Here is a 57671-nt window from a genome sequence, read left to right on the forward strand (position 1 = left end):
TGCTGGGCACCGTCGCCGTGTTCGGGCCGCGCATGCACGCGATCCGCTGCCTTCCGCGGGCCACCAGCCGCTCGCCCTCCTCGGTGAGGTGGACGTAGTCGAAGGTGAACTGGACCTGGGTCTGGGTCAGCTCCTCCAGCCGCAGCCGGATGGACAGCTCGTCGAACGCGGTGATCTCCGCGTAGAACTCGCAATCCACCTTGAGCGTGAAGAGCTTGAGGTCGTCGCGGACCTCTTCGAGCACCGCGGGCGCCTTCTCCTTCAGGAACATTTCGCGGCACCGGCCCTGCCAGCGCACGTAGTTCACGTAGTAGACGTTGCCCACCAGGTTGGTCTCTTCGAACCCGACGGTGTGCAGGATCTCGTAGTAGTCGGCCATGTCAGTTCTCCTCTCCCTGGAGCACCGCGAAGACGACGGGATCGGTCCGGTCGTTGACGGTCGTCACCCAGGTGGCGATGCGGGCAGCGCCGTGGGAAAGCACCGCCCAGCCGTCCGGGTCGACCCGGTGCACGGTGAGCGCCTGTGTCATGTCCCCGGTCTTGCGCACGCATTCCAGCGCGCTCCAGACCCGGGTGTGCGCGACCGAAAGCGGCTCGCGGGCGTCCGCGGCGAGCAGTTCGCCCACCGACAGCAGATCCTCACCGAGCAGCCCCGCCCAGTCCTCGGGCGTCCGCTCGATCGCGGTTTCGACGTCGCACGCGACCTGGCCGCTGCCCGCGATCGCGAGGGTGAGGTCGGAGCTGTGCGACGCGCTCACCTCGACCCCGTCGGCCTCCGGTTTGCCGTCCGGGCGGTAGCGGATCTCGAGCGGGGCGTCGACGGCGCGGCCGGCGGCCAAGGCCGTCTGTGCCCGCCGTTCCGGCGTGGTCTCCACCGAAACGCCCACCGGGTCCGGTTCGACGACGATCGCGCGGGACGAGCCGAGCAGCCGTTCCACGGAACGCTCCAAATAGGACCCGAGCATCGACGGAACCCAAGGCCCTTCGCCGTCCCGCTTGCGCACCGCGCGCAGCTTCAGCCCTTCCCACCGCTCGACCAGCTTCCCGTCGGGGTTGCGGACGTCGAGGTCGTAGAGGTAGCTGTCGCCGTCCTGCGAACGTTCGCGGGCGTCGAGGAGCACGTACTCCGGGTCCTGCTCGCCGGGTTCGGCGAGGTACAGCCGCTCGATCCCTTGCGGCAGCAGGGTCGCGTCCGGGACACAGCACTGGATGGCGTGCATCATCGCGTCGCGGGTGCCCGGGTCGGCCAGCAGCTTCTCCTGCGGGAGGAACGGCGCGAACCAGTCGACCTCGGCGCCGGTCGCGATCTCCGCGACCGCGTGCCGCGCGCTGGCCCGCCGGTATCCGGTGACCCGCTGGAACCGCTTGCCCTGGAACAGGACCGTGCCGTACAGCTCGGTCGTCGGGTCGACCGGGACGGGCGGCAGCGCGACGTCGCGGACGACGGTCTCGCCGAGCGGATCCGGCCGGGAGAACCGCAGCCGGGCCCGGAAGTGGTCGGCGCTGAACCCGGTCTCGCCGCTGCGCAGCACCACGTCCACCGTTTCGGCGTCCCTGGCCAGCGCGGCGAGCCGGATCGTGGTCGACCCGCCCGGCGAGACGATGATCGGGCGCAGGAACTCGACGTCGGAGAGCACCGGCGCCGGCAGCGTTTCCGCGCCGAGGGCGGCCTTCGCGACCTGGGTCATCGCCTCCATGCCGATCACCGCCGGGAACAGCAGCTGACCGTCGAGCAGGTGGTCGGCCAGATACGGGTCGCTGCCCGCGGACAGGTCGGCCTCGGTGATCAGCTCGACGCCCGGGTAGTGCACGACCGCCCGGTCGACGAAGCGGGTCAGCGGCAGTTCGCGCTTCTCCACCGGCAGGGTGGCCAGGCCACCGGTCCGGCCGCAGACGACCAGCACCGACGGAGCGGTCGGATCGCCGACGACCTGGCGGAGGATCTCGATGCCCTCCTCGGTCGGGATCGGGGTGATGCCGTCGCGCATCAGAGCGCTGACGACACCGAGCTTTTCGCCCATGCCCGTCCCCGACCAGACCGACCATTCGAGGGCGATCGCCCTGGCCTGGGGGTGCTCCTGGCCGAACCGCACGGTCAGTTCGGTCATCCAGTCGTTGGCCGTGGCGTAGTGCGCCTCACCGCGCAGGCCCGCCCGGCCGATGATGCTGCCGAAGGTCACCAGCAGCTTGATCTTGTCCTGGTCGACGGCGTCGAGGACGGCGTTGAGACCGCCGATCTTCGGGGCCAGCGTCTTGCGGAAGCTCTCCTCGGTCAAGGAGAACAGCGCGGCGGGCTCGTTGCGGCCCGCGCCGTGCAACACCGCGGTGACCGGGCCGAACTCGGTCTGCACGCGGCCGATCGCGTCGGCCACCTGACGGGCGTCGGTGACGTCGGCGCGTTCGTAGCGGTAGGTGATGCCCGCCGCCGCCATCCGGCCGAGGTTCTCCGACAGTTCGGCGTCGTCGGCCGGGTCGCTCCGGCCGAGCAGCGCCAGTTTCGCGCCGGAGTCCTGGGCCAGCGCCAGCGCGCTCTCGGCGGTGATGCCCTTGCCGCCACCGGTGACGAGCAGGACGTCTTCGGTCCCCAGCGGGGTCCCTTCGGCCTCGGCCGGGGTCAGCGCGGCGAGCTTCGGCACCGTGCGGATCCCGGCGGCGTCGTAGCGGACCTCGCTGAAGTCGTTGGTCGCCGCCACTTCGGCGACCACGGTGGACACCGCGGCACTGACGGCCTCGGGGTCGACCGGGCCGACGTCGGCGAGATCGACGATCGTGGTGCGGGCCGACGGGTCCTCCAGGCGCAGCGTCTTCGCCAGACCGGAGGCACCGAGACCGTGCTGCACCACGACGAACCGCGTGCCGTTGGGCGCGGCCAGCACGGCGCGGCCCGCGTCGAGGAACAGGCCGACGTCGCCGGAACCGCTGTCGGAGTTCAGGCAGAGCAGGACACCGTCGCCGACGCCCGCGGTGGCCAATGCCGCGCGCAGCGGCTCCACCAGCGGATGGCCGTCCGGCGCGAACGCCGTCCACTCGGCGGTGGACAGGCCCGGCGTGAGATCGGGCGACGGCTTCGGCGCGACGACGTACTCGACCCCGAACGGCCGCACCCACGGTCCGACGCCGGCGACCTCGGCCTGGTTGTTGTCGGCGGGTTTGGCGGTCTGGGCGAGTTCGTCGATCATCTCGGCGAGTTCGCCGAGACAGACGGTCGCGAAGTTCGGCATGCCCTCCAGTGCGGGGCGGCCGAGCGCCCGGGTCACGTCGTTGACGAGCTGGCCGACCGTGATCGACGAAAGGTGCAGGTCGTCGAGCGGATGCGTGTCGGCGGTGACCGCTTCGAGCGGCAGTTCGACCCGCTCGGAAGCGAGCTTGCGCAGCAAGTCGAGGGTGCTGCTGCCACCGCTCTCCGAAGCCGTTCCGGCCGGGGCCTCGGCGGGCGCGGCGGGGTCGGCGACCCGGTCGCGGGTCAGGTCGGCACCGATGGACGGCGCGGCCTCACACGGGCTGGTGAGGAACGAGAACTCCCCGTCCACCGGCAGCGTCCGCACGATCCGGCCGTCGAACAGCGCGGAGGTGTTCAGCGGGGCGCCGAACGCGAACGCGGCGCCCGCGACCTTCAGCAGCGCGGCCAGCTTCGGGCTGTCGGTGTCGATCGCGAGCACCGGCGTACCGGGCGCGATCTCGCCGACCAGACCGGTGAGCACGTGGCCGGGGCCGACCTCGATCACCAGGTCGCTGCGTTCGGCGACCTTCGCGGCCGCCTCGCGGAAGCGGACCGGCAGGACCACCTGGTCCCGGAGCAGATCGCGCAGGTCCTCGGCGGCGTGCAGGACGTCACCGGTCACCGTCGAGACGACGGGCCGGTCGAGCCTGGCGAAGTCGAACGCGGCCAGCTCCTCGGTCATCGCCTCGGCGGCCGGGACGACCGCCGGCGAGTGGAACGCGTGCGAGACGTTGATGCGGGTGGCGGTGACGCCCTCCGCCCGCGCACGGGCGACCACCCGGTCGATCGCCTCCGACGGTCCGGAAAGGACGGTCTGCTCGGGCGCGTTGTAGCCCGCGATGACGACGTCCTCGCCCTCGGCGAAGCGCTCGGCGACCCCGGGGCCGGCGGCGATCCCCGCCATGGCGCCGTTGCCGTCGCTCGCGGTCGCCATCACCTTGCCGCGGATCTTGGCCAGCTTGAGGACTTCGCGTTCGGTGAGCGCGCCGCCCCAGTGCAGGGCGGTGAGTTCACCGAGGCTGTGACCGGCGACCGTCTGTGCTTCGATGCCGAGGCTCTTCAGCACGCGGAGCCCGGCGAGCGAACCGGTGACGATGCGCGGTTGCGCGACCTCGGTGGCGACCTGGTCGGCGCCGGTCGAAAGGGCGGCCGCGCGATAGATGTCGTCGGCGTGGGAAAAGCGCTTGCGCAGCGCGCCGACCGTGCCGCGTCCGGAACCCTGGCCGGGGAACAGGAAACCGATCTTCGGGTCCTTGCCGCGGGAGCCCGCGAAGATGCCGTCGCCGGTGGAGAAGACTTCCGGCTCTCCCTCCCCGAGGAGGTCGAGCAGCTTGGCCAGCTTGCGCTCGGCGTCCTCGGGATTGGTCGCGACGATCGCGGCGCGGACCGGTTTCCCGGACAGTTCCGCGGAAAGCGTGGCCGCGAGGTCCGCGAGCTCCGCCAGCGAGAGCTTCGGCACGACTTCCAGCAGACCGGTCAGCCTCCCGCGCAGCGAAGCGGCGTCGTCGGCGTCGAGGAGCAGCAGTTCGCTGTCCTGCCGTCCGGCGACCAGCGAACGGGTGCGCTCGTCGAGTTCCTTGCGCCGGGCCGCGCCCGGCGCCTCGGTGACGGTGACGTGCGAGTTGATGCCGCCGAAGCCCATCGCGGAGACACCCGCGCGGACCGGGTGGTCGGCGGGCCACAGCCCGGCCTCGGTCGGGACGTACATCCGCGCGGAGTCGCCGACCAGCGACTCGTGCGGCTCGTAGTGGCCGGTCGCCGGCGGGATGACCTGGTGGTACACCGCCAGCGTCGCCTTGATCAGCCCGGCGACACCGGCCGCGGCCTTGGTATGGCCGATGTTGCCCTTGATCGTGCTCAGCGCGGCGCGGTCGGCGAGCGGGTCGGCGTCGCGGCGGGCGGTGGAGAGCGCCTCGATCTCGGTGGCGTCGCCCAGCGCGGTCCCGGTGCCGTGGCCCTCGAAGTAGGAAACGGTTTCGACGCCGTAACCCGCCTTCTCGTACGCCCGCTGCAGCGCGAGACGGTGACCCGAGGCCTCCGGACGGGTGATGCCGCCCTTCCCGTCGGAAGAGACACCCCAGCCGCCGATGCTGGCGTAGATCCGTTTACCCTGCGCGATCGCGTCGTCCTCGCGCATCAGCACGAGCATGCCGGAACCCTCGCCGGGCCAGAAACCGTTGGAATCGGCGTCGTAGACCTTCATCTCGCGCTTGGCGAGCGCGCCGGTCTTGGCGAAACCGATCACCTCGAACGGGTCGATCGACAAGTCGACACCGCCCGCGATGGCGACGTCGAGGTCGCCCTCGGAAAGCGCGTTCGCCGCCGTGACCACCGAAAGCAGCGAAGACGAGCAGGCGCCGTCCACGGTGAACCCGCCACCGCCGAAGTCGAAGAAGTTGCAGACGCGGCCGGCGATCGTGTTCGCCAGCCCGCCCGCGAGCGTGTCCTCGTCGATCGCGGGGAACGGGGCCTTGTACTGCGCCTCGAGATCGTGGAGGAACTCGGCGGTGTCACTCTCGGCCCAGCCGCGCTCGGCCAGCGCCGCCGCGACCGTGCGGCGCACGTACGGCCAGCGCAGCCGCATGATGTTGGCGCGCGAGAACTCACCGGTGAGGCTGTTGCCGATCACGACGCCGGTCGCGGACCGCGGCAGCCCTTCGCCCTCGGGGAACCCCGCGTCCGCCAGCGCCTGCGCGGCGACGTCGAGCGCCAGCCAGTGCGTGGTGTCGGTCGAACGGAACGTGCTGCCCGCGACCTTGTACTTGATCCGGTCGAATTCCCAGTCGCGGAGGACCGCGGCCTTCTGGGCGTAGAAACGGTCCGGCGCCTTGGGGTCGGGCGAGTAGTAGTCCTCGCGGTTCATCCGCTCGTCGGGCAGTCTCCGGAACGCCCTGCGGCCGGCGAGGACGTTCTCCCACAGTTCTTCCGGGGAACCGGCGTCCGGGTATCGGAGACCGATACCGACAATCGAAATCCGCTCAACGCTCATGCCACCGCACTCCCCTAGCTCTCAACACTCAAGTCACGGAATCCGGTCCCGGCGCCGGGTTCTGTCCCCAGAACCGCGGCCGCCGTCCGTTCGCGCAGTCCGGTCAAGCATGAACCGGCGGCGGGTGTGAAGTCTTCTCTCTGGTTGTTGAAGGTGGCTCGCTGTCCGGGCCAGGCACGTTCGGATGGCGGCATCGGCGCGTCCTCGACTGTCCACACGGGACGGATTTCGTGGCCTGGGCGCCCGATTCGAGCGCTTCTCGATCGGGTCGCGAGTGACAAGAGCGTTCCATTGTGGGGTGTGTGGAAATAGGGACGTTGAGTGTCCCTATTTCCACACACCGGTCGTGACAGGGACGGTCTCGCCGGACTGTGTGGATTTCGGGTCATCCAACGCACCGAAATCCACACAGTGAGGGACTCGGCCCGGAGGAGGGAGGCGGGCCCGGCGCCGGGCCCGAGCCGCCGCCGATGTCGCGAAAGCCACTTTCGGGACATCTGGCGTCCCGAAAGTGGCTTTCGCAACACGACACCGACCGCGCGGCCTCACCGACCACGCGGCGAAGCGACCGAAACAGCACGAGCCGCGGCCGTGAAACCCGCCCACCCCACCAGCTCGACCAGCTCTCGATCACCCAGTCCCGCGGCCGCGACCAGACCGTCGTCGACCTGGTACGGCGCCTTCGCGACCACCAAGGCCAACCGGACCCCGGGATCGTCGAAGGCATCCACCCAAGCGCGGCTCAGCCCGGGCGGCGAACCGTCCAAAGTGGACAGCTCCCGCTCGACGACCTCCCGAACGGCCGAAGGCACCGCCAACGCGGCGAACACCGACGAAGCACGGGAGAAGGCATCCGCGACCACAGGATTACCCGCGGCCCAAGCGAAATCCCCCGACCCCGGAGGCAGCAGATCCAGCGACTCCCCCGGCGAAGCATCCTCCACCGGACGAAGGAACCGTCCCAGGACCGCCTTGGCCTTGACGCGCGCTGAATCCGGCACGGACGAAGGCAACGGCGACGGCCCGAGGAACACGCTCACCACCCGGTTCAGGTAGTGGAACGCGAACGCGACCGCGGTCAGCTCCGCGCGGGCACCCGGCGAAAGGGTCCCCATGCGAGGGTCCGCCACGGGCTGCCCCGAAGCGATCGCCGAGGCCTCCGAAGAGCGCCCGAGCGAGTCCAGCGCCATCCCGTGGACCTCGACACAGTACGGACACGAGTTCTCTTGCGACACCAGGGTCGCGACGATCTCCCGGTCCGCCCGGCTCGTCTCTCCGGACGCCACCAACGATTCCCGCAGCATCACCCAGCTCGCCGCGAGCACGTCCGGCGACGGCGAATGCAGCGCCACCGGCGGGGCCAGCATGCCGAAGTCGCGTTCCAGCCGGCCGTAGACGTCGCGCACGAGTCCGGTCGCCCGGCCGAAGGGCACCGGCCGGACGTACCGGACTTCGCGCAACGCCCGTCGCAGCGCGAGCCTCACCACCGCAGGCGCCATGATCAGTTCCCGGCCACCAGCGACAGCTTGCTGACAGCACGCCGCCCGGTGATGGAGCCGTCCGGGGCGGGAGCGCCGTAGGTGACATCGACGCCGCGAGCCTGCAGCGCCCGCACGATCCCCGGCACCGAACGTTCGGCCAGCGCCGCGATCGTCATCGCCGGGTTCACCGTCAGCGCGCCCGGCACGGAAGCACTGTCGGTCACGAAGATCCCGGGATGATCCCGGAGTTCGTGGTTCGGGTGCAGCGCCGAGGTCGCCGGGTCGTCACCGATCCGGCACGACGCCAGCGGGTGCACGGTGTACGCGCCGACGACGTCGTTGGTCCACGGCGCCACCTTCGCCAGGCCGTCCTTCTCGAGGATCTCCTTGCACTCCGCGTCGGCCAGCGCCCAGCCGTGCCAGGTGTTCGGCGTCGGGTCGTACTTCAGCGGACCGCGGCCGAGCATCTGCTGCGAGATGCGGTAGGCGTTGCCGGTGGGCGGCGGCGCGCCGAAGACACCCTCGTTGTCGTCCTCGGTCATCAGGAAGATGGTCAGCCAGGAGGCCCACTTCTTGAGGATCTCCTTCTTCTGCGCCCCGAACCAACGCGGTTCGTCCCCGTCCGGCACCTGCGCCAGGATCGTGCCGAGCCCCGGCGGGAAGTACAGCTGTTCCAGCGAGTACCGCTCGTACTCCGGCAGCGAACCGTCGAGCTTGTCCCAGTTCGCCACGGTCGGGCCCTTGCCGATGTGGTTGGCCTCGTAGACCTTCCCGTCCTCACGGGACAGTCCGAGCACCTCGCGGACCCGCTCCTCGTTGATGATCGCGGTGTTGAGCCGCTCACCGTTGCCCGAGAAGTACCGCCCGACCCCGTGCGGCATGGTGCCCAGCGCCGCCTCCGAACGCTGCAGGATCACCGGGGTCGCGCCGGCGCCCGCGGCGATGATGACGATCTTCGCGTCGATCGTCCCGCTGCCGGACTGGAGCCGGTAATCCTCGTCGTCCACGATGTTGAAGTGCACGCGGTAGTCGCCGTCGTCGATCCGCTCGATCCGCTGGACCTCGTGCAGCGGCCGGATCTTCGCGCCGTGCGCGAGCGCGGCGGGCAGGTAGTTGGTCAGCAGCGAGCGTTTCGCGTCGAACCGGCAGCCCGCCATCATGAAGTTGCAATTCACACACCGGTCGTTGTCCACCGCGACCGGTGCCGGGTTGGCGGTCCGGCCGGAGTGGTCGCAGAACGCCGCCCACAGGCCTCCCGCGTACGAGACGTCGTTCCAGTCCTGTTTGGACACCGGAAGCGATTCCGAAACCCGGTCGTACCAAGGCTCCAGCGAGTCACGTGTGATCTCCGAAGGCCACATGCGACGGCCGATGCTGCCGTGGCGCTCGAACACGAACTTCGGGGCACGCGGCATCGCGGCGAAGTACACCACGCTGCCACCGCCGACGCAGTTCCCGCCGAGCACGCTCATCCCGTCGCCGACGACGAAGTCGAACGCCCGGGTGTAGGACGAGCCGAGCAGATAGTCGTGCTCGAAGTCCTTCGTCTCCAGCCACGGCCCGCGTTCCAGCACGGTGACCTTCGCCCCGCCCGCGGCCAAGTGGTAGGCGGGGATGGAGCCACCGAACCCGCTGCCGACGATGACGACGTCGGTCTTGTCGTAGGCAGTCATGCGGGGCTCCCGGAAGGTGTCGTGTCGGGGTGGAGCCGCGCCAGCTCGCGGCGATAGGAGAACTTCGGGAACCGCCACAGCCCGTCTTCGTCCGGCGCGGTGTACCCCATCGCCAGCAGGCCGGGGTGCCCTTCGGCGATGGCTTCGGCGGTGTGCTTGTGCGCGGCACTGTCGAAGGACATGTTGCAGAACAACGCGAGACTCACCCAGCCGTCTTTCTCCGGATGTCCCGGCGCGGTCAGCGACCGCACGAGCGCGGTCCGGTGCTCGAAGGACAGCGCGACGAACGGCGGCAGCGATTCGTCGAGGGTGAGGTCGTGCTCCTTGGCGTAGCCCTTCGCGTGTTCGTTGAGGGACTGCGCCAGATACGGCAGCCCGACGGTCACCCCGGTCGCGTCGGTGTGCAGCAGTTCGAGCGCGCCCGCCACGACCGCGCCCGGGCCCTTCGACGCGCCGGCGATCGCGTGGTCACCGGGGAACCGCTTCTCCCCCGGCACGATCGTGTCCGCGTAGGCCTCCAAAGTGGACACCTTGACCTGTTCGTCCGAATCCACGGAACCTACCTCCTGTTCCTGGTGTGCACGGTCATCGGCAGCCCGCCCCGCACCCGCAGCGACAGCATCGCCTCGGGGACCACTTCGTAGCCGGGGAGCTTCCTGAGTTCGAGGTCGCGCAGGACCATCGTCAGCACGAAGACGGCCTCCATCACGCCGAGGCTGTTGCCGATGCAGAATCGCGGCCCGGCGCCGAACGGGATGTAGGCGTACCGGGGCCGCCCGCTCGGCCGGTCCGGATCGAACCGGTCCGGGTCGAACTTCTCCGGCTCCGGCCAGAACTCCGGGTGCCGGTGCAGCGTGTAGGGCACGACGACGACGTCGGATCCGGCGGGGACGTGATAGCCGCCGATCTCGTCGTCGGCCTGCGCCACCCGCGGCAGCAGCCACACCGGCGGATACAGCCGCATGACCTCTTCCACGACCCTCGCCGTGTACGGCAACCGGTGCAGGTCGTCGTGTGTCGGCAACTGGTCGCCCAGTACCGCGTCGGCCTCCGCGCGCAGCTTCGCCGCGATCTCCGGATGCTCGTCGAGCAGATGGAACGCCCAGCCCAGCGTGCTCGCCGTCGTCTCGTGCCCGGCCAGCAGCAGGGTGATCAGCTCGTCCCGCATCTGCTCGCGGGTCCCGTCGGTCGCGATGAGGCGCGAGAGCACGTCCTCGCCGTTCTCCACCGGGTTGGCCAGCCGCTGCGCGACGAGCTCGTCGGCGATCCGGCGGAGGTCGGCCCGCGATTCCCGGAACCGCAGTTGCTTCTTCAGCGGGGCCCACTGCGGGACCATGCTCAGTGTCACCGCTTCGAACATCGCCTGGTCCTGCACGGCTTCGAACGAATGCCCCAGCGAGGTGAACCCGCCGAGGTCCGCGTCGAGCAGGGTCTTGCCGAGCACACCGAGGGTCAGCCCGGTCATCTCGTGCAGGATCTCCACCGGTCCTTCGGTGTCCCGCAGGCGTTTCACGAGGCCTTCGACCTCGTTCGCGACGACCGAGGCCTGCCGCGCGATCCGCTTGGGCTGGAACACCGGCTGGATGGTCCGGCGCTGCTTCTTCCAGACGTCGCCGTCGCTGGTGAGCAGCCCGTCACCGAGCGCCCGCCTTGCCTCCTGGAGGCCGATTCCCTTGTGGTAGTTGGCCGCGTTGTCCGCGAGCACGTGTTTCGCCAGATCGGGGTGGTTCACCAGGTACATCGTCTTGGGACCGATCGCGATCCGGACGACGTCCCCGTGCGCCTCCGCCGAATCCGACATGAGCGCCAGCCGGTCGGTGAAGAGCTTCTTCAGCAGACCGAAGGTCGCCCGGCGCGGCGGGCCGGGCGGCGCGAGACGCGCCGCCCGGCTGGTTTCCGCACCGGAGGTCATGCCGCCACGGCCCCGGTTTCCGTCTCCGGCTTCTCGGCCGGCTTGGGCAGGGAGGTGACCTCGGCCGACTTCGCCTGCTCGGCCTCCCACTTCTCGGTGGCCTTCTTGGAGAAGTGCAGGCCCCACAGGAACGCGCCGCGGATGAGGCAGACCAGCGCGGTGGCGAGGAACAGGCCGTACGCCACGTGCACGACCATGAAGAACCCGTACGCCAGCGCCACGCCCGAACCGAACAGGATCTGCGACGCGGGCTTCGACGGGGTCGTGCCCGGGTCGGTGACCATGTAGTTCGTGTAGAGCACGAACGCCACCCCGGTCATCATCCCGAGCGCGCCGGGGATCGCGGTGTCGAACATCCACCCGCGGATGATCGCCTGGAGGGCGAAGGTGATCAGCCAGGCGCCGATCAGCCACATCCGCTGTGTCAGCATCGCGTTGAGGACGGTGCCCGAGACGATGATGATGCCGACGATCAGCCAGCCGACCCAGGAGTCGACCTGCTCGGTGAAGTGATACGGCGGCGCGATGCTCGCCCAGGGGAACACCAGCAGGATGATCGTGATGCCGAAGTTCGACGGGTTCATGTAGTGCCGCAGCCTGCCGCGCACCGGGGCCTGCAGGACCCATTTGGCGCCGACGGCGACCACCACACCGAACATCATGACCAGCACCTGGTCGTTGACGTAGGTGAGCATGTTCAGCGCGAGACCGGTGATGTGCGCCGGGAAGAGGAACTCCACGAGTCCCTTGAAACCGTTGCCGCGGAAGCGGACCTCCCGGCCCTGTGTCCTGGCGCCGATGATCTCCAGCAGGATTTCCGTGGCGTACGCCGTGGCCAGCGCAATGAACGGATAGGTGTAGGGCTGCTCGAAACCGAGCACGGTGTAGCCGATGATGTTGAAGATCGTGATCGAGATCGCGAACCGGCGAAGCGCCGTGATCGTCTTGTTGCTCTTCGGTGCCGTGAGTGTCTGCTCAGCCATGACGGTCATTTCTCCTTAGCCTGAGCGCCGAGCTGGAAGGTGTGGCTGCCCGGGGTCAGCTGGACTTCCTGCGTGCGGATCTGCCCGGTCAGGTCGCGCCACTGCAGGCTGACCTTCACCGGCCCGGTGACCTTGCCGAGTCCGATCTGGATCTCGTGGCTGCGCTTGCCGGAGTGGCCGCTGCCGCCGTCGACGCGGTCCATGTACTTCTTGCCGTCGGGGGTGATGACGGTGACCTGCGCGCCGATCGCCGCGGTGCCGGCCGCCTGGAGCGGACCGTCCGCCGAAGCCTTGTCGTGCACCAGCTTCAGGTTCAGGTACGACCCGGGTTCGGGGCTGACGTTGCGGTAGAAGATCGGCTGCTCCCACTGGCGGGCCACGGCGAAGTCCAGCTTGCCGTCGCCGTCGGCGTCACCGGTGGCGATACCGCGGGTGGGCACCGGGACCGCGAGCCCGAGGCGCGGGGCCAGGTCGGTGTAGCGGCCGTCGGCGCTCTTGGCCCAGAAGTGCAGGGTGTGGTCGCCACCGACGTCGTCACCGGCGACCATGTTCGGCCAGAAGGACGGGTGCTTCAGCAGTTCGTCGTTCGAGGTCGCCAGTTCCTGCAGCTGCGGCCAGCGGTTGACGTCGCCCTTGACGAACCCGGTCGCCTGCGTGATCACCGATTCGCCGCTGTTGTTGTAGTCGGCGATCTTGACGTCCCAGCCCCAGCCGGACCACGCGGTGCCCGCCTGCGCGCTGCGGTCGACCCACGGCGCCTCGCCGCCCTGCAGACGGCCGCGCAGATCCGCGGTGTCCTTGGCGGTGTTCATGAACTGGAAGTGGCTTTCCTCGATGCCCCACGACGTCGTGATGTTGCTGACGTACAGGTCGTAGAGACCGTCGTGGTCGAGGTCGGCGAAGTCGACGCCCATACCCTTGAAGGAGTCGTTGCCGAGCACCTTGGACTTCGGGTCGTTGGGCCCGCGGACACCCTTCACCTCGGCGAACTCGACGTGCCCGGGGCGGGATTTGTTGTACAGCAGGCGGTCGTGGCCGAAGTCGTTGCCGATGTAGAGCTCCGGCAGGTTGTCCCCGTCGACGTCGGTCGCGCTGGCCGCCAGCGACCAGCCGCCCTGGGCGTCGGCCGGGATGGCCTTGTCGTCGAGGGCGAACGACGCGGTCGGCTTCGCGCCCTGGGTGGCGCCGGTGAACCGCAGGATGTACTTGCCACCCGCGTTGTCCGCGTGCGACATCGACTTGTTCATCTCGACCCCGCCGGAGACGCGGTCGTCCAGCACCGCGCTGTCGGGGAAGTAGTTGCCGATGAAGATGTCCTGGTGGCCGTCGCCGTCGAAGTCACCGACCGAAGCGGCGTTGGTGTTCCACAGTGGACCGGAGTACTCGCCGTTCTTGGAGTTGTTGCCCGGCACCAGTTCCACCGGCTCGTAGGCCTTCGGCTCCAGCTTCGTGGCGTCCGGCTTCGAGAGGAACAGGATCGGGGTGCGGCCCCAGTAGTAGGCCAGCAGGTCGACCCGGCCGTCCTCGTTGTAGTCCGCGGGCACGCAGCCCATGGGCGCGATGTACTTGCCCATCGGCAGCGGTGCCGCGTCGAGCGCGAACGGCGCGTAGCGGTCGCCGCCCTTGCCCGGCGTCGGCGTGATGACGACCTGGTCGCTGCGCGGGTCGACGAAGCACAGGTCGTTCGCGAGCTTGTCGCCGTCGAGGTCGTTGACCGCGATCGCGGCGCCGACCGACGAGATCCAGGCCCGGATGTGCTCGTAGTCCTTGTTCACCGTCCGGATCGACTGGCTCTTGGCCGCTTCCGGCAAGGCGATCGTGAGTGGTTCGAACGCGTACTTCGAGGCCATCGTGTCGGCCTCGGCGGTCGAGACCGTGGGCAGCTGAGCCACCACGAACAGACCCGCCATCAGCACCAAGGCCACGATGCCCGCAAGCTGCTTGCGGAGCCAGCCCAAGGTCGCGGTCATTTCCCTGCACCTCCAGAGTTGAGAACCTCAGCGGCGATGCGCTGTCGCCAGGTTTCGAAAGCCGGGAGTTCGCCGTCGACCACGGTCGCGGGGCGCACCTCCTGGGTGATGGCCGCGGCCCGCTCGGCCGGCAGCCCGCAGATCGCCTGCGTGGCGACCTCGGTCTCGGGGATCAGCAGCCCGGCGCGGATGCGGGCTTCGGCGGCGAAAGCGCTGCCCTGGGCGAGATTCCCGCGGTGCTCACCGGCGAACTCGGCCAGCTTCAGCAGTTCGTCGGAAGTGACCCCGCAGGCGTAGGTCGAGGCGAGCCCGACCCCGGCGTAGAGATCCCCGTGGCGCCGCTCCGGGAAGCGCGCGATCGCGTCGGCGACCAGATCGACGTCGGTACCGCAGATGAACCACAGCGCCCGCCCGATGCCCTGGTCGATCGCCCGCAGCGCGTACCCGTCGTTGCCGGGCGGCCAGGAGAAACCGGGGTCCTGGAACTGGCCGTCGATGTATTTCGCCGTCTTGAAATACGCCTGGTGGAAGCCGTAGCCGTCGAGCACCAGCCAGCGCAGCAACGGGTCGAAGTCGTCGGCGGAGGGCCAGCGGAAGCGCGGCAGCCGCGCCATCGCCCAGCCGACGCCGACGTAGATGATGTAGTCGTGCTTCTCACCGGGCCCGTCGAGGAATCCCTCGATGTGACGGCGTCCGCCGCCGGGCAGCCCGTCCAACATTCCGTAACCCATTCCCGCGCCTTCGTAGGCGAAGCCGCGGTATTTCACCGGAATACGTTCGAGCCATTCTTCCGCCTGTTCGACGGAACGCGCTTCGACCGCGTGCGCGTAGCCGAGCAGGAATTTCTCACCGACGGTCTCCAGCAATTCTTGAGCGGCCGGGCTCTTCTTGTGGAAACCGCGCTTGTCCAGTGACGTCTCGGAGACGTCCGGCGTGATCATGCGGCGTCTGATCGTGCGCCAACCATTGCCCAACGCACTCTCCCCCTAACGGGTGGATTCGAATTCCGGATCGCTTAAGCGTCACACGCGTGGAGATGACCCAGCTACTCCACGGTTGCGTCCGCGTTCTCCCGGTTTGCGAATCCGGGAGAACGCGGGAACGACTTCGTTCACGCCACCGCGCGCAGGTGACCGGGCGCGGGCATGGTCATCCGGTTCCCGGCCGACGCCGGGCCGCCGGCGAGGGTGATCGCCATCGGCGCGTCGGTCGGCGACGGCGCCCGCATCGGCATCCGGAGGTGCACCATGCCGTACCGGGTGATGTCGACGCGGCCGGGCAGGGTGCCGACGGAGAACGACGACGCCGCGGTCCCGGCGGCGTGCTCCGCCACCCCGATGACGGTCCACCGGCCCTCGGGGACGTTCTGGATCTCGATGTCCGCGGACAGGACGTTCGCCCTGCCACCGAAGGCGACCGGGCCGCACTGCGGGATCGACTCGGCGAACAGTCCGATGAGGACGGTCGCCGGGCCTGCCCCGCGCGGGGTCTCGACCCGCACGCTGATCGTGCCGGTACCGGTTCGCATCGTGGGGCTGCCCATTCCGGCGCTGTGCAACGCTTCCAGGGTCGGCAGCCGCTGGAAGTGCGGCGCCATCGCCACGAGCAGCTCGCCGACCTCGGGATCGCGGTACTGGGTCGGGGTCATCCCGACCGCACGGGTGAAGCGGCTCGTGAACGTGCCGACACTGCTGTAGCCGACGCTGCACACGATGTCCGACACCGTCAGCGATGTCGTCAGCAGCAGTCGTTTCGCTTCGAAGAGCCGGATCGCGGTGAGGTAGCGGCCGGGGGTGACCCCGGTCGCCTTCGCGAAGATCCGCGAGAAATGGAACGGGCTGACGAAGACTTCCTGTGCCAGGTCGCTCAAGGTGATCGGGTCGAAATACCTCGCGTGCATCGCGGAGATGGCCTGCAGCACCGCGGGTTGCAAGGGGGACGCCGGCTCAGGGTGCCGACCGGGTTCGGTGACGCCTTTCTCGTTCGCCGCCATGGCGACTGTTCGTAGCTGCATCAGACCAACCTCGGATTCGCTGTCGCTTTTCTCTGTACGCCAGCTAACGCGTCGGTGATTTCAGCGGGCTCGACGAGCGATCGAGATGGGTCCTGCGGTCTTGTCCGAACGTGCGCGATCGGCGGACGGTCGCCGGCGCCCGCTCACTCCCCCACGGCGTCCACGGGGAGATCGAGCACGCATTCACCGACGCCGACCTCGGCGGGCCAGTCGAGTTTGAGGGCGCGGTCGACGCGGTCGCCGGCGTCCACCGGGACGGCGTGCGCGGCCAGTCCCATGGCGCGGGCGACGAGGTAAAGCGTCTGCTGCAACGCGCCGACATGCGCCAGCGTCGTGGCATACGCGCCACCGCCGAGCACGGACGCCATCCGCGGCATCCGCGCGGTGACGGTGATCAGCGCCGAGGGCCGCCGGTGGTTGCCACCGCCGATCATCGCGATGTCGAGCATCTCGTCGAGATCGGCCACGTCGTCGTTGACCAGGCTGAGCCGGTGGTCGAGCGGATCGTAGTGGTAGATCCCGCGGTCCAGCCCCGAACAGCGGTTCACCGACACGTACAGCTCGAGTTCGTACAGGCAGGCGACGCTGAAATACGGGCGCTGCGAGGCGCTGTGGGCGGGCCCGTTCGGAAGATGCGCGGGCCCGATCGACCGGATTCTCGCGCCACGGAACAGGAATTCGCCGATCTGCTCGGCCGACAGCACGCTTTCGGTGAACTCCGGGCAGCTGTGGTCGTTCTCCAGCAACGCCGTCAGTGTCGGATCGGTTTCCGCGCGCTCGGTCAGATCCGGCCGGAACAACGAATAGCTCGGGCCTTCACCGGTGGGAGCCTTGACCACCGGTGGATTCCCGAGCCCGGCGAGGTCGGCCGGGCCGCCGGGCCGCCAAGTGCGGCTCGTGGTGTGGAACGACAACTCGTCCGGAGACCACACGCCCAGTTCGGGATCGTCGTCTTCGGCGAACCTGCCGTTCTCCCCGGCGGCCTGGACGACTCCCGCGGCGACCAGATAGGACACGATCGCGCCCACCACGCCGCGATCGATCCCGGTCGTGATCACGATCTCCCCGACCGACTTCGCCGTCGCGAGGGTGGCAGCGACGTGCACCGCCCACGGCTGGGACAGCACCACGCGATAACGCGCGGACGGCGACTCCAGCCCCATCCCGTCGGCGTCGGAACGCAGGGAACTGAAGCGGGACAAGCGGATCGGGCGCGTGGCGGGGATCGCCACCGGTGCGAACACCGGCGCGAGCACGACCGGGATCACCGACAGCAGCGGGCCGCGGCCGTCGGCGAGACCGAGCGAGCGCACCACGGAGCCGCCGAGTTCCTTGAGCACCTGCCGCAGCGCGTCGGCGCCCTCGGCCGTCCAGCTCAGTTCGCCTTCGAGATCGGGTTCCCGTTCGACGGGCTCCCATGACGACGTCACGTTCGCCAGCGACACCGGCCCCAAGGCCATCCGCCGCAACGATTCCACCACCAGCGGTTCCGCGTGCGGGAATTCGTGCTCGCCCCAGCGCGTGACGACCACCAGTGAGCCGTCCTCACTGATTTCGACGAGGCTGTCGTCGGTGAGCGACCACAGGGGGATCGTTTCGGCCACACCGCCGGGGTGATCTGTCGTCAACTGTTGCTCCAGCTTGATCTACAAGAACATGGGGAAGGGATTCAGCCGCTCGTAGGGAGTCGGTTCGGCGAGCCTGCCCAGGCGTACCGGTACGTCGAACAGCCGTCCGGGGGCGAAGCGGCTCCAGAACGGACGCAGCCCCGGAACGACCACCCGGACCACCGGGAGATCGATGTCGGGCCTCGTCTGGTCCAGCACCAGCGTCTCCATTCCCAGCACGGAAAGCCTCCGTACCAAGCACTCCACGTCGTCACGGACGTCGGGACGACGGACGAACTTGAAGTCCGCGGCCCGTTTCGCCGACCGGCCGGGCGCCGGCAGCAGATACGGCTGGTTCGCGACCGTCGCGTACCGGAGCCACCGTGCCGCGTCGGGATCGTCGAGTTCGACGTCGTTCGCGAGCACCGCCGGGATCAGCTGGTTGAGCTCGCTGACCGCCCGCCGCAGCGCCGTCCTGGGATCCAGGTGGGCGCCGAAACCCATCATGACGTTTTCGCGGGGCCCGACGATACTCCTGGAAAGCGCGACCATCACCGGGACACCGAGGTCCGCCGTCAGGTCGAGGACCCACAGTTCCCGGCCGGCGCGCGCGTACTGGCCGACCATCTCCTCGGCCCACGGGTCGTCGAACGAAGCGATGTCCACGCCGGGAACGGGAAGCCGGTTGTACCACCACAGCGCGACGGCGTCGCGTTCGACGAGTTCGAGCAGTCCCTGCAGGATCGCGTCCTCGATACTGCTTCCGGCCGCGCAACCGTTGGAGTCCGCGCGCATCCCGGTGAGCCCGCATTCCCACGGCACCCCGTAATAGAGGTACGCGGTCGGCATCAGCTTCCGGCGCTGCCGCGTGAGCGACCACAGCGGCGTCCAGTCGATGGCGGCCTCGGTGTCGAACCGTTCCGGGACGTACTGGAAGTCGGCGTGCAGGGCGTTCCACTCGGCGCGGCCCTCGTATTGACGCTCGTCGAAGAGCATGCACGAGTTCGGGTGGACGGCGTCCTCGCCGAGCGCGCGGAAGGTGTCGCGGATCCGCAGTTCGTCGCCCTGGTAGTTCGCCGAGTACCGCTCGATCGCCTCGCACAGCGCGCCGACCTCGGCGTCGATCGGGCTCGCGCCCTTGCCGCCGTTCTCCCCGCGCAGCCCGGCCTGCAACCCCGCCTCACCGCGTACGCGGCGCGCGACGTTCTTGCCGGAGTGGTACGCGTTCACGAACGCCGGCGCCCGCGGGTCGCGGGAGATCTCCTTGACGATCCCGGTGACCGGGCTGACCAGGTGGCCGTAGCGGTCGAGCACCTCGACCGGGGTGAGGGTCCGATGCCCGCCACCGCCCGACGTCGCCTTCTTGGCCTCCCGCAGCACCACCGGCTCGGCCGTCCGCGCGGCGACGATCCCCTCGTCACCGCATTCGGGGCACTGGAGGCGGCGCCGCAGTTCGTGCAGGCGCCCCTGGAGATCGAGCGTGTCCAGGATCCACACGGCCTGCTGCCCCGGATAGCGGTGTCCCGCCAGCCATTTGGACGCTTCGAGGGAGATGAGGTGCGACGCGGCCGCGGTCAGCGGCGGCACGGCGGGCATCGGGAACGACGCGGGGCCGTCGTGCCCGAGGACCTCCTGCACGCAGGCCTCGGCGTGCCGGTGCCCCCACAGTCGGTTCGTCAGGCAGTGCCAGCAGCCGGACCGGCCGGGCTGCATGATCGGGCCGATCCACACCTGCGCGCCCGACGGCCGGGCCAGCAGCCAGGGCCGTCCGGTACGCCGGTGCTCGGCGTCGATCTCGGCCAGCCGCGGGTCGAGGTAGTCGTCGCACAGCACGATGGCCAGTTCGGACGCCGTTCCGACCACTTCGATCCCGCTCGCGGCCAGCCCGCTCGCCACCTGCGAGGTGTCGACGCCCCGGCCGACCGCGGTCAGGCTCGCCGTCGCCGGCTTCTGCCGGCTGGCCACCGCGGAGGCGTCGAGACCGCATGCGTCCCAGTACGCGAGCGCGCGTTCGTCCCCGCTGATCTCGTCCGGGACGTGGACGGTGACCAGACCCGCCTCGACCAGCCTGGCCAGCACGCCGGTGACCTGTTCGGCGCTCATTCCGTCCGGGCGGGCGGCCAGGAGCCCGTCAAGGTCGCGGGTGCCGTCGAGCAGGGCCGCCACCGACGCGACCTGCGCGCCGCGCATCGCGATGACCCCTTGTTCGGAGAACAGGTAGGCGCCGCTCCCCTCGTGGATCTCCGCGCGTAGATGCCGTTTGAACCCCAGCGCGCCGTTGATCGAGCCGGTCGTGGAAGATGCCTCGCGCATGAAGACCCCCAGTAGGTCTGGTTCGATTCTCGAATCCTGCTCGGCGGGCTCCACCCCGGCCAGTGCGCGATTCACGCCTCGGATATGAAAAACCCACGTTCTTCCGGGACGCACGCACGCGACAGCTGGTGGACGGCTCACTGGCCCGCGCCGGGGCGCTCTGCCACTGTCGAAGTACTGGGAATCAGGTCTCGACGCGTATCGAGCTGGAGGGCGCTTGCGATGTACACCGGATCACGATTAGCGGACACGCACCACGGCTCGGCACCCAACCCGATTCCGGTCACGCCCGCAAGCCCCCTCCGTTTCACCCTCCTCGGCCCGCTCGAACTCGTGCGGGACGGGATCGACTACGCGCCGACGACACCGAAGCTGTTGCAGGTGCTCGCCATGCTGGTGATGAGCCCGGGGAAGATCGTCCCCATCGACACGATCGTGCGGGAACTGTGGGCCGACGACCCGCCGCGCAGCGTCCGCACCACCATGCACACCTACGTCTACCAGCTGCGCAAGTGCATCGAGGAGAACGAGCTCGCCCCGTACGGGGAGACCATGCTGGCGACGAAACCGCCGGGGTACGTGTTCCGGATCGCCCCCGAGCAGGTGGACGTCTTCGAGTTCCAGGAGCTGCAGCAGCGGGGCCGGGAGCTGCAACTGCGAGGCGAGCACGCCGAAGCGGCGAAGGCCTTCCGTTCCGCGCTCGCCCTGTGGTCGGGCCCGCCGCTCGCGAACGTCCACTGTGGACCGGTGCTGTCGGCGTACTCGGTCGATCTGGTCGAGCAGCGGCGCAGCACGCTGCACCTGCGGATCGAGGCGGACATCGCGGCCGGGATGCGGCACGAGCTGATCGGCGAACTGCGGTCCCTCGTCGCCGCGAACCCGCTGGACGAGGCCCTGCACGGGCAGCTGATCCGCGTGCTCGGCCGCAGCGGGCGGCGTTCCGACGCGCTAGCCACGTACCGTCAGGTGCGGACCCGGCTCAACCACGAACTCGGCGTCGAACCCTGTGACGAACTGCAGGTACTGCACCACGGCCTGCTGTCCGAGGGTGAACCCGCGTGAACACCACTCCCCGCAACGGAAACGAAAGTGAGGATCGACGGATGAGCATTCGTACCTATGGACAGTTCTGCGGTCTGGCCAGGGCGCTGGAGATCATCGGCGAACGCTGGTCGCTGCTGATCGTCCGTGACCTCGTCCTCGGCCCGAAGCGGTTCACCGAGCTGCAGGCCGGCCTGCCCAAGATCCCGCCGAGCACGCTGTCCGCGCGGCTCAACGAACTCGAGCAGTCCGGGGTGCTCCGCCGCCGACTGCTCCCCCAGCTCGACGCCGCGGTCGTCTACGAACTCACCGAGTACGGCAGCGAACTCGACCAGATCGTGCTGGACCTCGGGCTCTGGGGTGCCCGGTCGCTCGGGCAGCCGTCCGCCGACGACGTCTTCACCCTGGACTCGGCGATCCTCTCGCTGTACACGACCTTCCGGAGCGAAAAGGCCAAGGGCGTCCAGGTCACCTACGAACTGCGCTACCCGGGCGAGATGATCCTGCACGCGATCGTCGAGGACGGCGCGCTCAAGGTCGCGGAGGGCGCGCACCCCGGCGCCGACGCGGTCATCGAACCGCTCGGCCCGTTCATCAAGGACCTCCTGACCGGGGACCTCACCGCCGCCGACGCGACGCGGACCGGCAAGATCCGCCTCGAAGGCGCCTTCGAATACCTCGAACTGTTCGCGGAATTGTTCCACATTCCGGCGGCTCCGAAAGTGACCGAAGGAATCGTCGTCCGTTGAGCCATCCGGCGTAATACCGCAGGTCGGATCAGCAATCCGGAGTAACGGAAACCTCCGGATCGCGGGCTATCGTCAAGATCCGTCACCGGTCGGTCTTTCGTCATAGGAGCCCTTCATGGCCACACTCGATTCGCGTCCGGGTCCACTCGCCGCGCTCAACGGGAAATACCACCGCGCGGCGCTTCTCTCCTTCGCGGTGGTGGTCGTGGCGCACTGGGCGGAACACCTGGTGCAGGCGTTCCAGATCTACGCCCTGGGCTGGAAGACCCCGGACGCGCGTGGCGTGCTCGGGATCCCCTTCCCGAAACTGATCAGCTCCGAATGGCTGCACTACGGCTACGCCATCGTCATGCTGGTCTTCCTGTTCGCCCTGCGCAAAGGTTTCGCCGGCCGGTCGCGGCAGTGGTGGAACCTGGCGCTCGGGTTGCAGTTCTGGCACCACATCGAACACCTGCTCCTGCTGATCCAGGCGCAGAGCGGCTGGCGCCTCGGCGGCGGCACCGCGCCGAGCAGCAGCATCCAGCTGTTCATCCCGCGCGTGGAACTGCACCTGTTCTACAACACGATCGTCACCATCCCGATGATCATCGCGATGATCGTGCACCGGAAGGCCCCCGCCGCCGAGCGGGAGCTGACCGGATGCACGTGCTCGCCCGAAAGCCGGCGCGAGCTGGCGACCGCGGCGTCGTGACCAGGAGGCTCTTCGCGCTACTGGCGTTGCTGGCGGCGTGTTTCGGGGTCGCGGTGCTCACCGCGGCCCCGGCCTCGGCCCACGTCGAACTCCTTTCCTCGAACCCCGCCGACGGCGCCCGGCTCACCTCGGCCCCCGCCCGGGTCTCGCTCACCCTGTCGGAGAACATCGGCATCCAGCCGAACTCGATCAAGGTGCTCGACCAGCAGGGCACCGACGTGGTGGCCGGCCCGGTGTTCCAGCCGGGCGAGGTCGCCGAAGAGGTCGCCGTCGGACTGGAGCCCGATCTTCCCGACGGCAGTTACCTCGTCGAGTACGCCTTCGTCTCGACCGATTCGCATCCGGTGCGCGGCACGATCGCCTTCGTGATCGGCACCGGCCCCCTGATCACGTCGGCGGGCGCGGTGTCCGCCTCCACCGGGACCGATCCGGTGACCGACGCGCTGTTCACCACCTTCCGCTGGGGCTCCTTCGGCGGTGTCGCGCTGCTGGGCGGACTGGTGTTCCTGCTGGTCTGCCGCCCGGAGGGCCGCACCGATCCGTCGGCGCGGAAGCTGACCACCGCGGGCATCTGGGTCTCCGGGGTCACGGCCGTGGCCGGATTCCTGCTGCAAGGCCCGTACGTCGCGGGCCGCGGGGCGGGCGCGATCTTCGACCCGGCGCTGATCGAGGCGACGCTGCGGGTGGCGTACGGGAAGCTCCTGCTCCTGCGCCTGGCCGCGATCGTCGCGCTCGCCGTGATCGTACGGCGGCTGCTCGCGGGCGACCTGCCGGACCGGCTGCGCTCGCGCTACGAGAACCTCGGCATCGCCGCCGGGTTCATCGTGATGCTGAGCTTCTCCGCCACGGGGCACGCGGTGGCCGACAAGATCATGTTCCTCTCGGTCAGCGCCGACCTGGCACATTTCGGCGCGATGGCCGTCTGGGTCGGCGGGCTGATCCAGCTGGCCGTGCTCCTGCGCGGCAGGGCTTCGGCATCCGAAGCCGAGCCGGCGCTGGCGCGGTTCCACCCGATCGCCACCCGGTCGATCGTGATCATGGTGGTCAGCGGCGCCTACCTCGGCTTCCGGCTCGTGCCGTCGGTCGAGGCGCTCTGGACGTCGGCCTACGGCATCCTCTTCGTGGCGAAGCTGACCGGGTTCGCCACGTTGCTGCTGGTGGCGAACGTGAGCCGCAACGCCGTGCGACGCGGGATCTCCGGGCGCGGCGGCACCGGTGTGGTGACCGCCGACCTGCGGAAACTGCGGATCAGCGTCGGGGTCGAGGTGCTGATCGTCGCCGTGGTGCTCGCGCTGGCCGCGGCGTTGTCCTCGATGTCCCCGACCGGCTGATCACCGTTCGATCTCCTCCTCCGGCGGGGCGAACGGCCCCCAGGTGAAGGCCCGGAGCCACGGCTCGGGATCGCCAAGCCAGTCCATGGCGGCGATCTGGGCCGGGCTCCGGCGCCCGGCGAGCGACCGGTACAGGTCCACGGGCGCACCCGAAAGCACCGCCGCGACCGGCTCGGTACCCGCGATCCAGGTCGCGCCTTCGGTCTCGATCCGCATCCCCGGCAGTCCGTGCCTGCCGAGCGAATCGCCGAGGCCGCGGACGAGCACTTCGAATGCCCGCAGCCAGGCGGGGTGCGCCCCGGGCGGCGGAACGCCGAGCGCGTACCGGAGATCGAGCTCGTGGGTGAAGGCGTCCATCACCATGATGTCGCCGCGGCCCTTCCCGTCGCCGTCGGCGGCGAGGAGGGTGTCGGCCTCGGGGCCGCGTTCGAGCCAGAGTTTCAGCACCTCGGCAGCCGACGCCGGCTCCGGCACCGGGCAGGCCTCGCCACCGAACCGGGTGATCACCCGGTCGCAGATCTCGGCCAGATGCGCGACCAGCTCCCGGACGGTCCACTGTGGACAAGCCGGGACGGCCCGCCCGGCGGCACCGGCGTGATCGGCGAGCAAGATCGCGAAGTTCTCTCTGACCTGCCGATACCCTTCGGCCGCTGTCGCCGTATTCCAGCCAGGGACCCGAATTCGGCTGCTCGTCACGCGACCACCTCCAGTAGGGGTAAGCGATGGTCGTCCATTCTCCCACCGGTTCGCCGGCTTCACTCTTCTTCCCGCTTGCGCGTACCGTTCAACGCAAAGACCACCCACCCGTGGCGCGTGTCGCCGCGGCTTCAGGCACACTGGTCGGTGAAAGCCCCGTGTGGCAAGAGAAAGCGCCCAATGGCGACACATCGACCACTGTGGAGGTGACCAATGGAGATGCCCGGCTTCGATCTGGCGTGGCGTGGTTTCGATCGCGCGCAGGTCCGGGAATTCGTTCGCGAGGTGGAAGCCGAACTACGACGAGTGGAAGCCGAACGCGACGAGGCCCTCCGCCGCGAAGAGGTTCTCGCCGCCGAACTCACCGGCGCGCGCGAGGACATTCGCGAATTGAAGGCCACGGTCGACCGGATCAGCCGTGTCCCGATCGCGCCGGACGCGCTGCAGGAGCGCTCGCGCCGGATGCTCGAACTCACCCGCGAAGAAGCCGAGGACATCACCGCGCGCGCCGCCGAGCAGGCCGCCAAGGCCGAGGCGGAACGCAAACGGGTCGCCGAAGACTTCGAGCTAGCCATGTCGCTGCGTCGCGCGGAGGCGATGCGCGCGCTCGCCGCACAGGACGAAGCCGCGCAGGCCCGGGCGAAACGATTGCTCGACGACGCCGCCGCGGAGAGCGAGCGCCTGGTCGCCGAGGCGCGGCAGAAGGCCGATGTGGCCCTCCGCCTGCGCGACGACGTGCTGAAACAGCTGGTCGGCTGCCGAGAACTGCTCACCGAGGCCGGTTCGGTACTGGCCGTGTCACCCACACCGAAACCGGAAGTGCCCGTTCAGCGCCGGAGCAGGCCCGAAGCCCGCACCGGCACCGAAGCGGCCGCGACCTAAGCGGGGTCACCCGAGGAGAACACCACCGGCCGGATCTCCATCGCGTTGATGTGCGCGTCCGGGATCTGGCCCGCGATCTCGATCGCCCGCTCCTTGCTGTCGCATTCGACCAGGTAGAAGCCGGCCAGGTACTCCTTCGACTCCGCGAACGGGCCGTCGGTGACCACCGGGACGCCGTCACGCACCCGGACCACCGTGCTCTCCTTCGGCTCCGCCAGCGCCTGCGTCCCCAGCAGTTCGCCGCTCTCGGTGAGCTTCTTCATGAAAGGGTCGATGCGGGCGACCACCTCGTCGCGCTCCTCCTCGGGGAGGGCGTCCCAGGCGGCAGGGTTCATGGTGATCATGATCATGTACTTCATCGGTGTTCCTCCTGGTCGTCCGGCGGCCGGTGCCCCGGCCACTCACGCAGGAGTCGGAGCCGCCGGATCGTCCTCGACATCCTGGCATCCTGGAATTCGGCCGACCCACGCATATACGTGGGGAGGGTATAGTGGTCGAAGACAGGGAACGACGAGAGAACGGGTGCGGAATGACGGGCTACGGCACCGAGCGGGAGGCCTATCTCAAGCGCCTGCGCCGGATCGAAGGACAGATCCGCGGCTTGCAGCGGATGGTGGAAGAGGACAAGTACTGCATCGACATCCTGACCCAGGTGTCCGCGGCCACGAAGGCACTGCAGTCGTTCTCCCTCGAACTGCTGGACGAGCACCTCGCCACCTGCGTGGTCCACGCCGCCGCCGCGGGCGGTGAAGAGGCCGACCTCAAGGTCCGGGAGGCGTCCGACGCCATCGCCCGGCTGGTCCGGTCCTGAAGCGTCGCAGCCGCAGGCTGTTGGTGACGACGAACACCGAGGAGAACGCCATCGCGGCCCCCGCGATCATGGGGTTGAGCAGGCCGAGCGCGGCCAGCGGCAGCGCGGCGACGTTGTAGGCGAACGCCCAGAACAGGTTGCCCTTGATCGTGGCGAGGGTGCGGCGCGCGAGCCGGATGGCGTCCGCGGCCGCGCGCAGGTCGCCGCGCACCAGGGTGAGGTCACCGGCCTCGATCGCGGCGTCCGTCCCGGTCCCCATCGAGAGACCGAGGTCGGCCTGCGCGAGCGCGGCCGCGTCGTTGACGCCGTCGCCGACCATGGTGACCACGCGTCCTTCGGCCTGCAGCCGTTTGACGACGTCGACCTTGTCCGCGGGCAGGACCTCCGCGACCACTTCGTCGATCCCCACTTCGGCGGCGACGGCCTTCGCGGAACCGGTGTTGTCGCCGGTCAGCAGGACAGGGCGGAGCCCGAGCGCCTTCAGTTCCGCCACGGCCTCGGCCGACGTCGGCTTGACCGTGTCGGCGACGACGACCACACCGCGCGTCTCGCCGTCCCAAGCGACGACGACCGCCGTCGCGCCACGATCCTCGGCGGCCGTCTTGACCTGGGAATACTCGTCGCCGACCGCGATACCGTGCTGATCGAGAAGCGCGGGCCGCCCGGCGAGGACGGTCTTGCCGTCAACCTCGCCGATGACGCCAAGGCCCTCGACGTTGCGGAACCCGCCGACCGGCGGCAGCTCACCCAGCCGCTCCTCGGCGGCCTCGACGATCGCGCGGGCGATCGGATGTTCGGATGCGTGCTCGACCGCCGCGGCCAGGCGCAGCACCTCGGTCTCGTCGTCGCCATAGAGGTCGGTGAGGCTCATCTTCCCGGCGGTCACCGTGCCGGTCTTGTCCAGGACGACGGTGTCGACCGCGCGAGTGGACTCGAGCACCTCCGGTCCCTTGATGAGGATGCCCAGCTGCGCGCCACGACCGGTGCCCACCAGCAACGCCGTCGGCGTGGCCAGCCCGAGCGCGCATGGGCAAGCGATGATCAGGACCGCGACGGCGGCGGTGAAGGCGGCGTCGGCCCCGCTGCCCGCGCCGAGCCAGAAGCCGAGCGTGCCGACCGCGAGCGCGATCACCACCGGGACGAACACGGCCGACACCCGGTCGGCGAGCCGCTGGACCCGCGCCTTGCCGTTCTGTGCGTCCTCGACGAGCCGTGCCATCTGCGCGAGCCGCGTGTCGGCGCCGACCCGGGTGGCGCGGACGACGAGCCGTCCGCTCGCGTTGACCGTCCCGCCGACGACGGCGTCTCCGCTGGTCACCTCGACCGGGACGGCTTCACCCGTCAGCATGCTCAGGTCGACGGCCGATCCACCATCGGTCACGACACCGTCGGTGGCGATCTTCTCCCCCGGCCGCACGACGAACTCGTCGCCCGTCTTGAGCGCACCGATCGGGACGCGGCTCTCTTGGCCGTCCTTGAGGATCGCGACGTCCTTCGCGCCGAGTTCGAGCAGCGCCCGAAGCGCGGCGCCGGAGCGGCGCTTTGACCTGGCCTCGAAGTACCGGCCCGCGAGGAGGAACGTGGTCACCCCGGCGGCGACCTCGAGGTAGACGTTGCCCGCGCCGGTCCCGCGCTGCATCGTCAAGTCGAAGCCGTGCCGCATGCCGGGTACGCCCGCGGCGCCGAACAGCAGGGCGTACAGCGACCAGAGCGTGGCGGCGACGACGCCGAGCGAGATCAGGGTGTCCATGGTGGCGGCGCCATGGCGGAGGTTCGTCCAGGCCGGGCGGTGGAACGGCCACGCGCCCCAGGTGACGACCGGCGCGGCCAGCACCAGCGAGACCCACTGCCAGTAGGTGAACTGCCAGGCCGGGACCATCGCCAGCACGATCACCGGCACGGCGAGCACGGCGGAGACCACGAGACGGGTTCTCAGGGAGCCGGTCTGGTCTTCGTCTTCGTCGGGCTTGGGCGGCTGGGCCGTGTAGCCGGCGGACTCGACGACGCCGACGAGTTCTTCGACCGAGAGCGCGGCGGGGAAGTCGACCTGCGCCTTCTCGGTGGCGTAATTGACCGTGGCGGAGACGCCGTCGACCTTGTTCAGCTTGCGCTCGACCCGCGCGGCGCAGGAGGCGCAGGTCATCCCGCCGATGGCCAGTTCGACCCGCTGGGATGTCGCGGCGCTCACGGCGTACCTCCCGGGTGGTGCCCGTGGTGCTCGCTGGTCGGCGCCGGCGCCGGCGCGGGCGCCTCGTCCAACGGCCCGACGGCGGAACCGATCGCCCAGGCGACGGCGAACACCGCGACCAAAGCCGCGGCGAACGCCGACACCTTGACGGCGGTACTCACGAGACGAGCTGGTAACCGGCCTCGGTGACGGCCGCGTCGACGGCCTCGACGTCCAGAGGCGCGTCGCTGGTGACGGTGACCTTGCCGCTGGCGACGTCCACGTTCACGGCGCTGACGCCCGCGATCCCGCTGACCTCCTCGGTGACGGAGGAGGCGCAGTGCCCACAGGACATGCCCTTGACGGTGTAGGTGGTTTCGGCCATCGGTACGAACTCCTCTACAGGACAGGTGGAGCGATCACTTCCTTTATACCCCGTGGGGGTAGGGGTGTGCACAGAGGGTGCGGGGACACTGCGGAAATGAGGAAGATCTCCGCCATCGGCATCGGCGCCGGCGACCCGGAACACCTGACCGTCCAGGCCGTCCGGCGACTGAACGAGACCGATGTGTTCTTCGTCCTCGACAAGGGCTCGGAGAAGCAGGACCTGACGGCGCTGCGCCAGGAGATCCTCGACCGGTTCGTCGAACAGCCCGGCTACCGCGTCGTGCGGGCACCGGACCCCGAACGCGACCGTACTCCGGACGACTACCGGAAGGCCGTCGCCGACTGGCACCGGCTCCGGACCGACGTCTACGAGAACATGATCGCTTCGCTGGGTCCCGGCGAGCGGGGCGCGTTCCTCGTGTGGGGCGACCCCGCGCTCTACGACTCGACCCTGACCCTGCTGGACGCCGTGCTCGCCAGGGGAAACGTCGAGTTCGAGTACGACGTCATCCCGGGCGTGAGCAGCGTGGCCGCGCTGACGTCCCGGCACCGGACCACGATGAACCAGATCGGCCGCCCGGTCCTGATCACGACCGGCCGCCGTCTCGAAGCCGGCTGGCCCGCGGACGTCGACGACGTCTTCGTCATGCTGGACGCGAACTGCACCTTCTCGCAGTTCGCCGACACGGGCCTGGAGATCTACTGGGGCGCGTACCTCGGGACGCCCGACGAGCTCCTGCTCTCCGGCCCCCTGTCCGCCGACCTCGCCGCGGAGATCCGCTCCGTCCGCGCCTCCGCGCGCTCCCGCAAGGGCTGGATCATGGACATCTACCACCTACGCCGCCCGACCCGCTCTTAACTCGCCTCACGCCCCCGGCTCACTCCCCCACTCCCGACCCCGCCACTCCCGACTCCGCCCGGTCTCGTCACTCCCGCTCACTCCCCACCTCACGTGACGCAACGGGTAACTCGCGTCCCCAACCCCGCCACTCCCGTGCCCGCCCCCTCAGCTCACGTCCCCGCCCCCGCCACTCACGTCCCCGAACCCGCAACTCGCGTGCTTGAGCGCGTCATTCGCGTGTTTGAGCGCGTCATTCGCGTGATCAGGGGCGTGACTCGCGTGACCAGATGGACGACACTCGTGATCAGGTGGCCGGCACGGCACCTTGAGTTGCCTGCCCGCTCGTGTCGCCCGCCCAATCACGTGAATGACCCGTCCAGTCACGTGAGTGACGTGTTCAAGCACGCGAGTGACGGGTCTGGTCACGGGTGTGACGGGGAGTGTGTTGGTATGAAGAAAGGGTCCAGGCCCCGGGAGAACTCGTGGTTCTCGACCGGGGCCTGGACCCTTCTTTTTAATGTTAGTCCGGCGGTGTCCTACTCTCCCACAACCCTTCGGTTGCAGTACCATCGGCGCTGTCAGGCTTAGCTTCCGGGTTCGGAATGGGACCGGGCGTTTCCCTGACGCTATAACCACCGAAACACTACGAAACAACACACACTGTCTGTTTCCACAAACGGTGTGGTGTTTCAGAGCTGTAGAGTGGATGCGTAACATCTTTGTGGGCAAGTCCTCGGCCTATTAGTACCAGTCAACTCGACAACACATTACTGTGCTTCCATTTCTGGCCTATCAACCCAATGGTCTGTTGGGGGCCTTAACCCACAAGGGGTGGGATACCTCATCTTGGAACAGGCTTCCCGCTTAGATGCCTTCAGCGGTTATCCCTTCCGAACGTGGCCAACCAGCCATGCCACTGGCGTGACAACTGGCATACCAGAGGTTCGTCCGTCCCGGTCCTCTCGTACTAGGGACAGCCTTCCTCAAGTATCCTACGCGCGCGGCGGATAGGGACCGAACTGTCTCACGACGTTCTAAACCCAGCTCGCGTGCCGCTTTAATGGGCGAACAGCCCAACCCTTGGGACCTACTCCGGCCCCAGGATGCGACGAGCCGACATCGAGGTGCCAAACCATGCCGTCGATATGGACTCTTGGGCAAGATCAGCCTGTTATCCCCGGGGTACCTTTTATCCGTTGAGCGACACCCCTTCCACCAGGTGGTGCCGGATCACTAGTCCCGACTTTCGTCCCTGCTCGACATGTCTGTCTCACAGTCAAGCTCCCTTGTGCACTTGCACTCAACACCTGATTGCCAACCAGGCTGAGGGAACCTTTGGGCGCCTCCGTTACTCTTTAGGAGGCAACCGCCCCAGTTAAACTACCCATCAGGCACTGTCCCTGAACCAGATCATGGTCCGAGGTTCAGATTCCCAATCCGACCAGAGTGGTATTTCAACAACGACTCCACCAACACTAGCGTGCCAGCTTCACAGTCTCCCACCTATCCTACACAAGCCGAACCGAAAACCAATACCAAACTATAGTAAAGGTCCCGGGGTCTTTCCGTCCTGCCGCGCGTAACGAGCATCTTTACTCGTAGTGCAATTTCGCCGGGCCTGTGGTTGAGACAGCCGGAAAGTCGTTACGCCATTCGTGCAGGTCGGAACTTACCCGACAAGGAATTTCGCTACCTTAGGATGGTTATAGTTACCACCGCCGTTTACTGGCGCTTAAATTCTCAGCTTCACCCCGAAGGGTTAACCGGTCCTCTTAACGTTCCAGCACCGGGCAGGCGTCAGTCCATATACATCGTCTTGCGACTTCGCATGGACCTGTGTTTTTAGTAAACAGTCGCTTTCCGCTGGTCTCTGCGGCCACCCACCCCTAGTCCGCAAGGGACTTCAGAGTGTTTGGCCCCCCTTCTCCCGAAGTTACGGGGGCATTTTGCCGAGTTCCTTAACCACAGTTCACCCGATCGCCTTAGTATTCTCTACCTGACCACCTGTGTTGGTTTGGGGTACGGGCCGTGCACGCACTCGCTAGAGGCTTTTCTCGGCAGCATAGGATCACTCTACTTCGCCTCAATCGGCTACGCATCACGTCTCAACCTATATGGAATGCGGATTTGCCTACACTCCGGTCTACACGCTTACACCAGTACTACCACTCACTGGCGGAGCTACCTTCCTGCGTCACCCCATCACTCGACTACTACGGAATCAGATCCCACGCTCCACACTCGCGTATCCACCCGAAGGCTTCAACACGAGGCTTTGGGTGGTTAGTATCAACCGCCTCATCCTGGGCGCACGTGCTCGGGTACGGGAATATCAACCCGTTATCCATCGACTACGCCTGTCGGCCTCGCCTTAGGTCCCGACTTACCCTGGGCGGATTAGCCTGGCCCAGGAACCCTTGGTCATCCGGCGGCAGAGTTTCTCACTCTGCATTCGCTACTCATGCCTGCATTCTCACTCCCACACCCTCCACGACTGGCTTCCGCCGCCGCTTCCCTGGATGCAGGACGCTCCCCTACCCATCAACACGACTAGACACTTCCTCAAGGAAAGTGCCGATCTATATGTGTCAATGACACAGCTTCGGCGGTGTGCTTAAGCCCCGCTACATTGTCGGCGCAGGACCACTTGACCAGTGAGCTATTACGCACTCTTTCAAGGGTGGCTGCTTCTAAGCCAACCTCCTGGTTGTCTGGGCAATCCCACATCCTTTCCCACTGAGCACACACTTAGGGGCCTTAGCTGGTGTTCTGGGCTGTTTCCCTCTCGACGACGAAGCTTATCCCCCGCCGTCTCACTGCCACACTCTCACACCACGGTATTCGGAGTTTGGTTGATTTCGGTAACCCGGTAAGGCCCCTAGACCATCCAGTAGCTCTACCCCCGTGGAGAAACATGTGACGCTGCACCTAAATGCATTTCGGGGAGAACCAGCTATCACGGAGTTTGATTGGCCTTTCACCCCTACCCACAGCTCATCCCCTCAGTTTTCAACCTAAGTGGGTTCGGCCCTCCACGTCGTCTTACCGACGCTTCAGCCTGGCCATGGGTAGATCACTCCGCTTCGGGTCTAGACCACGCGACTCAATCGCCCTATTCAGACTCGCTTTCGCTACGGCTACCCCACACGGGTTAACCTCGCCACGCAGCACTAACTCGCAGGCTCATTCTTCAAAAGGCACGCCATCACCTCAACATCACAAGGATGTGCTCGGGCTCTGACGGCTTGTAGGCACACGGTTTCAGGTACTCTTTCACTCCCCTCCCGGGGTACTTTTCATCTTTCCCTCACGGTACTAGTCCGCTATCGGTCTTCAGGAAGTATTTAGGCTTACCGGGTGGTCCCGGCAGATTCACAGCAAATTCCACGAGCTCGCTGCTACTCGGGAACACCAAACAAACGATCCACAACATGTTTTCGCGTACGGGACTCTCACCCACTCCGGTCGCCCATCCCAAGGCGTTCCACTAACACGCGTAACCGTTCCGAGGACTGTCAGATCCTCGACGCTGGGTCCCACAACACCACACACACAACGCCTGACAGCTTGACATGTGCATGGTTTAGCCTCTTCCGCTTTCGCTCGCCACTACTCACGGAATCACGGTTGTTTTCTCTTCCTACGGGTACTGAGATGTTTCACTTCCCCGCGTTCCCTCCACACACCCTATATATTCAGATGCGGGTAACACCACATAACTGGTGCTGGGTTTCCCCATTCGGAAATCCTCGGATCACAGCTCGGTTGACAGCTCCCCGAGGCATATCGCAGCCTCCCACGTCCTTCATCGGCTCCTGAAGCCAAGACATCCACCATGTGCCCTTAACAACTTGACCACAAAGATGCTCGCATCCACTCTACAGTTCTCAAACACCACACCAGAAACAAACAACCCTGGAGCTCGTGTAAGCCCCTCGGCGTGTTGCCTCAGGACCCAACAGCGTGCTTGTGAACACCATCCCCAACCATCCCGGGATCACCCTTTCCACGCTCCACAAGGAAGCAGTACTCAGACGCCCCGGCAACCGCCGGCGATCGCATAAACCAGTAGTTCCACAATTCCTTGAGCAACCAGAACAAGCACACATTCGGCACTTGAGTCCTGGCCACTCCACCAACCGTTGGTCCGGGTATCCCGGCGGGGTGGATGTGTTGCTCCTTAGAAAGGAGGTGATCCAGCCGCACCTTCCGGTACGGCTACCTTGTTACGACTTCGTCCCAATCGCCAGTCCCACCTTCGACCACTCCCCCCCTTACGGGTTGGGCCATGGGCTTCGGGTGTTACCGACTTTCATGACGTGACGGGCGGTGTGTACAAGGCCCGGGAACGTATTCACCGCAGCGTTGCTGATCTGCGATTACTAGCGACTCCGACTTCACGCAGTCGAGTTGCAGACTGCGATCCGAACTGAGACCGGCTTTAAGGGATTCGCTCCACCTCGCGGTATCGCAGCCCTCTGTACCAGCCATTGTAGCATGTGTGAAGCCCTGGACATAAGGGGCATGATGACTTGACGTCATCCCCACCTTCCTCCGAGTTGACCCCGGCAGTCTCCCACGAGTCCCCGCCATGACGCGCTGGCAACGTAGGATAAGGGTTGCGCTCGTTGCGGGACTTAACCCAACATCTCACGACACGAGCTGACGACAGCCATGCACCACCTGTACACCAACCACAAGGGAAGCCCTATCTCTAGGGATGTCTGGCGCATGTCAAGCCCAGGTAAGGTTCTTCGCGTTGCATCGAATTAATCCACATGCTCCGCCGCTTGTGCGGGCCCCCGTCAATTCCTTTGAGTTTTAGCCTTGCGGCCGTACTCCCCAGGCGGGGCGCTTAATGCGTTAGCTACGGCACGGACAACGTGGATGTCGCCCACACCTAGCGCCCAACGTTTACAGCGTGGACTACCAGGGTATCTAATCCTGTTCGCTCCCCACGCTTTCGCTCCTCAGCGTCAGTATCGGCCCAGAGACCCGCCTTCGCCACCGGTGTTCCTCCTGATATCTGCGCATTTCACCGCTACACCAGGAATTCCAGTCTCCCCTACCGAACTCAAGTCTGCCCGTATCGCCCGCACGCTCCACGTTAAGCGTGGAGTTTTCACGAACGACGCGACAAACCGCCTACGAGCTCTTTACGCCCAATAATTCCGGACAACGCTCGCACCCTACGTATTACCGCGGCTGCTGGCACGTAGTTAGCCGGTGCTTCTTATCCAGGTACCGTCACTTGCGCTTCGTCCCTGGCGAAAGAGGTTTACAACCCGAAGGCCGTCATCCCTCACGCGGCGTCGCTGCATCAGGCTTGCGCCCATTGTGCAATATTCCCCACTGCTGCCTCCCGTAGGAGTCTGGGCCGTGTCTCAGTCCCAGTGTGGCCGGTCACCCTCTCAGGCCGGCTACCCGTCGTCGCCTTGGTAGGCCATTACCCCACCAACAAGCTGATAGGCCGCGGGCTCATCCTGTACCGCCGGAGCTTTCCACCAAACCCCATGCGAGGCTCAGTCATATCCGGTATTAGACCCAGTTTCCCAGGCTTATCCCAAAGTACAGGGCAGATTGCCCACGTGTTACTCACCCGTTCGCCACTAATCCACCCCGAAAGGCTTCATCGTTCGACTTGCATGTGTTAAGCACGCCGCCAGCGTTCGTCCTGAGCCAGGATCAAACTCTCCAACAATGTCAAATTTGATCGAGGCAAAAATACTTGCTCTCAAAGGAACCTCACACGAGGTTCAAATACATAAGCTCTACTGACTTAGTTCACTAGCACACTGTTGAGTTCTCAAGCAACACACCCCAGATCGCACCGTGGCTACACGGCCTTATCCGAAGCAGTCATTCCTAGCAGTTTTTGGTGAGACACCCACTCAATCGCCTGAGGCGAGAGCTTGGTTCGTGTCCCGGTCGGCCGCCCGGTTTCCCTGGCGACGAAGAGAACTTTACATGGCCGGAAACCCCCGAAAACAGGGGGGTACCTTAACGACATTCGCGCTGGTCAGCGGCCATAAACGAGCCCTGCCCCGGCGATCACGCGGTGATCGCCCCAGGCGACCCCAGGTGAACTCCCGGGCAAGAACATTGCTCCGAGTACATTGCACCGTATTGATCCCGTCGATTGCTCCGATTAGCGTCGGGTTCATGAGCACTGCGGAACTCGACGGCATCTCCGTCGCTTACGACGACCTCGGCACCGGGTCGCCGGTCGTCCTCGTCCACGGCCACCCCTTCAACCGTTCGATGTGGCGTCCCCAGGCCGAGCGCTTCAGCCAGGAGGGCTACCGGGTCATCACCGCGGACCTCCGCGGGTACGGCGAGACGACCAAGCCACCGGAGAGCACGAAGACGGGACTCGACGTCTTCGCGGCCGACATCGCCCGGCTCGCCGATCACCTCGGTCTAGGACGCTTCGTACTCGGCGGCCTCTCCATGGGCGGGCAGATCGTCATGGAGTTCCACCGCACCTACCCCGATCGTGTCGCCGGTCTCCTGCTGGCCGACACCTCTCCTCAGGAAGAGACAGAGGAGGGCAAGCGCGTCCGCAACGAGATGGCGGACCGCGTCCTCGCGGAGGGAATGAACCCCTACGCGGAGGAGGTCCTGACGAAGATGGTCTCCCCGGAGAACGTCCGCACGATGCCGGACGTGGCGGCGCACGTCCTGGGGATGATGCGCACGACGCCCAAGGAAGGAGCGGCGGCCGCGCTCAGGGGACGGGCCGAGCGGCCGGACTACCGGGACAGCCTCACGCGCGTAGCGGTACCGGCCCTGGTCGTCGTCGGTACCGAGGACGAGTTCACGCCGGTCTCGGACGCCGAGCTCATGCACGAACTCATCCCCGGCTCCACCCTGGCGGTGATCGAGGGCGCCGCGCACATGCCTAACCTGGAGCGCGAGGCCGAGTTCAACGACGTGTTCGCACGGTTCTTGAAAGAGATCAAATGATGCCCCAGAAGACCGTTTTCGTGACCGGTGCCAGCGCCGGGTTCGGCGTCGAGATCGTCCGCCGGTTCGCCGCCGACGGCGCCAAGGTCGTCGCGGCCGCGCGCAGCAAGGACCGGCTCGACAAGCTGGCCGGCGAGCTGGGCGAGAACGTCCTCCCCTTCGAGCTCGACGTCCGGGACGCCGACGCGGTGGCCGCGCTCCCCGGTACGCTGCCCGCCGAATTCGCCGAGGTCGACCTGCTGGTGAACAACGCCGGCCTCGCGAAGGGGCTCGAACCCGCCCACCGGGCGAAGCTCGACGACTGGGACCAGATGATCGACACGAACATCAAGGGACTCGCGCATCTCACCCGCGCGTTGCTGCCCGGAATGGTCGAGCGCGGCCGCGGGCACGTGATCAACATCGGCTCGGTCGCGGGTTCCTACCCCTACCCCGGCGGCAACGCCTACGGGGCGACCAAGGCGTTCGTGCACCAGTTCAGCCTGAACCTGCGCGCGGATCTGCAGGGCACCGGCGTCCGGGTGACCAACGTCGAGCCTGGCCTGGTCGGCGGCACGGAGTTCTCGGTCGTCCGCTTCGAGGGTGATCAGAGCAAGGCCGACAACGTCTACAAGGGCACGACGCCGCTGACGGCCGCCGATGTGGCCGAGTCCGTCTTCTGGGCGGCTTCGCAGCCGGAGCACGTGAACATCAACGTCATCGAGCTGATGCCGGTGGTGCAGAGCTTCTCCGCGCTGCATATCCACCGAGAGAGCTGAGCCCGAAGAGGTCGAAGAGCGCCTGCTGTTCCGGGCTCCGCTCGGTCAGCAGGCGCCGCGTCCGCGGGCGGCCGCCGGTGGACGGATACCGGAGCACCGTCTCCCCTATTCCCGCAAGGCTGTCCATCAGCTCACGGACCGACAGGTTCATCCCGGCGCGGTCGGCCTCGCGCCGCATGAGGTGCGTGACCGTGGACGCGAGCACCGTGACCAGCGTGTGCACCGCGATCCGATGCGGCGTCCAGTCCCAGCGCGGGGCCGGGCCGGTGACGGCGGGACCGGTCAGCCAGCGGAACGTCGAGTCGAGGTGGGTCCGGGCGCGATACGCGGTGACGACCTCGGCCACCGGCCAGTCGTGGTCGGTGACCAGCACCTGCTTGCCGAAGAACTCGTCGTGCAACCGCGAGACGGCGGCGTCGTCGACCTTCCAGGTCAGGCGGATCTCGCCCGGTTTCGTCCCCGCCAAAGAAGGGGAGAGCACCCGTTCGACGCGGCGGCCGCGGGTGATCCGCGCGATTTCGGCGTTCACCTGGCCGCGGTCACCTCGGTAGACGCCTGATGCCAGTGCGGCGTCGAGGCCGGCCAGTTCACGCGTCGCGGTGCTCAGTTCCTCCCCGAACGCGCGAGCCTGCGCGTTGTGCAGGGTCTCCGAATGGGTCAGGATCACGCGCCGGCGCACACCCGCGACCACGGCCCTGGTGTCGAGGGCGGTCAGCCCGGCGAAGCGCTCGGGGTCGACTGGTTTGCGCGCGGACGGCGGTTTCGACAGCAGCTCCGGATGCTCCGAAAGCGGGAGCGCGCCGACGAAATGCCGCCCGAGGTCCAATTGCGCGGCCTGTCCCGCGGTGAAGACCAGCGTGACGGGATAGAGGGAACGGAGTCGCTCGGCGAGCTCGGCGAACGGCGGTGCCTCTTCCCTCGGGTACACGTGCGAGGCCAGCGGGATCGCGCCGTCCTTGGTCACCACCAGGCCGAGTCCGGCGAGTTCGCAGCGGCACGGGTCGGCCGTGGTGAAGGTGGCGAACTGCGGGACGTCCACGGCGAGCGCGGCGTCGCCCGTCCCCAACCAGGAGAGCACCGCGTCGGCGACGGCGGTCTCGATCCGGGCGATCCGTTCGGGCGTGAGGCGATGCAGGGCACGCCAGTGGTTCGGGAGGTCCGCCCGGACGAATTCCCGGGCGACGGAGTCACGCCACCAGTCGGCTAATTGCGTTTCGGGGGCTGTCGCCCGGTGCAGGACGGCGAGGGCGAGGTGCGTCCCGAGAGTGGTCGCGGAGCGCTGGGGCCCGACGGCTTCGTCGACCCGGCGGACGAAGTCGAGCCGTCGCAGCGTGGCCCATACCGCCGCAACGTCACCGAAGGTCCGGTGACGCGCTTCGCCGGGGGCTGAGACGTCGCCCTCCATCGCGCGCCCGATCTCCTCGGCCGTCCCGAGGTAGCGCTGCGAAACCACGCGCGGTTCGCCGTCGACCCGCGCGGAGGTGACGAGGTAGTAGTACGTCCGCCCGCCGACCTTCTTGCCGATCACCGAAGCCACACTTTAGGTAATACACTCGCACCCGCTGATCGGCAACCAAGATCACGCGCTGACCTGCGGAAACGGTGACCTTACCCACGTGGGTGACGCGGTGGCGGGTTGCACACTGGCAGGTGGAGCGAGTCCGGCCATAGCGTGCGGGAATGGCATCCCCTGCTGACGCGAACGCCCCCACCACCTCGGCGATGCGCCGGGCGCTCGCCAGGGCGCGCGACGGGAAGACCCTCGACATCACCGAGGCCTCGATCCTGCTCCAGGCGCGCGGCGACGATCTCAAGACGCTGTCCGAGCACGCCTCCCGGGTCCGTGACGCCGGGCTTGTCGCGGCCGGCCGTCCCGGCGTGGTCACCTACAGCCGTTCGGTGTTCATCCCGCTGACCCGGCTGTGCCGGGACCGCTGCGGTTACTGCACCTTCGCGACCGTCCCCGGCCGCGTCGAATCGCCGTTCCTCTCCCCCGACGAGGTGCTCGACATCGCCCGCAAGGGTGCCGAGATGGGGGTCAAGGAAGCGCTGTTCACCCTCGGCGACCGTCCGGAGGACCGCTGGAAGGCGGCGAAGGACTGGCTCGACGCGCACGGCTACGACGACACGCTGTCCTACGTCCGGGCGATGGCGATCCGGGTCCTCGAAGAGACCGGTGTCCTCCCGCACCTCAACCCGGGCGTGCTGAGCTGGCAGGACTTCCAGCGGCTCAAGCCGGTTTCCGCGTCGATGGGCATGATGCTGGAGACGACGGCGAAGCGGCTGTACACCGAGAAGGGCGGCCCGCACTACGGCTCGCCCGACAAGGATCCCGACGTCCGGCTGCGCGTGCTGGAGGACGCCGGCCGCAGTTCGGTCCCGTTCACCACGGGCATCCTGATCGGCATCGGCGAGAACTTCGAGGAACGCGCCGACTCGCTGTTCGCCATCCGCAAGGTCGCGAAGACCTACGGCGGCATCCAGGAGGTCATCGTCCAGAACTTCCGCGCGAAGCCGGACACCAAGATGCGTGCGACCCCGGACGCCGACCTCGAAGAGCTCGCCGCGACCATCGCCGTCGCGCGGCTCGTGCTCGGGCCGCGGATGCGCATCCAGGCGCCGCCGAACCTGATCGGCCAGCAGTACGAACTGATGCTGAACGCGGGGATCGACGACTGGGGCGGCGTCTCGCCGCTGACCCCCGACCACGTGAACCCCGAACGGGCGTGGCCGCAGATCGACGAGCTCAAACGCCGCACCGAAGCGCTCGGGTTCACCGTGCGCGAGCGGCTGCCGATCTACCCGGAGTACGTCAAGGCCGGCGAGCCGTGGCTGGACCCGCGGATGAACGCGCATCTCGCGCCGCTGACCGACACCGAGACCGGGCTCGCGATCGAAGAGGCCATCCCGGTCGGCATCCCGTGGCAGGAGCCGGACGGTGGCTGGAAGGAGGCCGGGCGCACCGATCTGCACGTCGAGGTCGACACGGTCGGGCGCACCGAAGACCGCCGCAGCGACTTCGACTCGGTCTACGGCGACTGGGCCGAGATCAAGGGCAACATCAAGGCCGCGCCGCAGCGGTTCGACCTCGACATCCGGGATGCCTTGCGCAGCGCGGAAAAGAACCCCGCCGGGCTCTCGGACGACGAGGCGCTGGCCTTGCTGCACGCCGACGGGCCGGAGCTCGACGCGTTCACCAAGATCGCCGACGACCTGCGTCGCGAGGTGAACGGCGACGACGTCACCTTCGTCGTCACGCGGAACATCAACTTCACGAACGTCTGTTACACCGGCTGCCGGTTCTGCGCGTTCGCCCAGCGCCGCACCGACGCCGACGCGTACACGCTTTCGCTGGAACAGGTCGGCGACCGGGTCGACGAGGCGTGGGCCGCCGGCGCCACCGAGATCTGCATGCAGGGCGGCATCCACCCGGATCTGCCGGGCACCGCGTACTTCGATCTCGCGGCGGAGGTGAAACGCCGTCAGCCGGACATCCACCTGCACTCGTACTCGCCGATGGAGGTCGTCAACGGCGCTTCGCGGACGAACCTCTCGATCGAGGACTGGCTGGCGCGCGCGAAGGAGGCCGGTGTCGACTCGCTGCCGGGCACGGCCGCGGAGATCCTCGACGACGACGTCCGCTGGGTCCTGACGAAGGGCAAGCTGCCGACGTCCGAATGGATCAACGTCGTCACCACCGCGCACAAACTCGGGATCACGACGACGTCGACGATGATGTACGGCCACGTCGACACCCCGGCGCACTGGGTCGGGCACCTGAAGCTGCTGGCGAAACTGCAGCGGGAAGGCCTGGAGCGCAACGGGCGGCGCGGGTTCAGCGAGTTCGTGCTGCTGCCGTTCATCCACCAGAGTTCCCCGATCTACCTCGCCGGGCTCGCGAGGGCGGGCACGACGCTGCGCGAGAACCGCGCGGTGCACGCGCTGGCCCGGCTGCTGCTGCACGGGATGATCGACAACATCCAGAGTTCGTGGGTGAAACTCGGTGAAGAGGGCAGCCGCGCGGTGCTGCAGGGCGGGGTCAACGACATCGGCGGGACGCTGATGGAGGAGACGATCAGCCGGATGGCGGGTGCGGCCAACGGGTCGTACAAGACGATCAGCGACATGCGCGCGATGGTCGAGCCGCTGGGCCGTCCGCTTCGGCAGCGGACCACGGAGTACGGCACGCCGACGGCGGAGCGGATCGCCGCCGCCCAGGCGTCCGACGGCGTCGCGACCGCGGTGCGCCGACCGCTGCTGCCGCTTGTCACCAGCTGACGAACAGTCCCTGACGGCCTCCTGACCCGAGTCAGGAGGCCGTCACGTTCCGTGTGGCACCGCTCACAAGGCGCGGGAGGGGCGGGCGTTTTCTGTGCTAAACCCGAGAATCACTTCCGGGGCAGCCGAGAGGACGTCGATGACCGCGAGCGCAGTCCAGGTGGCCGATACCGCCCGATATCCGTTGTCCGAACCGGGAAGCCCCGCGTGGCGCGAAATCGTTTCCCGGACCCGCGCCGAACTGCGGGAAACGGGCTGCAGTGTGCTGGCCGACTTCATCCGTCCGGAGTTGCGTGACGCCCTTCGCGAAGAAGGCGCGAAAATCGCTCCGGAGGCGTACGCGAAGGTCGAACGCGTCAACGCCTACAACATCGCCATCGACACTCCGCTGCCGGAAGATCATCCCGGCCGCACGATCATGGAACGCGGCAACGCCTTCGTGGCGCGTGACCGGATCCCGGCGACCGCGGTGATCCAGCAGTTGTACACCAGCCGGGAGTTCCAGCGGTTCGTGGCCGACTGCTTCGAGCTCCCCGAACTGCACGAACTCGCCGATCCGTTGTCCGGCCTGGTGCTCAACGTGATCGAACCGGGCCGCGCGCATCCGTGGCATTTCGACACCAACGAGTACACGGTCAGCATGCTCACCCAGGAAGCGGCCGACGGCGGTGTCTTCGAATACTGCCCGAACATCCGCTCCGAAACGGCGGAAAACTTCGACGACGTCCGAGCCGTGCTGGCGGGCGAAGGCGATCACCTGATCAGGCGGCTCACTCTGCGTCCTGGCGATCTTCAGCTGTTTCGCGGACGCTTCGCGCTGCACCGGGTGAGTAGTGTTCAAGGGGCAGTCGCCCGCCATTCCGCGATCTTCGCGTACAGCGAGCGTCCTGGGGTCATCGGCAGTCCGGAACGGACGAGACAGCTGTTCGGCCGGGTCCTGCCGGAACACGTCGCTTCGGCGGCGGTCCGGGGCGATCAGCTGCTCGACTAGCGCCTGTTGGCGGAGCTGAAGGAGTACCTGAAAGGTGACCACAGGTGTGAACCCGCCCCGGCCGTAGGCCCCGCTATCGCGGTGGCAGGGCAGCGCCCTGCCGACGTCGATCGCGGTCGCGGGTTCACCTACAGACACTCAGTCAGGAGCTTGGCCGTGCCTTTCGATTCGACCGGCAAGATCTCTTTCGACCACATCTACACCGAGCCCGATCCCCGTGCGTTCTTCGGTACCTTGCGCAGGCTGGACTACGCCATCCCTCAGCAAGCCAAGGCGTACTTCGCGAAACTGATCGACGAGTACCGCGCGGAGACCGGCGTCGCGGTCCCGACGGTGCTCGACCTCGGCTGTTCCTACGGCGTCAACGCGGCGCTGCACCGCTGCGGCACCTCGATGGAGCGGCTGTACGACCACTACCGGGACTGTGAGTCGCTGAGCCGGGACGAGCTGATCGCGCGTGATCGCCGGATGGTCGCGACAGACTCAGTTCGCTTCATCGGCCTCGACGCCTCCGCTCCCGCTCTGGACTACGCGCTCGCCGCGGGTTTCATCGACGAAGCGATCCACGCGGATCTGGAGAGCGAAGACCCGACAGAGGAGCAGCGCGCGCTGCTGGCCGACGTCGACATCGTCATTTCGACCGGCTGCGTCGGCTACGTCACGGAGAAGACCCTCGTCCGGATCGCGCGGGAAAACCGGCCGTGGATGGCGCATTTCGTCCTGCGGATGTTCTCGTACCGGCCGGTCGCCGAGAGCCTCGCCGACTTCGGGTACGAGACGACCGGGATCGACGGCGTCTTCCCGCAGCGGCGGTTCGCTTCGGATGAGGAACAGTCGCAGATCTTGGACAATCTGTCCGTCGCGGGCGTCGACCCGCGTGGGCTGGAGGACGGCGGCCGCCTGTACGCGCGGCTGTACGTCTCCCGGCCGAACGGCGCGGCGGGCGGGCTCGCCTCCGCGCTGAACGCCCTTCCCCTTCGAGATCAAGGATGATCGTGAGCAGTCCGGAACCGTCCACCCGCACGTTCGGCAACGAGGACATCCTGCCGCGGGTCCCCGTCCCCAGCCTGGAGGACACCTGTCGCCGGTTTCTCGAGTGGTGCTCGCCGCTGCTCACCCCTGGCGAGCTCGCGGCGACCGAAGGCGCCGTCGCCGAGTTCCTCGCGGAAGGAAGCCCGGCGCACGAACTGCAGAGCGCGCTCGAGGCCTACGACAAGCGGGAAGGCGTCCGCAGCTGGCTCGACACCTTCTGGCCGTACCGCTACCTCGGCCGCCGCGACCGGATCGCGCTCAACGCGAACTTCTTCTTCCTGTTCACCGAATCCCCGCTGGGGCAGCTGGAGCGCGCGGCCGAACTGGCGGCGTCGGCGGTGGACTACAAGCTGAAGCTCGACGAGGAACTGGTGCCGCCGATCGTGCTGCGCGGGCAGCCGCAGTCGATGGTGCAGCACAAGTTCCTGTTCTCGGCGACGCGGATCCCCGGCGCCGTGCAGGACACCGCGCGCACGCCGTACCGCGAAGATTGGCCTGGGCCGTCGAAGGCGCGGCATATCGTGGTCTTCCACCGCGATACGCCGTTCCGGATGGACGTCATCGCGCCGGACGGCCGCCCGTACTCCCCCGATCAACTGGTCGCGGGACTGCAGACGATCGTGAAGTCGGGGAACTTCGTCGAGGACCCGCGGACCGCCGCCGGGCATTTCACCACCAAGGCGAGGGCGGAGTGGGCGGCGACGCGGGAAGCGCTGCTCGCCGCCGGGAACGCGGCCGCGCTCGACGACATCGAGACGGCGTTGTTCTGCCTGTGCCTGGAGGACTTCACGCCGGCGAACACGCAGGAGGCGTGCGACAACCTGCTGCACGGCGACAGCGGGAACCGCTGGTTCGACAAGGCCGTTTCGCTCATCGTGTTCGAAGACGGCACGGCGGGGATCAACGTCGAGCACTGCGAACTGGACGGGACCACGATCCTCGGGTTCACCGACGCGCTGCTGAGCGGAACGCGGCTGGAGCGCCCGCCGGCCGACGGCGTCCCGGCGTCCGAGGTCATCGAGTTCGTCCTGGGTGAGGCGCTGCGCGAAGACGCTCGCGCCGCTGCCGCGTCCTTCGCCGAGTACGCCGACGCGACCGCTACGAAGACGGTGTCCTTCACCGACTTCGGCGCGAAGCGGGCGAAGGAGCTGGGGATGTCCCCGGACGCCTTCGCGCAAATGGCGTACCAGCTCGCGCACAAGCGGGCGAAGGGGATCACCGGCGCGACGTACGAGTCGATCGCGACGCGGCAGTACCAGAACGGGCGCACCGAAGCGATGCGAGTGGTGACGCCCGAGGTGCAGTGGTTCGTCCAGGTGATGGACGACCCGCAGGCCGACCGGCAGACGCGTCAGGCGGCCTTCCGCGCGGCGGCCGCGAAGCACGTCACGCGGGCGAAGGAGTGTCAGGCGGGTGACGCGCCGGAGCAGCACCTGTGGGAGCTGCAGCTGATCCAGAAGCGGCGCGGCGTCGAGGACTCTCCGGCGCTGTACTCGTCACCCGGCTGGTTGAAGATGCGCGACGACTACCTGAGCACCAGCTCGGCGCCGTCGGTGAACATCCAGTACTTCGGCTTCGGGTCGACCAGCCCGCAGTGCATCGGTGTCGCGTACGTGCTGCTGCCGGAGTCGCTGAATCTGTACCTGTGCACGCCGAAGCACGTGGCCCACGAGATGGAGCTGTTCGCGACGGAGCTGGACAACGCGATTCGGGAGCTGCAGGAGCTGCTGGCCTGAGTTCTGTGGTGAGCCGACCGTCGGGCGATCGGCCCGGACGTGTCGCGAAAGCCACTTTCGGGACGTCTGATGTCCCGAAAGTGGCTTTCGCGACATCGCGGGCCGCTCCCCCAGCCCGTGCCCACGCCGGTGCCGGGCACCGTCGAACCGGCGGGCTGTCTCGACACCGGCGTGACGGTGAAATCCGGGCCGGTCGAGGCCGCGCTGGGTCACCGCGCCGTCGTACTCACCCTCACCAACTGCGGCACGACCCCGCGCACGCTCACCGGCTATCCCGAAGTCCGCTTGCTGGACAAGGAAAAGCGGCCGATGGCGGTCGAGGCCGAGCACGGCACGTCGTACATGGCGATCGATCGTCTCGTGGTCGAACACCGTCACCGTGGGCTCGCCGGAGGCCGGCGCCTATGTGACGGTCGCGGCCGCGAAGGGCGACCCGGAGCAGCGGATCGCGGTCGACACCGATCTGGGCACCACCGGCAAGCTGACGCTGACGGCTTGGAACGCCAAGCTCAAGAACTGACGCGTCACATGGTCGTCGAGGTGAGGAAAGCCTGTTCGGACCCGTCGGCGACGAACGCGGTCCGCGACTTCGTGGTCGTAGGCAGCGCGCAGGAAAGCCACTTCACGCCGGAGGGGAAGAGCCCCTTCAAGGACTCGGGCACCGCCGGGGAGCCCGCCTGACACTTGTAGTCGGCCAGCACCTTCGTGACGGCCTCGCGGCGCAGCTTCACCAGGGCGGACAACCGGAGATCGGATGGCCCCGGCGCCGCGTCCCGCCCCTCGGATGCGCCCATCCTCTCCTCGACCCACGAGGCCGCGACGATCTCGCCAACCTCCGGGAAGTCCTCGGCGACCGGCGCCGGGTCGGTGTGGACGGCCGTCTCCTTCGGCGGGACCGGATCACAGGCCGCGATCAGGACGATCGCGGCCGTGATCCCCAACGTCTTCCCCAGGGTGCGCATGGGGACATCATCGCTCAGGCGGTCAGCTTCAGGATGTCGATTCCGCGAGTGTTGTCGGCGACATAGACGTAACCCTTGTGCCAGTAGGGCGCCCACGCGCTGGCGTCCGCCGGGCGGAAGTAGGCGATCTGCTTCGGGTCGGTCGGGTCGCTGACGTCGAGGAACCGCGTGCCCTGCGCGTAGAACGACTGCACGAGGACCTTGCCGCGGATGTCGAAGTAATGCGCGGAGCAGTCACCCGAGGCCGGATCGCTGCCTTCCTGACCGGCGACGCTCCAGGTTCCGACGGACTTCAGGCGGAACGGCTTCTCCGGCGTCGAACGCCAGCCTTCGCCGTTGTAGGAGTTCTGCAGCGACGAGATCGTCAGCACGCCGTCACCGGCGCAACCGTCGAGGAAAGACTCTTCGGTGGCGTAGATCAGGTCGCGGCCGCGCCAGCGGTTCGAGTCGGCGCCGTCGGCCGAGCGGTGCCCGGCCGGGTGGAAGCTGTTGTGCATGAACTTCGACGGCGCCGCCGTCTCCTCGATCCCGCCGCCCGCGTAGGGCACCGGGTCGAACGGCGTCGCGCGGCGGACCTTGCCCTGCACGGGATCGCGGTGGTAGCCGTTGGTCCAGTAGCCGCGGACGCCGCCCCGCCCGGACACCCACGCCACGCCCTCGGCGTCGACCTGGACGTCGTGCACGTAGTCGGTCTTGCCGTCGTTGCGGGCGAGTTCGATCGGGTTCGGGAACGTCTTCGGGTTGCGCGGGTCGCGGATGTCGGTCACCCAGATCGGGCGGCCGCCCCACTCCGCCGGCTGGTTGGCGGCCTTCGCGGGGCCACCGGTCCACAGGTACCGGCAGTCGTCGACGCAGCTGGTCGTGTGACCGGCGGGCACCTTGGTGTAGCTCAGGAGGACCGGTTTGTCCGGGTTCTTCAGGTCGATGATGTAGATACCGGACTCGCCGGTCTGCGTGGTGCCGCCGTAGGCCCGCGGGTCCCGCGCGAGGAAGACGAGCTTGCGCTTGACGTCCACCTCGGTGTCCTCGGTCTCCCACAGACCGGGGAGGCTGACCTCGCCGATCAGCTTCGGCGCGGTGGGGTTCTTCGTGAGGTCGTAGACCTTCAGGCCGAACTCGCCGGAAACGGCCATGACGTCACGTTTGCCGTACTGCAGGAACCCCATGGCGATGGCGCCTTGCGCGTCGGGCACGTTGCCGACGGCCTTGACGTTCTTCACCGCGCCAGGGGCGCCCGCGACCCGGACCTTCTCGCCCGCCGGTTTGTCCTCTTCGCCGCACGCGGCGGCGGGCAGGCCGGTGGCGATCAGGGTCGCGGTGACCGTGGCGAGCGCCAGGCACGAGCGGAGCAACCAGTTTCCTCGCACAGAAACCTCCCAGGCTGGTCCCTGCACCTTATGATCGCCACTTTGCCCGCACAACCGCCAATGGTCGGTGTGGGACTGCTATGACATGACCATGCGCTTGCGTCTTCTGGTCCCGCTCCTGGCCGCCGCCCTCGTCGCGGTGGGCTGCACGGAATCCGGCGAACCGCCCGCACCGGACGTTCTTCGCGTGGGCCTGGCCGCTCCGGCGACCCTGCTCCCCGCGGACGTCCGTGACCAGTCCGGGCGGATGCTCACCGGCGCGCTGTGGACGCCGCTGGCCGATCACGACCCGGCGACGGGCAAGACGTCGCCGCGGGCGGCCGAAGGGTTCACCAGCACCGATCGGATCACGTGGACGGTGAAGCTCAAAGACGGCGGGAAGTTCCACGACGGCACCCCGGTGACCGCGCAGTCCTATGTGGACACCTGGAAGGCGATCGGCGCGGAACAGTGGCAAGCCACCCGAGTGGTCAAGGAACTCCTGCGCGCCAAGGAGATCACCGCGCCGGATCCCCTGACCATCCGGCTCGTGCTCGACCGGCCGTCGGGTCAGGTTCCGGCACTGCTGTCGTCGCCCGCGCTGGTCCCGCTGCCCGCGTCCGCACTGACTTCCCGTGACTGGGCCGGTTTCGCGCAGCGGCCCGTCGGCAACGGGCCGTTCCGCCTGGAGGGCGCGTGGCAGCCGTCGGGCGGCAAACTCGTCCGCGTGGCGGACGCGCCGGGCAAGGCGCGCGTGATCGAGCTCAAGACCGGCGACGCGGCGGCGCAATACGACGAGGTCAAGGCCGGGAAACTCGATCTTTCCACGTTCGTCCCCGGCGATCGTCACGAGGCCATGCACGCCGATTTCGCGCAGCGGCACGTGATGTGGGCCCTGCCCACCGTCGCCTACCTCGGATTTCCCCTGACCGCACCGCATTTCTCCGACGCGACCGTCCGGCACGGCTTCGCGCTCGGGATCGATCGCGCGGCGCTGGAGGCCGGCGCCCTCGGCAAGCAGGTGGATCCGGCGAAATCGCTGCTGCCACCCGCGGTCGCTCCGGGCGAGCGCAGCAGCACCTGCCGTCCCTGCACCTTCGACGCCGGAGCGGGGAAATCCCTGTTGACCCAAGCGGAGTTCCCGGCCACACCTGTCCACTTCGGACAGTCGCAGGCGAATTGGCTGCGCCCGCTCGCGGAGCAGGTCACTGCGGCCGTCGGCGTCCCGCTCGCCCCGGAGCCCGGACAGGGTCCATTCGCGATCGACGTGGCCCTGCTGACGCCGAGCCCGCAGGAGGTGCTGGCCGAGATCGCGAAGGCGACCGGATATCAGAGCGACGGGTTCGCCGACCTGCTCAAATCGGCCGAGGAGACCGAAGCGGGCGAGAGCGGCGAGGTCTACCGGCTGGTGGAGAACCACCTGCTCCGGGACCTCCCGGTCGTGCCGCTGTGGTCCGGGCACGGGCACGCCGTCTGGGCGGACCGCGTCGGCGACGTCAAGGCGACGGCGTTCGGCGGCGTGGACCTGTCAGGTGCCACCGTGCGGTGATCCGAGCGTGCACTCCCCCGCGACGACGTCGATGAAGGCCGAGGTCAGGGGGTCGGGCGTGCTGCGGCAGTAGGCAGCGAGCGTGCGCCGGATCGCCGGTTCGGGCCGCAGGACACGGCCGTGGAAACCTTCGGGCAGGACGTTGGCCGGGACCAGCGCGGGGCCGAGTCCGGCCGCCGCGAGCACGGGGGCCGCCGCGCTCTGTTCGGTCCGGACCGCCGCCCTCGGCTGGAAGCCCGCCGCCGCGCACGCCTGATCGACGAGGTCGGCGAGCCCGTTACCCGGCGCGTAGTGCACCCACGCGCAGTCCGCGAGGGTCGCCAGGTCGACGACGCCGCTGCCGTCGTCCTCGCGCGGCCCGTCGATCGGCAGGACCACGACGAACTCCTCGGCACCGATTTCGCGGACCGGCCCATCCCAGCCCGGCGGGACCGGGCCGACCGCGACGTCGGCCTCCCCCGCCGCCATGGCCTCCCGGAGCTCGTCCGCGTGCCGGAACTCCACCAGCCGGACGTCGACGTCGGGCCGCTCCCGGCGCCAGACCCGCAACGCCGCGGGCAGGACCCCGATGCCGACCGAGTAAACCGTCGCGATCTGGAGCTCGCCGGCCTCCAGCCCGGACGCCTGCCGGGCCGCGCATCGCGCGCGTTCGGCGTCGGCGAGGGTGGCGCGGGCGTGCGGCAGCATGGCGCGCCCCATCGGGGTGAGCCGGACGCTGCGCGGCAGCCGTTCGAGCAGCGGGCCGCCGACGCCCTTCTCCAGCGCGCGCACCTGATGCGACAGCGCGGGCTGCGTCACGTGCAGCAATTCGGCGGCCTTGGTGAAGGAGCCGGTGTCGACGACGGTCACCAGGTACTCGAGTTGCCGCAAACTGGTCATGAAGAGAGTTTATCGGAGTGGTGAGATCTATGCCTTGGACTTATCCGTGCGATGGGTCCAGGCTCGATGACATGAACGAAGAACGCAAGGTCGCCCTGGTCGCCGGGGCCAACGGGGTCATCGGCAAGAACCTGATCGAACACCTGGAGACCCTGCCCGGCTGGCGCGTCATCGGCCTGTCGCGGCGCGGCGGCCCAGGCCAGATCGCGGTCGACCTGCTCGACGCGGACGACACCCGCGCGAAACTCGGCGGCCTGGACGACGTCACGCACGTGTTCTACGCGGCCTATGTCGACAAGCCGACCTGGGCGGAACTGGTCGCGCCGAACCTGGCGATGCTGACCAACCTCGTCGACGCGATCGAACCCGCCGCGCCCGGCCTGCGCCACATCAGCCTCATGCAGGGCTACAAGGTCTACGGCGCCCACCTCGGCCCGTTCAAGACCCCGGCGCGCGAGGACGACGCCGGGCACATGCCGCCCGAGTTCAACGTCGATCAGCAGTCCTTTTTGGAGCGGCGCCAAGCGGGGAAGACCTGGACGTGGTCGGCGATCCGGCCGTCGGTGGTCGGCGGTACCGCGCTGGGCAACCCGATGAACCTCGCGCTGGCCATCGCGGTCTACGCGTCGATCTCGAAGGAACTCGGGCTGCCGCTGCGGTTCCCCGGCAAACCCGGCGCGTACGACAGCCTCCTGGAGATGACCGACGCCGGGCTGCTGGCGAAGGCCACCGTGTGGGCGACCGGCTCGGAGAACGAGGCGTACAACATCGCGAACGGCGACCTGTTCCGGTGGAGCGACCTCTGGCCGCGGATCGCGCGGTACTTCGACCTGGAGGTGGCGCCGCCGCTCCCCATGTCGCTGGACGTCGTCATGGCGGACAAGGAGGGACTCTGGACCTCGATCGCCGCGAAGTACGGCCTCGAAGTGCCGTACAGCGCCGTTTCGTCGTCGTGGGGATTCGCGGACTTCGTGTTCGGCTGGGATTACGACATGTTCGCGGACGGCTCGAAGGCCCGGCGGGCCGGTTTCCACGAGTACGCGGAGACGCCGGCGATGTTCTTCCGGCTGTTCGACGAGTTCCGGAAGGCGAAGGTGATCCCGTGATTCGCTAGCCGCGCCCGATGTATGGCATCGCGGTCGCCGTGACGGTCAGGAACTGCACGTTCGCGTCCAGCGGCAGCCCGGCCATGTACAGCACGGCGTCCGCGACGTGGCGGGCGTCGAAGGTCGGCTCGGCCTTGACGCTGCCGTCGGCCTGAGGAATCCCGTCGGCCATCCGCAGCGTCATCTCGGTGGCGGCGTTGCCGATGTCGATCTGTCCACAAGCGACGTTCCACGCCCGCCCGTCGAGGGAGATCGACTTCGTCAGCCCGGTGACCGCGTGTTTCGTCGCGGTGTAGGCGACGGACGCGGGACGCGGGGCGTGCGCGGAGATCGAGCCGTTGTTGACGATCCGGCCGCCGCGCGGGTCCTGCGCCTTCATCAGCCGCACGGCCTGCTGCGCGCACAGGAACATCCCGGTCAGGTTCGTGTCGACGGCGCGTTTCCAGTCCGCGAAGGACAGTTCGTCGACGGTCCCGCCCACCGAAACACCCGCGTTGTTCACCAGGAGATCCAGCCGCCCCCACGCCGAGCGGACCGTCTCGAACAACGCGGCGACGGAATCGGGGTCGGCGACGTCCGTGGGCACGGGAAGCGCGTTCGCGGCGCCGTCCGCGGTCTCGGCCAGCGCGTCCGCGCGGCGGCCGGCGAGGGCGACCCGGTAACCGGCGCCGAGTAACGCGCGCGAGATCTCCCTGCCGAGCCCGGAACCCGCCCCGGTGACGACCGCGGTCCTGCCGTTGCCCATCGAACCTCCTCGCAGACCGTGCCGGACCGATCCGGCTCGGTGATTGTTTTCCGATTACCCGCGTCCGTTCAGGCTAGCGCGCCGCCATCGAAGGAAAACGTTCACCCGTCGGCCGTCGCGCCTTCACGAAAACCGGTAACCCCTTCACCACATCGAGGCGATTCACCGGATGTGATCAGGGGGAATTCACACCGTTCACCTCGCCGTCAGGACGGTGAACGGTGAAGAAGAATCCACGCTTTCAGCTCGTCCAGACCGGCGAGCAGACCATTCGATGGCGGCTGCTCGGCGGCAACAACGTGTCGCTGGGTTCGGCGCCCGACGACTATCCGCGAGCCGAGGAATGCCTCGCCGCGATCGCCTGGCTCAGCTCGCATGTCTCAGAGCTGACCAGCGATTTCAGTCATCTCAGCGGTGGACGCTGGCGCTGGCGCCTGCATCGGGAAGACCGGATCGTCGCGATCGCCAGCCATGCCTACGGACGGCGTATCGAGGCGCAGCGCGGCCTCGACCGATTCCGCTCGGCCACCACCGAGGCGTCCATCGGCGAAGGAATCGAGACGATAGCCGATTGGCGCCGGAAATACCGGCGCGATTCCGGCGGTATTTCACCGAATCGTTCTCCGTGACGGCCGCTCACGGAAAGTGCGTTCCCCGGAGATTAACCACCAGGACGTCGGGCGGGAACGCGAAGCACCGCCGCCGGACAGTGTTGCGGAGCGAGGATTGGGCCAAGTCACGGAATCCCGTGACGACTTGGGGACTAGAGAAAGAGTGCAAACAAGATGCGTGCTCGTACCACTCGGTTTCTCGGCGCCACCGCCATCGCCGCGTGTGCCTGCCTCACTCTGACCGGCACCGCCTCGGCGGTCGCCCCGGCCAACGGCCTCGAAGACGTCCTGGCCGCGGCGGGCTCGGACACCACCGTCGACATCACCGGCGCGATCCTGGCCAACGCCAACGGCGCCGCCTGGAACAGCGACCCCGACAACCACGTCAACGTCCCGCCGCTGCTCGCCCCGGGCGCGACCTTCACCGTTCCCGGTGACCTGTACGCCGACGAGGTCGTCTACAACACCACGACCACCCTGCCGCCGAACGGCTCGTCCCAGGGCAAGGCCGCACTCAAGGCCTCCGGTGACGCGGGCGACGGCAAGATCGACATCGCGCGGTCGTCCTCGCCCCGCGGCTCGTCCGACCCCGCGTCGTTCGAGTACTACTCCTTCGCCACCGACGGTGTCACCTGGTCCTCCTCGGCGACCGGTTCGGGCGCTGGCCTGTCCCTCTCGCTGGCGCAGCTGCGCGGCATCTACGACGGCTCCATCACCAACTGGAACCAGGTCGGTGGCGCCAACGCCGCCATCGTCGTCTACCTGCCCCAGACCGGCTCCGGCACGCTGGGCTTCTTCACCACCACCGTCCTCGGCTTCGACCCCACCACCAAGCCGGTCACCATCAAGCGGTTCCAGGAGCACGACGGCAACTCGATCCCCTCCGCCGACCGCGCCAACGCGATCGCCCCGTTCTCCATCGCGCAGTGGATCGCCCAGGGCAACGCGGTGACCGCGGACAAGCGCGCGGGCTTCACCGTGAACCCGCTGACCGGCGCCGGCTTCGACGGCTCCCCGGTCGCCGGCTCGGCCGGTAACTACACCCCGGCCTTCACCACGGCGTTCCTGGGCTCGCGCAGCGTCTACCACGTGCTCGACACCCGCACGCCGAGCTACGACCAGGCCCAGCGCGCCGTCGGTTTCGCCGCCGGTGACACCGCCGCGACCGCCAGCCCGCTGTGCGGTGGCCAGCTCGCCACCACCATCAAGCGGTACGGCTTCCTGACCGTCTCCGGCCCGAACGGCCTGTCCTGCGTCAAGTCCTGACCCCCTCCTAGCGCGTGAAGGCCCCCTTCCCTCGGCTCAGCCGAGGGAAGGGGGCCTTCACGCGCTACAGGATTACTTCGGGGCGACGCCCAGCGCGGCGAGCGCCGGGCCGGTCATGATCACGCCCGCGCCGGTGACCGGGTCGAAGCCCGGGGCACCGAGGTCGATCGCGGTCGACACCAGCGCGTTCCGGATCTCCGCCTGGGTCGCGGCCGGCTTGCCCTGCTTCAGCAGCGCGGCGATGGCGGCGGCACTCGGCGCGGCGGCCGAGGTCCCGAAGAACGGCTGGAAGCCGCTCACCGACGTCGCGACACCGTCGGCCGCGGTGATGTCCGGCTTGTTCCGCGTCGCGCCACCGGTCGAGGACACGTTGCCGGGGGTGATCACCGAACCGTCCGGGTTGTAGAACTGGTGACGGCGACCGTCCGAAGTGAACCGCTCCCACTTGCTGGCGGTGGTGAACAGGCCCGGGTACGGGCCGGCCGGGTTCGCCGGGTCACCGGCTTCGAGCGCGCGGCCGAAGGCACCGGCGGCCGGGGCGGCCGCGACGCTGAAGGCGTTGACGGCCGCCGAGTGGCCGGAGGTGACACCGTTGGTGCTGAAGGCTTTCAGGTCACCCGATGCGACGAAGCGGCCGCGGATCACGTTGAGCGCGATGAACCGGTCGGAACCGCTGTACTTGACCACGGCGACCTTGAAGCCCGAGCCGCTGGCCGGGACCTGGGCGATCTCGTACGGGTTCTGGGTGCCGTTCTGCGCGCCCTCGCTGGAGGCGACGACCGCGCCGGACGAGTTCAGCACGAACAGGTCGTAGTCGCTGGTGGCCTTGCCCCACGGGTCGGACCAGAACAGGGTGACGTAGCGGCCCACCGAGTTCGGCGAAAGCGCGTTGTACAGCTGGGTCGTGGCGCTCGGGTCGAAGTCGTGCGGCGTCCCGGTGATCCCGGAGATCTTGCTGCTGGAGCCGCGGAAGTCGCCCTCGTAGTAGCCGCTGGTGCCGTCGGTCAGGTTGCCCGAGTTCCCCGCGGAGGAGAAGTAGAGCGCGCCGTCCGCGGTCACGTCGTTGACGGCCTGCGCGACCGGGCCGTCCTGGAACGGCGACTCGTCGAAGTAGGAGACGTCGTCGACGATGATCGTGCACTTGCCGGTGGTGCGCAGGGCGCGGATGTTGTCGGCGAAGCTCTGTTCGCTGGTGAAGGCGGTCGCGAAACCGAGCGCGGCGCCGGGCGCCATGTCGTGGATGATCTCCAGCATCGCGGTGCCTTCGTCACCGCTGCCTGCCTGGCCGGGGAGGACGTCGACGGCGGGGAGTTCGCCGGCGGTCTGTGAAGCCTGGAGCGACTTGATGCCGTCCGAGAGCACGCAGACCTTCTGGCCCGCGCCGGTGACGCCGTACTTGGTGCGGGCGGTGTCGTTGCCGTGCGCCTTGTCGCCCTCGGCGACCTGCAGCGCGGCGGCGGTCTTCTTGGCCGCGGCCTGCCGCCGGTCCTGCGGGGCGGACTCGTTCCAGGTCATGGCCTGGGAGGCGGCCTTGACCTCGGCGACGTCACCGCGTCCGGCGATCGCGTCGACGGCGTTCAGGGGGAGGTCGGCGCGGATCGCGCCGGCGGGAGAGGCGTAACGGACGGTGCCGCCCGCCGCCTTGACGGCGTCCACCAGGGACTGTCCGGCGCCCTTGATGTCCACAGCGACCGTGCCGGCGTCGCTGACGCCCAACCCGGTCCGGTACTCGGGCAGCTTGCCCGCCAGGCCCTTGTCGGCGCGGAGGCGCTTCTCGACGACGAGCTGACTCGACTGCTTGCGCTCCGCCGGGGTGAGGCTCTTCTTGATGCTCTGCAGGGCGCTGATCCCGGCCTGGGTGCGCACCTCCTCCGACGGCTGGGCACCGGAAACCGCGGTCGACAGCAGCAAAGCCCCGACCGCGACCGGAACCGAGCATGTGACCACCCGGCTGAATCTGCTCATTGAATTCTCTCCCTGTTCCCACACGGCACAGCCCGTGACAGGAATTCCTTCGGCTGCCCGAATGAATTACCCCTGACCGGGTGTAATGGGGAGAATCTAAAGAGCGATCAGTGAGGAGTCCACCGACCAAAGTCGGTATCGGGGGAAGATCCACATCGTGGGAGTGATTTCGGTCCGAAAAGACCGAAATTTCGCTAAGCCCACGCGGGAAACAGCCGCCAAAGCGCCAACGCCGCCAGAGACGCCAGGGTGAGCAGCACCGGACCGGTGATGACGTAGGTGGAGACCGGCCGCCACCGGCGGTAGAGGAAGGTCGCCCCGGCCGCCGCCACCACGAATCCGCCAAAGGCCAGCACGAGCCCGGCCCACGCGTCACCGTCGCCGGTCCGGCCGTCCTGCGCGTCCGCCTTGCCGTTCTGCGGGGTCGGCCGGAACGGCCTGCCCTCCAGGACGGCGGTCACCACGGTCGCTTCCTCCGACGCCAGCGGCCACCAGGACGCCGAGGTCACCAAGGTCAGCCGGTCGTTCTGGGTCTTGCCGTAGTCCACTCCCTCGTCGAGCGGACGGGTGGCCTTCTCGGTCACGCGGTAGACGGACTTGCCCTGAGTCGTGGCGACGACGATTTCGTCACCGGGTTCCAGCGCGTCCAGCGAACCGAACGGGCCGCCGTAACCCGCGTTGCGCGCCACGATCGCGGCGTTGCCCGGCTGCCCCGGACCGGCGGTGCCGGGCACGTGGCCGGGCCCGGACGCGGTTTCCCCGCTCGACGCGCCTTCGACGACGACCTGCTGCAGCTTCAGCGCGGGAATCTCCAGCACGGCGACCGGCTTCCCGAACTCGACCGGTTCGGTGGGCGGAGGGGCACCGAAAAGGCTTTGGCTGGCCCCCAGCGCCAGGCCGATTTCGCCGCGGATCTCGGTCAGCGCCTTCCGCTGGTCGCTCGCCTGGAGCATCGGCCCCAGCGCGTAGACGACCAGGGCCAGCGCCACCAAGGTGGTGACCAGCCAGGCGGCGAGGACGGCGCCGATCCATCCCGGGCCGAAACTCAGGAAGCGGGTTTCCGGCTCCTGATGTCTCTCTTCGACGGAGGTGCTCACGCCGCGCCTCCGGCCGATTTACCCCGCAGGAGACCGAAGAGCATCGCGAACGCGGCTCCGATCTCGGCCAGCGCGACGACCAGCCACCTCGGCACCGGGCGCCCGGCGGCGACGTACGCCGTCGCGGACGGCAGCGTCGCCAGGATCACCAGCGCCACCAAGGGAATGAGCGCACCCAGCACACCGGCCCCCGCGAACTTCGGGATGTCGATCGACTCGGCTAGGTTCTTGGCCGCCAGCACGCTTTCCGGGGTCGGAGCGGCGGCGGGGGCGGGCCCGGTGGCGGCCGCCGCCGACGTTCCGGCAGGCGAACCCGTTCCCCCGGAGGGACCGGTCAACGAGGAATTGGCGGCCGTCATGGCACCGTTCCCGCCCGCCGGTGGCGGATTCTTCGCTTCTTCCCTTTCCTGACAGGCTTCCTGGACCGTCCCCGTGCCGATCTTGGCCACTCGCGCGGGGACGGCGGCCGCCAGGCCGGGGCTCAACGGGGTCATGCCCGGCGGGAGCAGCGACTGGCCGTAGCCGCTCGCCAGTTCGGCGACGGCCTTCAGCTGCGCCTGCTTCTCGGTCATCGGCTTGCAGGTCGCGTCGATCAGCGGATTGACCGGCGCGGCCAGGTATTCCAC

43 protein-coding genes, 3 rRNA genes and 1 pseudogene (2 of these 47 only partly in view) are annotated in these 57671 nt (G+C 68.1%); 19 read left to right on the forward strand and 28 right to left on the reverse strand.

Features of this window, described 5'->3' with window-relative positions:
• From H4W30_RS30660 to H4W30_RS30715, 12 genes are all read right to left on the reverse strand, one after another.
• Positions 1–379, reverse strand: the 5' portion of a protein-coding gene (locus H4W30_RS30660) for an acyl-CoA thioesterase (protein WP_192745962.1). Its footprint begins 62 nt before the window's first position; the window shows 379 of its 441 coding nt (coding positions 1–379); it begins with the start codon at positions 377–379; its stop codon lies beyond the left edge, outside the window.
• A gap of 1 nt (position 380) precedes the next feature.
• Positions 381–6209 carry a type I polyketide synthase gene (locus H4W30_RS30665; protein WP_192745963.1) on the reverse strand — a complete coding sequence of 1943 codons (5829 nt, stop codon included), beginning with the start codon at positions 6207–6209 and terminating at the stop codon, positions 381–383.
• A gap of 545 nt (positions 6210–6754) precedes the next feature.
• Positions 6755–7708, reverse strand: coding sequence for a carboxymuconolactone decarboxylase family protein (locus tag H4W30_RS30670; protein ID WP_192745964.1), 954 nt, complete (start codon positions 7706–7708; stop codon positions 6755–6757).
• A gap of 2 nt (positions 7709–7710) precedes the next feature.
• Positions 7711–9363 (reverse strand): GMC family oxidoreductase N-terminal domain-containing protein, encoded by a 1653-nt coding sequence (locus tag H4W30_RS30675; RefSeq protein ID WP_192745965.1) that lies wholly within the window; start codon positions 9361–9363, stop codon positions 7711–7713.
• Positions 9360–9917, reverse strand: coding sequence for a DUF5987 family protein (locus H4W30_RS30680; RefSeq protein WP_192745966.1), 558 nt, complete (start codon positions 9915–9917; stop codon positions 9360–9362). The genes H4W30_RS30675 and H4W30_RS30680 overlap by 4 nt, the downstream gene beginning before the upstream one ends.
• A 5-nt stretch (positions 9918–9922) precedes the next feature.
• Positions 9923–11275, reverse strand: coding sequence for a cytochrome P450 (locus H4W30_RS30685; protein ID WP_192745967.1), 1353 nt, complete (start codon positions 11273–11275; stop codon positions 9923–9925).
• Positions 11272–12267, reverse strand: a complete 996-nt coding sequence (locus tag H4W30_RS30690; RefSeq protein WP_192745968.1) for an enediyne biosynthesis protein — start codon at positions 12265–12267, stop codon at positions 11272–11274. Before H4W30_RS30690 ends, H4W30_RS30685 begins: the two co-directional genes overlap by 4 nt.
• Positions 12264–14228, reverse strand: a complete 1965-nt coding sequence (locus H4W30_RS30695; protein WP_192745969.1) for a CRTAC1 family protein — start codon at positions 14226–14228, stop codon at positions 12264–12266. Before H4W30_RS30695 ends, H4W30_RS30690 begins: the two co-directional genes overlap by 4 nt.
• Positions 14225–15181, reverse strand: a complete 957-nt coding sequence (locus H4W30_RS30700; RefSeq protein WP_318780738.1) for a DUF1702 family protein — start codon at positions 15179–15181, stop codon at positions 14225–14227. Before H4W30_RS30700 ends, H4W30_RS30695 begins: the two co-directional genes overlap by 4 nt.
• A 158-nt stretch (positions 15182–15339) precedes the next feature.
• Complete coding sequence (locus H4W30_RS30705) at positions 15340–16242, reverse strand: helix-turn-helix transcriptional regulator (RefSeq protein ID WP_378234889.1); 903 nt, start codon at positions 16240–16242, stop codon at positions 15340–15342.
• A 143-nt stretch (positions 16243–16385) separates the two neighbouring features.
• Entirely contained in the window at positions 16386–17846 is a 1461-nt protein-coding gene (locus H4W30_RS30710; protein WP_192746874.1) for a SagB family peptide dehydrogenase, read from the reverse strand.
• A 42-nt stretch (positions 17847–17888) separates the two neighbouring features.
• Positions 17889–20162: a TOMM precursor leader peptide-binding protein gene (locus H4W30_RS30715; protein WP_192745971.1), complete on the reverse strand. Its 2274-nt coding sequence runs from the start codon at positions 20160–20162 to the stop codon at positions 17889–17891.
• A gap of 222 nt (positions 20163–20384) precedes the next feature.
• Here H4W30_RS30715 and H4W30_RS30720 point away from each other — a divergent pair, with 222 nt between their 5' ends.
• The 4 genes from H4W30_RS30720 to H4W30_RS30735 all read left to right on the forward strand — a co-directional run bounded on the left by H4W30_RS30720 (position 20385) and on the right by H4W30_RS30735 (position 23974).
• Positions 20385–21224 (forward strand): AfsR/SARP family transcriptional regulator, encoded by an 840-nt coding sequence (locus H4W30_RS30720; RefSeq protein WP_192745972.1) that lies wholly within the window; start codon positions 20385–20387, stop codon positions 21222–21224.
• 41 nt (positions 21225–21265) lie between these two features.
• On the forward strand, positions 21266–21952 hold the full coding sequence (locus H4W30_RS30725; RefSeq protein WP_034313734.1) for a winged helix-turn-helix transcriptional regulator: 687 nt from the start codon (positions 21266–21268) through the stop codon (positions 21950–21952).
• Positions 21953–22067: 115 nt separating this feature from the next.
• Positions 22068–22643, forward strand: a complete 576-nt coding sequence (locus tag H4W30_RS30730; protein WP_192745973.1) for a hypothetical protein — start codon at positions 22068–22070, stop codon at positions 22641–22643.
• Positions 22640–23974 carry a copper resistance CopC/CopD family protein gene (locus tag H4W30_RS30735; RefSeq protein ID WP_192745974.1) on the forward strand — a complete coding sequence of 445 codons (1335 nt, stop codon included), beginning with the start codon at positions 22640–22642 and terminating at the stop codon, positions 23972–23974. Before H4W30_RS30730 ends, H4W30_RS30735 begins: the two co-directional genes overlap by 4 nt.
• On the opposite strand, the gene H4W30_RS30740 is transcribed toward H4W30_RS30735, so the two are convergent.
• Positions 23975–24670: a maleylpyruvate isomerase family mycothiol-dependent enzyme gene (locus H4W30_RS30740; protein WP_192745975.1), complete on the reverse strand. Its 696-nt coding sequence runs from the start codon at positions 24668–24670 to the stop codon at positions 23975–23977.
• A 219-nt stretch (positions 24671–24889) separates the two neighbouring features.
• On the opposite strand from H4W30_RS30740, the gene H4W30_RS30745 reads away from it, so the two are divergent.
• Positions 24890–25552 carry a M protein gene (locus H4W30_RS30745; protein WP_225949928.1) on the forward strand — a complete coding sequence of 221 codons (663 nt, stop codon included), beginning with the start codon at positions 24890–24892 and terminating at the stop codon, positions 25550–25552.
• On the opposite strand, the gene H4W30_RS30750 is transcribed toward H4W30_RS30745, so the two are convergent.
• Entirely contained in the window at positions 25549–25911 is a 363-nt protein-coding gene (locus H4W30_RS30750; RefSeq protein WP_192745977.1) for a YciI family protein, read from the reverse strand. The two genes, H4W30_RS30745 and H4W30_RS30750, sit on opposite strands and share 4 nt — an antisense overlap.
• 170 nt (positions 25912–26081) lie before the next feature.
• Between H4W30_RS30750 and H4W30_RS30755 the strand changes: the two genes are divergently transcribed.
• Positions 26082–26363 carry a metal-sensitive transcriptional regulator gene (locus H4W30_RS30755; protein ID WP_007034631.1) on the forward strand — a complete coding sequence of 94 codons (282 nt, stop codon included), beginning with the start codon at positions 26082–26084 and terminating at the stop codon, positions 26361–26363.
• Here H4W30_RS30755 and H4W30_RS30760 read toward each other — a convergent pair.
• Genes H4W30_RS30760 through H4W30_RS30770 form a run of 3 tightly spaced genes read right to left on the reverse strand, consistent with a single transcriptional unit; the run spans position 26314 to position 28915 of the window.
• Complete coding sequence (locus tag H4W30_RS30760; RefSeq protein WP_192746875.1) at positions 26314–28506, reverse strand: heavy metal translocating P-type ATPase; 2193 nt, start codon at positions 28504–28506, stop codon at positions 26314–26316. The genes H4W30_RS30755 and H4W30_RS30760 overlap by 50 nt on opposite strands.
• A gap of 41 nt (positions 28507–28547) precedes the next feature.
• A complete protein-coding gene (locus H4W30_RS30765; protein WP_192745978.1) occupies positions 28548–28712 on the reverse strand; it encodes a hypothetical protein in 165 nt (54 codons plus the stop codon).
• On the reverse strand, positions 28709–28915 hold the full coding sequence (locus H4W30_RS30770; RefSeq protein ID WP_192745979.1) for a heavy-metal-associated domain-containing protein: 207 nt from the start codon (positions 28913–28915) through the stop codon (positions 28709–28711). The genes H4W30_RS30765 and H4W30_RS30770 overlap by 4 nt, the downstream gene beginning before the upstream one ends.
• 96 nt (positions 28916–29011) lie before the next feature.
• Between H4W30_RS30770 and cobF the strand changes: the two genes are divergently transcribed.
• Positions 29012–29776 carry a precorrin-6A synthase (deacetylating) gene (gene cobF / locus H4W30_RS30775; RefSeq protein WP_192745980.1) on the forward strand — a complete coding sequence of 255 codons (765 nt, stop codon included), beginning with the start codon at positions 29012–29014 and terminating at the stop codon, positions 29774–29776.
• 505 nt (positions 29777–30281) lie between these two features.
• On the opposite strand, the gene rrf is transcribed toward cobF, so the two are convergent.
• The 3 genes from rrf to H4W30_RS30790 all read right to left on the reverse strand — a co-directional run bounded on the left by rrf (position 30282) and on the right by H4W30_RS30790 (position 35459).
• Positions 30282–30398 (reverse strand): 5S ribosomal RNA (gene rrf / locus H4W30_RS30780).
• 81 nt (positions 30399–30479) lie between these two features.
• Positions 30480–33615, reverse strand: a 23S ribosomal RNA gene (locus H4W30_RS30785).
• 327 nt (positions 33616–33942) lie between these two features.
• Positions 33943–35459, reverse strand: a 16S ribosomal RNA gene (locus tag H4W30_RS30790).
• Together the 16S, 23S and 5S rRNA genes form the textbook arrangement of a ribosomal RNA operon.
• Before the next feature lie 461 nt (positions 35460–35920).
• On the opposite strand from H4W30_RS30790, the gene H4W30_RS30795 reads away from it, so the two are divergent.
• The gene (locus H4W30_RS30795; RefSeq protein WP_192745981.1) at positions 35921–36724 is read left to right on the forward strand and encodes an alpha/beta fold hydrolase; all 804 of its coding nucleotides are present in this window, start codon (positions 35921–35923) and stop codon (positions 36722–36724) included.
• The gene (locus H4W30_RS30800) at positions 36724–37482 is read left to right on the forward strand and encodes an SDR family oxidoreductase (protein ID WP_125735388.1); all 759 of its coding nucleotides are present in this window, start codon (positions 36724–36726) and stop codon (positions 37480–37482) included. Before H4W30_RS30795 ends, H4W30_RS30800 begins: the two co-directional genes overlap by 1 nt.
• On the opposite strand, the gene H4W30_RS30805 is transcribed toward H4W30_RS30800, so the two are convergent.
• Positions 37421–39019 (reverse strand): IS1634 family transposase, encoded by a 1599-nt coding sequence (locus H4W30_RS30805; protein ID WP_192745982.1) that lies wholly within the window; start codon positions 39017–39019, stop codon positions 37421–37423. The two genes, H4W30_RS30800 and H4W30_RS30805, sit on opposite strands and share 62 nt — an antisense overlap.
• A gap of 185 nt (positions 39020–39204) precedes the next feature.
• On the opposite strand from H4W30_RS30805, the gene H4W30_RS30810 reads away from it, so the two are divergent.
• The 6 genes and pseudogenes from H4W30_RS30810 to H4W30_RS43885 all read left to right on the forward strand — a co-directional run bounded on the left by H4W30_RS30810 (position 39205) and on the right by H4W30_RS43885 (position 46039).
• The gene (locus tag H4W30_RS30810) at positions 39205–41760 is read left to right on the forward strand and encodes a bifunctional FO biosynthesis protein CofGH (RefSeq protein WP_455423575.1); all 2556 of its coding nucleotides are present in this window, start codon (positions 39205–39207) and stop codon (positions 41758–41760) included.
• Between the two features lie 139 nt (positions 41761–41899).
• Positions 41900–42751, forward strand: coding sequence for a HalD/BesD family halogenase (locus H4W30_RS30815; RefSeq protein WP_192745984.1), 852 nt, complete (start codon positions 41900–41902; stop codon positions 42749–42751).
• 156 nt (positions 42752–42907) lie between these two features.
• A complete protein-coding gene (locus H4W30_RS30820; RefSeq protein WP_192745985.1) occupies positions 42908–43744 on the forward strand; it encodes a class I SAM-dependent methyltransferase in 837 nt (278 codons plus the stop codon).
• Positions 43741–45519: a choline/carnitine O-acyltransferase gene (locus H4W30_RS30825; protein ID WP_192745986.1), complete on the forward strand. Its 1779-nt coding sequence runs from the start codon at positions 43741–43743 to the stop codon at positions 45517–45519. The genes H4W30_RS30820 and H4W30_RS30825 overlap by 4 nt, the downstream gene beginning before the upstream one ends.
• 69 nt (positions 45520–45588) lie before the next feature.
• Positions 45589–45795: pseudogene (locus H4W30_RS43880) on the forward strand (DUF4232 domain-containing protein); the annotation flags it as partial.
• A gap of 103 nt (positions 45796–45898) precedes the next feature.
• Positions 45899–46039 (forward strand): hypothetical protein, encoded by a 141-nt coding sequence (locus H4W30_RS43885; protein ID WP_225950756.1) that lies wholly within the window; start codon positions 45899–45901, stop codon positions 46037–46039.
• Positions 46040–46043: 4 nt separating this feature from the next.
• Here H4W30_RS43885 and H4W30_RS30835 read toward each other — a convergent pair whose 3' ends face one another.
• Both H4W30_RS30835 and H4W30_RS30840 read right to left on the reverse strand, forming a co-directional pair.
• On the reverse strand, positions 46044–46481 hold the full coding sequence (locus tag H4W30_RS30835; protein ID WP_192745987.1) for a hypothetical protein: 438 nt from the start codon (positions 46479–46481) through the stop codon (positions 46044–46046).
• A 14-nt stretch (positions 46482–46495) separates the two neighbouring features.
• Positions 46496–47833 (reverse strand): LVIVD repeat-containing protein, encoded by a 1338-nt coding sequence (locus H4W30_RS30840; RefSeq protein ID WP_192746876.1) that lies wholly within the window; start codon positions 47831–47833, stop codon positions 46496–46498.
• A gap of 100 nt (positions 47834–47933) precedes the next feature.
• On the opposite strand from H4W30_RS30840, the gene H4W30_RS30845 reads away from it, so the two are divergent.
• Entirely contained in the window at positions 47934–49376 is a 1443-nt protein-coding gene (locus H4W30_RS30845; protein ID WP_192745988.1) for a peptide ABC transporter substrate-binding protein, read from the forward strand.
• Here the strand turns inward: H4W30_RS30845 and H4W30_RS30850 are convergent.
• Entirely contained in the window at positions 49356–50255 is a 900-nt protein-coding gene (locus H4W30_RS30850) for a LysR family transcriptional regulator (RefSeq protein ID WP_192745989.1), read from the reverse strand. The two genes, H4W30_RS30845 and H4W30_RS30850, sit on opposite strands and share 21 nt — an antisense overlap.
• A 71-nt stretch (positions 50256–50326) precedes the next feature.
• Between H4W30_RS30850 and H4W30_RS30855 the strand changes: the two genes are divergently transcribed.
• A complete protein-coding gene (locus H4W30_RS30855; RefSeq protein ID WP_192745990.1) occupies positions 50327–51361 on the forward strand; it encodes an SDR family oxidoreductase in 1035 nt (344 codons plus the stop codon).
• Between the two features lie 4 nt (positions 51362–51365).
• Here H4W30_RS30855 and H4W30_RS30860 read toward each other — a convergent pair whose 3' ends face one another.
• Positions 51366–52106: an SDR family oxidoreductase gene (locus tag H4W30_RS30860; protein ID WP_192745991.1), complete on the reverse strand. Its 741-nt coding sequence runs from the start codon at positions 52104–52106 to the stop codon at positions 51366–51368.
• A 221-nt stretch (positions 52107–52327) separates the two neighbouring features.
• Between H4W30_RS30860 and H4W30_RS30865 the strand changes: the two genes are divergently transcribed.
• Together H4W30_RS30865 and H4W30_RS30870 are read left to right on the forward strand one after the other, a co-directional pair.
• Positions 52328–52735 (forward strand): YegP family protein, encoded by a 408-nt coding sequence (locus H4W30_RS30865; protein WP_126735611.1) that lies wholly within the window; start codon positions 52328–52330, stop codon positions 52733–52735.
• Between the two features lie 156 nt (positions 52736–52891).
• Positions 52892–53983 (forward strand): substrate-binding domain-containing protein, encoded by a 1092-nt coding sequence (locus H4W30_RS30870; RefSeq protein WP_192745992.1) that lies wholly within the window; start codon positions 52892–52894, stop codon positions 53981–53983.
• Between the two features lie 72 nt (positions 53984–54055).
• Here H4W30_RS30870 and H4W30_RS30875 read toward each other — a convergent pair whose 3' ends face one another.
• The 3 genes from H4W30_RS30875 to H4W30_RS30885 form a co-directional block, all read right to left on the reverse strand.
• Positions 54056–55948, reverse strand: a complete 1893-nt coding sequence (locus tag H4W30_RS30875; RefSeq protein ID WP_192745993.1) for a S8 family peptidase — start codon at positions 55946–55948, stop codon at positions 54056–54058.
• 194 nt (positions 55949–56142) lie between these two features.
• On the reverse strand, positions 56143–57045 hold the full coding sequence (locus H4W30_RS30880) for a sortase (RefSeq protein ID WP_192745994.1): 903 nt from the start codon (positions 57043–57045) through the stop codon (positions 56143–56145).
• Positions 57042–57671: the 3' end of a hypothetical protein gene (locus H4W30_RS30885; RefSeq protein ID WP_192745995.1), read on the reverse strand. Its footprint extends 1722 nt past the window's final position; only the last 630 of its 2352 coding nucleotides appear in the window; its start codon lies beyond the right edge, outside the window — the gene reads right to left on this strand; its stop codon occupies positions 57042–57044. Before H4W30_RS30885 ends, H4W30_RS30880 begins: the two co-directional genes overlap by 4 nt.

It is taken from the genome of Amycolatopsis roodepoortensis (assembly GCF_014873915.1).
GTDB lineage: Bacteria > Actinomycetota > Actinomycetes > Mycobacteriales > Pseudonocardiaceae > Amycolatopsis > Amycolatopsis roodepoortensis.

Bases quoted from the DNA above. Each gene is read 5' to 3' on its own strand.
- H4W30_RS30875 (WP_192745993.1), bottom strand. From the start codon at position 55,948: ATGAGCAGATTCAGCCGGGTGGTCACATGCTCGGTTCCGGTCGCGGTC.
- H4W30_RS30825 (WP_192745986.1), top strand. From the start codon at position 43,741: ATGATCGTGAGCAGTCCGGAACCGTCCACCCGCACGTTCGGCAACGAG.
- H4W30_RS30695 (WP_192745969.1), bottom strand. From the start codon at position 14,228: ATGACCGCGACCTTGGGCTGGCTCCGCAAGCAGCTTGCGGGCATCGTG.
- H4W30_RS30745 (WP_225949928.1), top strand. From the start codon at position 24,890: ATGCCCGGCTTCGATCTGGCGTGGCGTGGTTTCGATCGCGCGCAGGTC.
- H4W30_RS30800 (WP_125735388.1), top strand. From the start codon at position 36,724: ATGCCCCAGAAGACCGTTTTCGTGACCGGTGCCAGCGCCGGGTTCGGC.
- H4W30_RS30770 (WP_192745979.1), bottom strand. From the start codon at position 28,915: ATGGCCGAAACCACCTACACCGTCAAGGGCATGTCCTGTGGGCACTGC.
- H4W30_RS30705 (WP_378234889.1), bottom strand. From the start codon at position 16,242: ATGCAGCTACGAACAGTCGCCATGGCGGCGAACGAGAAAGGCGTCACC.
- H4W30_RS30665 (WP_192745963.1), bottom strand. From the start codon at position 6,209: ATGAGCGTTGAGCGGATTTCGATTGTCGGTATCGGTCTCCGATACCCG.
- H4W30_RS30760 (WP_192746875.1), bottom strand. From the start codon at position 28,506: ATGACCTGCGCCTCCTGCGCCGCGCGGGTCGAGCGCAAGCTGAACAAG.
- H4W30_RS30850 (WP_192745989.1), bottom strand. From the start codon at position 50,255: ATGACCAGTTTGCGGCAACTCGAGTACCTGGTGACCGTCGTCGACACC.
- H4W30_RS30730 (WP_192745973.1), top strand. From the start codon at position 22,068: ATGGCCACACTCGATTCGCGTCCGGGTCCACTCGCCGCGCTCAACGGG.
- H4W30_RS30720 (WP_192745972.1), top strand. From the start codon at position 20,385: ATGTACACCGGATCACGATTAGCGGACACGCACCACGGCTCGGCACCC.
- H4W30_RS30815 (WP_192745984.1), top strand. From the start codon at position 41,900: ATGACCGCGAGCGCAGTCCAGGTGGCCGATACCGCCCGATATCCGTTG.
- H4W30_RS30795 (WP_192745981.1), top strand. From the start codon at position 35,921: ATGAGCACTGCGGAACTCGACGGCATCTCCGTCGCTTACGACGACCTC.
- H4W30_RS30860 (WP_192745991.1), bottom strand. From the start codon at position 52,106: ATGGGCAACGGCAGGACCGCGGTCGTCACCGGGGCGGGTTCCGGGCTC.
- H4W30_RS30755 (WP_007034631.1), top strand. From the start codon at position 26,082: ATGACGGGCTACGGCACCGAGCGGGAGGCCTATCTCAAGCGCCTGCGC.
- H4W30_RS30835 (WP_192745987.1), bottom strand. From the start codon at position 46,481: ATGCGCACCCTGGGGAAGACGTTGGGGATCACGGCCGCGATCGTCCTG.
- H4W30_RS30690 (WP_192745968.1), bottom strand. From the start codon at position 12,267: ATGACCGTCATGGCTGAGCAGACACTCACGGCACCGAAGAGCAACAAG.
- H4W30_RS30845 (WP_192745988.1), top strand. From the start codon at position 47,934: ATGACCATGCGCTTGCGTCTTCTGGTCCCGCTCCTGGCCGCCGCCCTC.
- H4W30_RS30870 (WP_192745992.1), top strand. From the start codon at position 52,892: ATGCGTGCTCGTACCACTCGGTTTCTCGGCGCCACCGCCATCGCCGCG.
- H4W30_RS30725 (WP_034313734.1), top strand. From the start codon at position 21,266: ATGAGCATTCGTACCTATGGACAGTTCTGCGGTCTGGCCAGGGCGCTG.
- H4W30_RS30675 (WP_192745965.1), bottom strand. From the start codon at position 9,363: ATGACTGCCTACGACAAGACCGACGTCGTCATCGTCGGCAGCGGGTTC.
- H4W30_RS30810 (WP_455423575.1), top strand. From the start codon at position 39,205: ATGCGCCGGGCGCTCGCCAGGGCGCGCGACGGGAAGACCCTCGACATC.
- H4W30_RS30855 (WP_192745990.1), top strand. From the start codon at position 50,327: ATGAACGAAGAACGCAAGGTCGCCCTGGTCGCCGGGGCCAACGGGGTC.
- H4W30_RS30685 (WP_192745967.1), bottom strand. From the start codon at position 11,275: ATGACCTCCGGTGCGGAAACCAGCCGGGCGGCGCGTCTCGCGCCGCCC.
- H4W30_RS30670 (WP_192745964.1), bottom strand. From the start codon at position 7,708: ATGGCGCCTGCGGTGGTGAGGCTCGCGCTGCGACGGGCGTTGCGCGAA.
- H4W30_RS30750 (WP_192745977.1), bottom strand. From the start codon at position 25,911: ATGAAGTACATGATCATGATCACCATGAACCCTGCCGCCTGGGACGCC.
- cobF (WP_192745980.1), top strand. From the start codon at position 29,012: ATGAGGAAGATCTCCGCCATCGGCATCGGCGCCGGCGACCCGGAACAC.
- H4W30_RS30715 (WP_192745971.1), bottom strand. From the start codon at position 20,162: ATGCGCGAGGCATCTTCCACGACCGGCTCGATCAACGGCGCGCTGGGG.